The sequence below is a fragment of the Microcoleus sp. SVA1B4 genome, from assembly GCF_036700545.1.
GTDB lineage: Bacteria > Cyanobacteriota > Cyanobacteriia > Cyanobacteriales > Microcoleaceae > Microcoleus.
This window is the reverse complement of sequence record NZ_JAUBPB010000050.1, coordinates 1-49,714: the sequence shown is the minus strand read 5'-3', so window position 1 is coordinate 49,714 and position 49,714 is coordinate 1. Positions and strand designations below refer to the sequence as shown.

General features: G+C 45.5%; 47 protein-coding genes and 1 other RNA gene. 17 read left to right on the top strand and 31 right to left on the bottom strand.

Annotated elements, in window-relative coordinates:
* Together QT987_RS20865 and QT987_RS20860 are read left to right on the top strand one after the other, a co-directional pair.
* The coding region (locus QT987_RS20865) for a DUF4160 domain-containing protein (protein WP_333243792.1) at positions 1-229 on the top strand (229 nt) is incomplete at its 5' end.
* A complete protein-coding gene (locus QT987_RS20860; RefSeq protein ID WP_333243789.1) occupies positions 183-542 on the top strand; it encodes a DUF2442 domain-containing protein in 360 nt (119 codons plus the stop codon). The genes QT987_RS20865 and QT987_RS20860, both read left to right, overlap by 47 nt.
* Before the next feature lie 332 nt (positions 543-874).
* Here QT987_RS20860 and QT987_RS20855 read toward each other — a convergent pair whose 3' ends face one another.
* The 4 genes from QT987_RS20855 to QT987_RS20840 all read right to left on the bottom strand — a co-directional run bounded on the left by QT987_RS20855 (position 875) and on the right by QT987_RS20840 (position 10,223).
* Entirely contained in the window at positions 875-1,498 is a 624-nt protein-coding gene (locus tag QT987_RS20855; protein WP_333152258.1) for a precorrin-8X methylmutase, read from the bottom strand.
* Between the two features lie 107 nt (positions 1,499-1,605).
* A complete protein-coding gene (locus QT987_RS20850) occupies positions 1,606-2,412 on the bottom strand; it encodes a TPM domain-containing protein (RefSeq protein ID WP_333243787.1) in 807 nt (268 codons plus the stop codon).
* Between the two features lie 319 nt (positions 2,413-2,731).
* Positions 2,732-8,209 carry a WD40 domain-containing protein gene (locus tag QT987_RS20845; protein WP_333253774.1) on the bottom strand — a complete coding sequence of 1,826 codons (5,478 nt, stop codon included), beginning with the start codon at positions 8,207-8,209 and terminating at the stop codon, positions 2,732-2,734.
* Positions 8,210-8,891: 682 nt separating this feature from the next.
* Positions 8,892-10,223 carry a P-loop NTPase fold protein gene (locus QT987_RS20840; protein ID WP_333056118.1) on the bottom strand — a complete coding sequence of 444 codons (1,332 nt, stop codon included), beginning with the start codon at positions 10,221-10,223 and terminating at the stop codon, positions 8,892-8,894.
* 337 nt (positions 10,224-10,560) lie between these two features.
* Here QT987_RS20840 and QT987_RS20835 point away from each other — a divergent pair, with 337 nt between their 5' ends.
* From QT987_RS20835 to ftsZ, 3 genes are all read left to right on the top strand, one after another.
* On the top strand, positions 10,561-11,448 hold the full coding sequence (locus QT987_RS20835) for an FtsQ-type POTRA domain-containing protein (protein WP_333243780.1): 888 nt from the start codon (positions 10,561-10,563) through the stop codon (positions 11,446-11,448).
* A 42-nt stretch (positions 11,449-11,490) separates the two neighbouring features.
* Positions 11,491-12,591 carry a transposase gene (locus tag QT987_RS20830; RefSeq protein ID WP_333243777.1) on the top strand — a complete coding sequence of 367 codons (1,101 nt, stop codon included), beginning with the start codon at positions 11,491-11,493 and terminating at the stop codon, positions 12,589-12,591.
* Positions 12,592-13,063: 472 nt separating this feature from the next.
* Positions 13,064-14,338: a cell division protein FtsZ gene (gene ftsZ, locus QT987_RS20825; protein WP_333243773.1), complete on the top strand. Its 1,275-nt coding sequence runs from the start codon at positions 13,064-13,066 to the stop codon at positions 14,336-14,338.
* Between the two features lie 161 nt (positions 14,339-14,499).
* Here ftsZ and QT987_RS20820 read toward each other — a convergent pair whose 3' ends face one another.
* Positions 14,500-15,279, bottom strand: coding sequence for an MBL fold metallo-hydrolase (locus QT987_RS20820; RefSeq protein ID WP_333243770.1), 780 nt, complete (start codon positions 15,277-15,279; stop codon positions 14,500-14,502).
* Between the two features lie 46 nt (positions 15,280-15,325).
* On the opposite strand from QT987_RS20820, the gene QT987_RS20815 reads away from it, so the two are divergent.
* On the top strand, positions 15,326-15,559 hold the full coding sequence (locus tag QT987_RS20815; RefSeq protein WP_333243767.1) for a hypothetical protein: 234 nt from the start codon (positions 15,326-15,328) through the stop codon (positions 15,557-15,559).
* Positions 15,552-16,361: a bifunctional hydroxymethylpyrimidine kinase/phosphomethylpyrimidine kinase gene (gene thiD, locus QT987_RS20810; protein WP_333243764.1), complete on the top strand. Its 810-nt coding sequence runs from the start codon at positions 15,552-15,554 to the stop codon at positions 16,359-16,361. Before QT987_RS20815 ends, thiD begins: the two co-directional genes overlap by 8 nt.
* A 180-nt stretch (positions 16,362-16,541) precedes the next feature.
* Here the strand turns inward: thiD and dndE are convergent, their stop codons facing one another.
* Both dndE and dndD read right to left on the bottom strand, forming a co-directional pair.
* Entirely contained in the window at positions 16,542-16,943 is a 402-nt protein-coding gene (gene dndE / locus QT987_RS20805) for a DNA sulfur modification protein DndE (protein ID WP_006632969.1), read from the bottom strand.
* 266 nt (positions 16,944-17,209) lie between these two features.
* Positions 17,210-19,207, bottom strand: coding sequence for a DNA sulfur modification protein DndD (dndD, locus tag QT987_RS20800; RefSeq protein ID WP_333243761.1), 1,998 nt, complete (start codon positions 19,205-19,207; stop codon positions 17,210-17,212).
* A 28-nt stretch (positions 19,208-19,235) separates the two neighbouring features.
* On the opposite strand from dndD, the gene QT987_RS20795 reads away from it, so the two are divergent.
* Complete coding sequence (locus QT987_RS20795) at positions 19,236-19,388, top strand: hypothetical protein (protein WP_333243759.1); 153 nt, start codon at positions 19,236-19,238, stop codon at positions 19,386-19,388.
* A gap of 77 nt (positions 19,389-19,465) precedes the next feature.
* On the opposite strand, the gene QT987_RS20790 is transcribed toward QT987_RS20795, so the two are convergent.
* Positions 19,466-20,095 (bottom strand): GxxExxY protein, encoded by a 630-nt coding sequence (locus QT987_RS20790; protein WP_333243757.1) that lies wholly within the window; start codon positions 20,093-20,095, stop codon positions 19,466-19,468.
* Between the two features lie 64 nt (positions 20,096-20,159).
* On the bottom strand, positions 20,160-21,827 hold the full coding sequence (gene dndC / locus QT987_RS20785) for a DNA phosphorothioation system sulfurtransferase DndC (protein ID WP_333243754.1): 1,668 nt from the start codon (positions 21,825-21,827) through the stop codon (positions 20,160-20,162).
* Positions 21,828-22,012: 185 nt separating this feature from the next.
* Here dndC and QT987_RS20780 point away from each other — a divergent pair, with 185 nt between their 5' ends.
* Both QT987_RS20780 and QT987_RS20775 read left to right on the top strand, forming a co-directional pair.
* Entirely contained in the window at positions 22,013-23,191 is a 1,179-nt protein-coding gene (locus QT987_RS20780) for a DNA sulfur modification protein DndB (protein WP_333243751.1), read from the top strand.
* Positions 23,182-23,871 (top strand): hypothetical protein, encoded by a 690-nt coding sequence (locus tag QT987_RS20775; protein WP_333243748.1) that lies wholly within the window; start codon positions 23,182-23,184, stop codon positions 23,869-23,871. The genes QT987_RS20780 and QT987_RS20775 overlap by 10 nt, the downstream gene beginning before the upstream one ends.
* Position 23,872: 1 nt before the next feature.
* On the opposite strand, the gene dndB is transcribed toward QT987_RS20775, so the two are convergent.
* Positions 23,873-25,006, bottom strand: coding sequence for a DNA sulfur modification protein DndB (gene dndB, locus QT987_RS20770; RefSeq protein WP_333243745.1), 1,134 nt, complete (start codon positions 25,004-25,006; stop codon positions 23,873-23,875).
* A gap of 495 nt (positions 25,007-25,501) precedes the next feature.
* Here dndB and QT987_RS20765 point away from each other — a divergent pair, with 495 nt between their 5' ends.
* Positions 25,502-27,094, top strand: a complete 1,593-nt coding sequence (locus QT987_RS20765) for a DGQHR domain-containing protein (RefSeq protein WP_333243743.1) — start codon at positions 25,502-25,504, stop codon at positions 27,092-27,094.
* 99 nt (positions 27,095-27,193) lie between these two features.
* On the opposite strand, the gene QT987_RS20760 is transcribed toward QT987_RS20765, so the two are convergent.
* From QT987_RS20760 to QT987_RS20745, 5 genes are all read right to left on the bottom strand, one after another.
* Positions 27,194-27,550: a type II toxin-antitoxin system RelE/ParE family toxin gene (locus tag QT987_RS20760; protein WP_333243739.1), complete on the bottom strand. Its 357-nt coding sequence runs from the start codon at positions 27,548-27,550 to the stop codon at positions 27,194-27,196.
* The gene (locus tag QT987_RS20755) at positions 27,543-27,779 is read right to left on the bottom strand and encodes a hypothetical protein (protein WP_333243736.1); all 237 of its coding nucleotides are present in this window, start codon (positions 27,777-27,779) and stop codon (positions 27,543-27,545) included. The genes QT987_RS20760 and QT987_RS20755 overlap by 8 nt, the downstream gene beginning before the upstream one ends.
* A 28-nt stretch (positions 27,780-27,807) precedes the next feature.
* Positions 27,808-28,023 (bottom strand): DUF6887 family protein, encoded by a 216-nt coding sequence (locus tag QT987_RS20750; protein ID WP_333243733.1) that lies wholly within the window; start codon positions 28,021-28,023, stop codon positions 27,808-27,810.
* Complete coding sequence (locus QT987_RS30005; RefSeq protein ID WP_445299722.1) at positions 28,010-28,138, bottom strand: DUF6888 family protein; 129 nt, start codon at positions 28,136-28,138, stop codon at positions 28,010-28,012. Before QT987_RS30005 ends, QT987_RS20750 begins: the two co-directional genes overlap by 14 nt.
* A 63-nt stretch (positions 28,139-28,201) precedes the next feature.
* On the bottom strand, positions 28,202-29,344 hold the full coding sequence (locus QT987_RS20745; protein WP_333243730.1) for a transposase: 1,143 nt from the start codon (positions 29,342-29,344) through the stop codon (positions 28,202-28,204).
* Between the two features lie 52 nt (positions 29,345-29,396).
* On the opposite strand from QT987_RS20745, the gene tnpA reads away from it, so the two are divergent.
* Positions 29,397-29,795: an IS200/IS605 family transposase gene (gene tnpA, locus QT987_RS20740; RefSeq protein WP_333243727.1), complete on the top strand. Its 399-nt coding sequence runs from the start codon at positions 29,397-29,399 to the stop codon at positions 29,793-29,795.
* Positions 29,796-30,022: 227 nt separating this feature from the next.
* Here tnpA and QT987_RS20735 read toward each other — a convergent pair whose 3' ends face one another.
* The 12 genes from QT987_RS20735 to QT987_RS20680 all read right to left on the bottom strand — a co-directional run bounded on the left by QT987_RS20735 (position 30,023) and on the right by QT987_RS20680 (position 38,510).
* Positions 30,023-31,078 (bottom strand): endonuclease/exonuclease/phosphatase family protein, encoded by a 1,056-nt coding sequence (locus QT987_RS20735; RefSeq protein WP_333243724.1) that lies wholly within the window; start codon positions 31,076-31,078, stop codon positions 30,023-30,025.
* A gap of 10 nt (positions 31,079-31,088) precedes the next feature.
* Entirely contained in the window at positions 31,089-31,559 is a 471-nt protein-coding gene (locus tag QT987_RS20730; RefSeq protein ID WP_333056136.1) for a DNA phosphorothioation-associated protein 4, read from the bottom strand.
* A 67-nt stretch (positions 31,560-31,626) separates the two neighbouring features.
* On the bottom strand, positions 31,627-31,947 hold the full coding sequence (locus tag QT987_RS20725) for a nucleoside triphosphate pyrophosphohydrolase (protein WP_333243721.1): 321 nt from the start codon (positions 31,945-31,947) through the stop codon (positions 31,627-31,629).
* A gap of 12 nt (positions 31,948-31,959) precedes the next feature.
* A complete protein-coding gene (locus tag QT987_RS20720) occupies positions 31,960-32,616 on the bottom strand; it encodes a Uma2 family endonuclease (RefSeq protein WP_333243717.1) in 657 nt (218 codons plus the stop codon).
* A complete protein-coding gene (locus QT987_RS20715; RefSeq protein WP_333243714.1) occupies positions 32,606-34,672 on the bottom strand; it encodes an AAA family ATPase in 2,067 nt (688 codons plus the stop codon). The genes QT987_RS20720 and QT987_RS20715 overlap by 11 nt, the downstream gene beginning before the upstream one ends.
* The gene (locus QT987_RS20710) at positions 34,669-34,944 is read right to left on the bottom strand and encodes a hypothetical protein (protein ID WP_006632986.1); all 276 of its coding nucleotides are present in this window, start codon (positions 34,942-34,944) and stop codon (positions 34,669-34,671) included. Before QT987_RS20710 ends, QT987_RS20715 begins: the two co-directional genes overlap by 4 nt.
* A gap of 86 nt (positions 34,945-35,030) precedes the next feature.
* Positions 35,031-36,377, bottom strand: a complete 1,347-nt coding sequence (locus QT987_RS20705; RefSeq protein ID WP_333243795.1) for a DNA phosphorothioation system restriction enzyme — start codon at positions 36,375-36,377, stop codon at positions 35,031-35,033.
* A gap of 90 nt (positions 36,378-36,467) precedes the next feature.
* On the bottom strand, positions 36,468-37,043 hold the full coding sequence (locus tag QT987_RS20700) for a Uma2 family endonuclease (RefSeq protein ID WP_333243710.1): 576 nt from the start codon (positions 37,041-37,043) through the stop codon (positions 36,468-36,470).
* Positions 37,044-37,077: 34 nt separating this feature from the next.
* Entirely contained in the window at positions 37,078-37,521 is a 444-nt protein-coding gene (locus QT987_RS20695; RefSeq protein ID WP_333243707.1) for a hypothetical protein, read from the bottom strand.
* A 198-nt stretch (positions 37,522-37,719) separates the two neighbouring features.
* Complete coding sequence (locus QT987_RS20690) at positions 37,720-38,100, bottom strand: phasin-related domain-containing protein (protein WP_333056143.1); 381 nt, start codon at positions 38,098-38,100, stop codon at positions 37,720-37,722.
* Positions 38,101-38,123: 23 nt separating this feature from the next.
* Positions 38,124-38,220: signal recognition particle sRNA small type (ffs, locus tag QT987_RS20685), an RNA gene on the bottom strand.
* A 23-nt stretch (positions 38,221-38,243) separates the two neighbouring features.
* Positions 38,244-38,510, bottom strand: a complete 267-nt coding sequence (locus tag QT987_RS20680; RefSeq protein ID WP_333056144.1) for a YciI family protein — start codon at positions 38,508-38,510, stop codon at positions 38,244-38,246.
* Positions 38,511-38,637: 127 nt separating this feature from the next.
* Between QT987_RS20680 and QT987_RS20675 the strand changes: the two genes are divergently transcribed.
* Positions 38,638-39,192, top strand: coding sequence for a 2'-5' RNA ligase family protein (locus tag QT987_RS20675; RefSeq protein ID WP_333243704.1), 555 nt, complete (start codon positions 38,638-38,640; stop codon positions 39,190-39,192).
* A 321-nt stretch (positions 39,193-39,513) separates the two neighbouring features.
* On the opposite strand, the gene QT987_RS20670 is transcribed toward QT987_RS20675, so the two are convergent.
* The gene (locus QT987_RS20670; protein ID WP_333243700.1) at positions 39,514-40,200 is read right to left on the bottom strand and encodes a ComF family protein; all 687 of its coding nucleotides are present in this window, start codon (positions 40,198-40,200) and stop codon (positions 39,514-39,516) included.
* A gap of 72 nt (positions 40,201-40,272) precedes the next feature.
* Between QT987_RS20670 and QT987_RS20665 the strand changes: the two genes are divergently transcribed.
* From QT987_RS20665 to QT987_RS20655, 3 genes are all read left to right on the top strand, one after another.
* A complete protein-coding gene (locus tag QT987_RS20665; protein ID WP_333243697.1) occupies positions 40,273-42,759 on the top strand; it encodes a putative PEP-binding protein in 2,487 nt (828 codons plus the stop codon).
* A gap of 297 nt (positions 42,760-43,056) precedes the next feature.
* A complete protein-coding gene (locus tag QT987_RS20660; RefSeq protein ID WP_333243694.1) occupies positions 43,057-43,503 on the top strand; it encodes a hypothetical protein in 447 nt (148 codons plus the stop codon).
* A gap of 117 nt (positions 43,504-43,620) precedes the next feature.
* Complete coding sequence (locus QT987_RS20655; protein ID WP_333243690.1) at positions 43,621-43,776, top strand: hypothetical protein; 156 nt, start codon at positions 43,621-43,623, stop codon at positions 43,774-43,776.
* Here QT987_RS20655 and QT987_RS20650 read toward each other — a convergent pair.
* From QT987_RS20650 to QT987_RS20640, 3 genes are all read right to left on the bottom strand, one after another.
* The gene (locus tag QT987_RS20650) at positions 43,773-44,060 is read right to left on the bottom strand and encodes an RNA-binding protein (RefSeq protein WP_333056152.1); all 288 of its coding nucleotides are present in this window, start codon (positions 44,058-44,060) and stop codon (positions 43,773-43,775) included. The two genes, QT987_RS20655 and QT987_RS20650, sit on opposite strands and share 4 nt — an antisense overlap.
* Before the next feature lie 786 nt (positions 44,061-44,846).
* Positions 44,847-46,412 carry a methyl-accepting chemotaxis protein gene (locus tag QT987_RS20645; protein ID WP_333243687.1) on the bottom strand — a complete coding sequence of 522 codons (1,566 nt, stop codon included), beginning with the start codon at positions 46,410-46,412 and terminating at the stop codon, positions 44,847-44,849.
* A gap of 1,207 nt (positions 46,413-47,619) precedes the next feature.
* Complete coding sequence (locus tag QT987_RS20640; RefSeq protein ID WP_333056154.1) at positions 47,620-47,838, bottom strand: hypothetical protein; 219 nt, start codon at positions 47,836-47,838, stop codon at positions 47,620-47,622.
* A gap of 366 nt (positions 47,839-48,204) precedes the next feature.
* On the opposite strand from QT987_RS20640, the gene QT987_RS20635 reads away from it, so the two are divergent.
* On the top strand, positions 48,205-49,332 hold the full coding sequence (locus QT987_RS20635; protein ID WP_333243684.1) for a transposase: 1,128 nt from the start codon (positions 48,205-48,207) through the stop codon (positions 49,330-49,332).
* Positions 49,333-49,714 lie beyond the last annotated feature (382 nt).

The following is a 49,714-nucleotide window of genomic DNA, read 5'->3' as shown; positions in this document are numbered from 1 at the left end:
CCGCCCGTCCTTTTTGGACGGGCGGGACGCCCATCCCACTTTCAAGAGTGGAAGTTATTTAATTCTCATTCCTAAGCGCGATCGGCAACTTGCCAAATTTTGGATGAATCCTGTATCTCTAGAAAAAAATCGAGGCTTCAAAGAGCATGAATTAAACCAGATTGCTCGTCTTGTAGAGGAATATGAACAAATATTGTTGGAGGCTTGGCATCACTACTTTGATCCTTGAAACAGAACCCCTCGTAATTAAAGTCACGGTGACAGATGAAAAAGTAATTGTGGACTTAGTTGATGGTCGCAGTTTGAGTGTTCCCTTAGCTTGGTATCCCCGTTTGTTGCACGGTTCCCCGGAGGAAAGACATAATTGGCAGCTACTTGGAGATGGTTATGCCATTGAATGGGTTGATTTAGACGAACATATTGGAGTAGAAGGTTTGCTAGCGGGCCGACGCAGCAGTGAAAGTCAACGATCGTTTGAAAGTTGGTTAATTAACCGCAACACTGCTCAAAATAATCCAGAACGACTAATAACTAATGACTAATGACTGCTGACCGAAAGCATCCAGGATACAAGCCCCCGGATTCATTCCTTCGCAGACTCAGGACCCAGAAATAAAAAACCTGTATCCGATGAAACTTGCCCCCCGAATTTATCCGTGGAGTCATACCAATTTTTTATGACGCTGCATACAATCTGATCCCCCCTAACCCCCCTTAATAAGGGGGGGACAAGATTCTTCTCAAAGTCAACCCCTACTCCCCTTCGATCGGGGGATTTAGGGGGATCGAGATATGTGCAACTTCACATTAAATTGGTATCAATGCTTCAATCTAAAATCTAAAATCTAAAATCTAAAATCGATTGACTTCTCGATCAACTGTTTCCCTCTTGCCCATAAGCTTGCCAAGCCAAATCCACCAGCCCGTTAACAATAGCCACAGCCACCACCGCAGACCCCTTGCGGCCCTCAATCCGAATGTGAGGAATCATCGAATCGTGCAGCCGCGACTTAGCCACATCCACCCCCACAAACCCAGAAGGAGTCCCAATCACCAAAGCTGGTCGAATTTCCTCAGATTCAATCAAATCCACGATCGCCGACAAAGCAGTTTGAGCCTGGCCCACGACAAAAATCCCTTCAGGATAGCGTCTTGCCAAAGTTTCAATCCCCCAAGCCGCCCGCGTCCTTTCCTTTTGGGGGCGCGTCAAAGCCTCCATCGAACAGTAAACCGGATTCGCAAAGGTACTTTGGATTTGTGGCGTAATGCCCACCTGCACCATCGGCACATCTACCACGATCGTAGTCCGAGCAGCCAAAGCCGCCGCCCCAGCCTGCAAAGCCTGATCGGAAAAACTAATTAAAGACTTGTACTCAAAATCAGCAGTCGCATAAATCACGCGGCGGACTATTTCGTACTCCGCCGCTGAAAAACCGTGGTCGCCAATTTCGTTATCGATTAATCCCAGACTCTGGGCATCGCTTACGTGCCATTCCATTTGTTGGATAGCTGTCGCCTCTGAGTTGTCAGGTATCAGCTTACCAGCTTTTAGTCATTCGTTGACTGTTGAGTAAAATCTACCCACTGCCAACTGCCAACTGCCAACTAAGTTTCCGACGACGAAGAAGATTTGCCCAACACCGGAGTCAGGAATGCCACCAAAACTCCGATCGCAAAACCGGCCACATTCCGAACCAAAGGCAACCAGTCAGAAGTCCGAGTCACCACAGGCCCAAGTCCGAAAGCGAAAAACAGAATGCCCCACAGCGGCGAAAAAATCAGCGCCCACTGCCAAGCCACAACCTGTCCCGGCTTCCGAGGCTGAGCCGCAAACCCGCAGATGACGCCGCCAACCACCGACGTAATTAACGTCAGAATCCACTGTTCCCTCGGCAAACCGGGAACCACGCGGCATCCGCCCTGACGCAAACAGCCTTCTATCGACTCCAAAGATTCAATAATCGCTCGATCTTCGCCATTGTCCCGCACAAAAAATTGATTACCATAGCGGGTTTGCAGTTCCACCCAAAAAGTGCGCGGCAGCAGCGGATACAGCGAGTCGCCCACATTAAAATTGAGCAAATTGCCCCCTCGCGGGTCAGCAACTAATAACACACTCTTGTCATCTAGCCCCCAATAGCTTTTGACAGCCAAACCGGGCGTGCGATCGTACTGAGTCAGCACTCGCAGTTTCCAGCCGGTTTCGGCTTCAAAGGCGTTTAAATTTTTTGCCAAACTTTGTTCTTCAATATCCGTAAGGGCTTTAGCTAAGTCAATGATCGGCGTCTGAGTAGAAGGCAACAAATCGGGATTATTGAAAGCGTGGGCCGCAGGTGCGATCGTCCACACAGACAAAGCCAGAAAAAATGCGGCAACAGAGGCTAGAAATTTTCGCGGGAAAAGCTGTGACATAGGAACTTATAATCCGGGTCTTAATTGTGAATGCTAGCTGGCGGTCTTAACCAGAGGATAAGAGAAAACTCATATTTCTTTACAATTATTTACTTTACAGGAAGCGGAGAGCAAGGGGAAGGAAAAAATAGTTTTTGAGAAAGGGGGAGAGGGAGGGGGGGAGGGGGAGAGGGGGGGAGGGGGAAATTAGCGCGATCGAGCTCCTCAAGGGGATGAGTAACATCGAAAATCGAAAATCCATTGAATTCCCCAATCTAAAATCTAAAATCTAAAATCTAAAATCGACTGAATCCCCAATCTAAAATCTAAAATCTAAAATCTAAAATCGATTTGGTTTTGCCCCAACCCCCTCACAGAGAAGCCGATCGCGATCGCTCACATTAGGATTAGTCCTCAAATAATCCCCCACCCAGTCGCAGCCCCTCACCAGCAAATCGTCAAGATCCAAATTCCACAAAATCACCCGATTATCCCGGCCCGCAGAAGCCAGAACCTTCCCATCCGGGCTAAAACTCACACTCATCACGCTATCCTTGTGACCCGTCAAAGTTTTCAGCAAAGTCCCGCTGCGACTCCACAGTTTCACCTTATGATCGTAACTACCCGAAGCAACCAACAAACCATCCGGGCTAAAAGCAACGCTAGTCACGCTGTCGCTAGAACCCTTCAGCAGCGTCGCCACCAAAGTCCCATCTACCTTCCACAATTTCACCGAATTGTCGTAACCAGCCGAAGCTAGCATTTTGCCATCAGGGCTAAAAGCAACCCCCAACACAAAACTGTTGTGAGCTCCTTCAAAAGTTCTTAGCAAACGACCATCCCGATTCCAGAGTTTGAGAGTACCATCATCGCTTGCAGAAGCCAGCATCGAGCCGTCGGGACTGAAAGTCACCCCAGTCACCCAGCCTGTGTGTCCCGTCAAAGTCTTAATCAGCCTGCCGTTTCTAGTCCAGAGTTTCACAGTCTTATCCTTGCTAGCCGTTGCCAGAACCTCGCTGTCGGGGCTAAAGCTCACGCTCATCACGCTGTCGGCGTGGCCGTCGAGAGTCAACAGCACAGAAGGCGAACACGGGAATAGGGGAGCCGAAGGACAAGGGAGAATATTATTCATGCCATCTTCTGTCAAACTCCAGACTTTCACCGTTTTGTCGTAACTCCCAGAAGCAAGTAGCTGGCCGTCGGGGCTGAAACTGACGCTGGCGACTCTCTGAGTGTGTCCTTCCAAGGTTTCCAGCAAAACCCCCGTGCGACTCCAGAGTTTGATAGTGTTGTCCGTAGAAGCAGAAGCCAGCTTTTGGCCGTCGGGGCTGAAAGTAACGCCTTGCACCCGGTTTTGGTGTCCGTCGAGGGTTTTGAGCGGCACGTCATCGAGTCGCCACAGCCTGATAGTTTTGTCAAAACTTGCCGAAGCCAAGGTTTTGCCTTCCGGGCTAAAACTCACCTGAGTAACTCGATCGGCGTGTCCCTCAAAAGTTCTCAGTAAGCGACTCTCTGGTTTAATGTTGCTAGCATCGGTTGGGCGTTTGTCGCCAACACCAGCAAGATTCCAGAGTTTGACAGTCCCGTCTGCACTTCCCGAAGCAAGTGTTTGACCATCGGGGGAGAAACTGACACCGAATACCCACTTGGTGTGTCCCCGCAAAGTTGTTAGCAGTTCACCTTTTTTTGCTGGTGTTGAATTTTCTGTTGGTGGGTGTTTGAGTGCAGCGATGCTCCAGATTTTCACCGTTTTATCTTCACCCGCACTGGCGATCGTTTCACCATCGGGGGAGAAACTGACGGTGTAAATTTTCGAGGGTTGTCTGTTTTCGCTGTGCCATAAATTAGCGATTAACTTACCGTCAGAACTCCACAGTTTCACACTACCGTCATCGCTCGCCACAGCGATTATTTTGCCGTCGCGGCTGAAGCTTAGCCAATTTACGGGAGCAAATTGTTCGATCGTTCGCAGCAGCGTGCCGTCGGTTTTCCAAAGTTTGATAGTTTTATCAGTAGAGCCAGTGGCGATCGTTTGACCGTCAGAACTAAAAGCAACGCTGGTAACGCTATTAGTATGCCCTTTGAAAGTAGCTAACAAACGGCCGTCAGTTTGCCAAATTTTGACAGTTTTATCTAAACTTGCCGACGCTATGGTTTTGTTGTCGGGACTGAACGCGACACAGGAGACACTGTTAGTGTGGTCTTTGAAAGTTGCCAGCAAACTGCCGTCGCGCCGCCAAAGTTTGACGGTTTTATCTACACTGGAAGAAGCTATTGTCTCGCCGTCTGGACTGAAGCTAAGACCCCAAACTACATCGCCGTGTCCTTCCAAGCGGTTGCGTTCTTTGACTCCATAAACTGCCTGCTGGAGGGCAGCAGAAATCAGGATTTCGGTGTCTTTGAGAGTATACATTTGTTGGGAGTGTTCGATCTGTTTCCACTTTTTACCAGCTCTCAAACTTTCCATCATGGCGTCAAATTTGTTATTTGAGAAATAAAGTGCTTCCGAAGCAGCAGTCAGGGTACTGATTTCGGCTCGCTGAGTTTGAGCGACAGCTAGCTGTTTTTGACCCACAGCCCGCCACCAAAAGTTTACGGCGGCGATGGTGGAACTGGTTAGCAGCATGACGCCGATCACTGCTACTCCCAGCAGTTGTTTGAGAAAAGTATTGGCTCGGTAGAGCTGTGCTTGACTCATTTTTTTGTCCGCTTCTGCTTTGTGGAGTCTCGCTTCTAAGCCGAATCTTTGGCGAATCGGTCGCACTAAATAGTCGTGTACCAATTGATAGCGGTCTTCGGGCGCTTCCCGTAGCAAAAATAGCAAACCGTGACCAACTAAAATGTCTAAAATTAAGTCCAGGTTGTCGGTTTTCTTGGGTCGGCTTTCAGGGTATGCAGCGAACTGTCGCGGTAGGGAAATTCGGTTTCTGCCGATCGCCGATAATTCGGTTTCGCGGGCATCGGCTGGCTGCGGGCCTGTAACTAACGAGAGTTCGTGTTTGGTTTTTATCAGTCTTACGCCTCTTTCATCTGTCAGGGAAAACAAGATTTTCCAAGCTGCGTCTTCGTTAATGGGCCCGCAGTCAGAGATGACTCTTTCGAGCGATCTTTTCACTAATTCTGCTTTGGGATTGTCCCCCAATTGCTGGTATTGTGCTAGACTGGTAATACCTTCTTCTTGCAGTTGCGCTCCTACTACCTGCAATTCGATTGGTCGCACTTCTTGCAGTTCGTCTGCTAAATCTTCTACGAAGGCATCGATCAGTGCCGGCTCTAAATAAAATTCTGCCCGTTCTGTTAAGTGTCCGATGACAGCCCGCGCGTCTTTGATAGAAAAACTCCGCAGTTGGTAGCGGATGCTTTTGTCGAGAATATTATTGTTAATAGCATCAAGATTTGGGAAGCGATCGCAATCTAGTAAGTAGTGCAAATAATCTTCGCGCAAGCACAGAATTATTTTGACATAAGGCAAGTTCAAAAACAAACGCAAAAAATTATAAAAAAGTTGTCTTTGTGCCACAGAAGTTGAAACAAAGAAAAACTCTTCAAATTGATCGAAAATCAGCACAGTTAACAAATTATTTGTGGCATTTTCGCGCAACTGTTCTATAATAAAAGAAGAGACTTCCGAGCTGCGAGCAGGAATAACCGAGCAACTTCTTTTGTGGATTTCCTGTACTCCTTTCGAGATTAATTTACTTTCCTCTTCGGCTTGTTTGTCGTACAGTGCGCTGTTCAAAGCATTTTCTAACTCCACCAGCCAGTCGGTGTAAACTTTGACTACTACGGGCAATGTATCCCGCGCACCCGGAGTAATATTTTTCAAAGCTGGTACTAAGCCGGCATTGACTAGAGAACTTTTCCCGACTCCGCTGGGCCCGTGAATAATAGTTAATTTATGGTCGTCCCTGCTAATTCTTTCTAGCAAGCTATTGATATCTGTTTGGCGCGAATAAGCCGTCATGGAGGCTGCGATGGCAGCTTGGTTCTGAGCTGAGGGGCCTGAAGGATTGACGGCTTGGCGCTGCTGCTGCAATTGGCTGGCTCCGATAAAAGCTCTAAATCCGTATTGATATTCGATCGAACGCTGGCTTTTTTTAATCCGAAATGCTTTAAGATACTCTCCCTGCTCGAAATAAACCGCTTGCAGTTCCGTCAAAATATCGATGTAAAGTCGGGGGTCGTACTTCGGCTCGCTTTGAGATTGAGCCAACTCCAAAGAATGAACCGCCGCTTCCCACTGGCCTAGCTGCCGCAAACTTCGGGCTAAAAGTAAAAGATACGAACTCCTGTCGGATTTAGGATGTTGAATTTTAGATTTGGGTTCGTTACTTGACTCGTTAGATCCCACAAATTCTGGATAATTTCCCTCAAACCCCAATCTCAAATCTTCAATCAGCAATCTCAAATCATTAGGCGTTTGATCCAAAATCGCCAAAGCCAACTCGGCTAGCTGGCGGGCTTGACTCCACCTCGACTCTTGCAGGGCAACTTCAGCCAAAAAGCCGTAATCTTGAGCTAGTTGGCTGGGAGTACCGTAAGTGAAGTGCAACTGCAAAGAATTTTCAGCTAATGCTTGCAACTCTCCCCAAGCTTTCAGGCGCTGCAGCACTTCTCCGAGGTGTGCTGTCACCTCAGCTACCAATTCCGGGCGTGAGGCCAGGGAGAAAGCGTTTCTAGATTTTTCCAGGCTAATCCAAGCTTGTTCCCAGTGCTGGCGGTTGGCTACCGGGTTTCTGGCTGCTTGCAAGCGGTGACACAGGGCTATGTGAAATAGCACTATGCCTTCTCTCTCTAAAAATAGGATGTTGGGGACAGGATTCGACAATGAGCAGGAGAGGGTTTCTGGGTTTTCGGAATTTTCCCAGTTTGCGAGTTCCCAATTGCCCGTTTGATGCTGCCAAAATACTAAGCTTTCTTGGTAGTGAATTAAGGCAGTTTCGGTTTGGTCGCTGACATAGTAATCTCGACCGAGAACGAATTGCAGGCTGGCTTTGAGGGCGGGTTCTAATTCTTGACCGCGATTTTGTAAATCTCTTAAAGCTAATTCTAGTTCTCGGCGTGGCAAAGAGCCGATCGCCAAATCGAAGGTATTGCCGGGACTCAACGGCGAGTACGAGTGGACATCTGATTGTCGTCGGTTTTGGGGCCCAGAGTTAAAAGTTAGAAAGTTTTCTCCGGGGCTGATTTCCCGCTCCAGACCGCGTTTTTCGGACGGGGTTTGGCAGGTCTCACAATTAGCGATGGTGCTGACGTTGCTGCTGGCGAGTTCTGGATTGAGTTCGCCTATTTTAAATATAGTATCGGCCCGCCTAGCGAGGAAATTAATTAATTCGTCAACGCCCATTTCAAATTTAATTGTGGCGGCGGCCCAACTTTTGAAATCCGGGGCCAGACGAATCATTTTGGTCACGATGTCATCTGTTACCCACAAAATCACTGGGCAGGAAAAATTTTTGCGAAATTCGTCTCGCACTTGATTGGTAGAAGCCATCAGTTCGTCGATCGCTACTACTGTTTCTAAACCAAATACCATCAAAGCCGAGGCGTCACCGACAGGCGAGTACCCCTCCTGGAAAGTGCTTGAGAGCAGAGTAGTGTAAAGGGTTTTGACTGAAGCTGGCAGGACGATATCTTGAATTGGAATTGGGGACACTTCTCGCAGCCGCTGCGCTATTTGCTGCCGCAACTGCTCGTAGTTGCAGCGCACCAAAATTAGCGAGAATTGGTGTTGAGACATTGTGATTGACCTGACCAGAGTTTTGAGCGAGCGCTCGTTGTAGTTTGCAGTTTCTTGTACCTTAATTAGATCGGTCATGCGTGCACCTCTTTTGCATTAATCAATTACCTAACGCTCGCCCATCGTGACTGAAAGCGTCTCTACTTAGACATCCCCGTCTCTGTCTGACGCTTTATCTCTGTATAAATACGTAGTTTTCCGTACTTGTCCTATCAATACTTACATATTTATTAGATCCAATGTAAAGATATCATACCTCTCAATCTCAGAGAATGCTAGACTTGCGAATAAAAATTTAAGGTTATCTTAGATTTTTTGATTAAGCGATATATAAAGGACTACAGATCATAAATAGCCAACTGCTTAGTTCACGATCATACCGACGGCTAGCTATTAGTAAACAACTTCGATATATCTGTAGCAGGCATTTAGCATAACAGCAAAAAAAATGTCCTCCGGTATGGGATTATGTGAAATTAAGAGCAACAGCTAAAAACAGACATAGGGGGTCTGACATTGCAGATATGAGAGTTGAGAGTGGGCAAAGTCCTTAGTGGTGGCAAAGTTTTAGAGGACAATAAAATACACCGCCTATAGCCAGCATTCAACAGAAATTAGCCAGTGGAAAAAACCGCTGACTGATTTCTGTATTGGATGGTAAGATTTCGGAGTTTTGAGCGATGAATTTTTAGTTAAATTCTTTCTAAATCCCTCGTAGTTAAGGGTTTTTAGAGTCACGAAGCTATCTCAAAAATCCCAACTATTTTGGCTCACTGCGCTGCAGCCACTCCTTATATTTTCGGGTTTCTGCTAGGGCTGGATTAATCCCAAACCAACGACCTTCTTGATCGCGGTATTCAAAGACAAACATACTTCGCAACAAAATTTGAGACTCTTCTTCGCCTGTTACACTTTGTCGGTTGACAACTTGAAACAGTAATTCCCATTCCATGTCATTGATGGCTCCCAAAAGGTCATCGCGATATTCTTGAATGACGCTTTCGAGGCATTCGCGAGAGAAGGGAGGGTCTTCGTGCTGCAAACAGCTATACAAAAGCATCAGTAGATTGCGAACATGACCCCCACTAATCCGACAAAGCCTGTCTAAAGTTTCGGGAGAGTCAAACACCTGGGAAATCAAATCAATGCGTTGATGGGGAGCAACTGCGGGGAAAGCTCTGGCTAATACTAGCTGGCGCAGCAGTGCCATTCCTTCGAGGTGGTCTTCGCCCGATCGCACTTGCACTGGTACCATGGGCATCACCTTGGGCTTGACTCCAAATCGACTGGCGAGGCGGCCGAAGTCGTTGGAAAAAATCAAAGTCAAGGGAATCGTGTAGACAACATGGCAATTAAGTTTTTTCAACTGTTCGCCCCGGTCTAAAAACAGATATTCTGGCTGTGTGCGTCCGCTGGGTTTGAGGGAGGCGTCGAGGCGATCGAGGTTGTCAACGATGACTGCGAGCCCTTTTTTACCTTGCTGCTTGAGTTCGGCGTTAGCTTTGTTGAGGAGTTCTTCGTTGATCGACTGCAAGATGCTGTTGGTGCGGGGTTCGAGATATTGCCTGAGTTGCGATCGCAGTTTGGGAGAGTCTTTAGTTTTAGCAGTCACTCTAGCAATGCCTACAGATAACTCGGCTTCCGCTGACAAATCTATGGGAGTCTGCAAAAATTCTGCCACTTCTGCAAACAGATTTGTAAAATAGCTCGGTCTGAGTTTGATTTTAGCCGATTCCATAGTTTCGCTGACTTGGCGCGCAATGCTCAGCAAAATATCGCTGATATCTACATCCCCCATGTCTAAGTCTTGGGAAGACTCGAAGTAGACGACGCAAAAACCCTCTTGCTCTAACTCAGCTTTTAGTCGAAACAATTCCGTAGATTTGCCACACCCGATATGCCCTGTAAATAGCTGACAGGTTGGCTCATTGGGGGAGATGCGGGTAATGGTTCGCTGTAAAGATTCAATGATTTTGCCGCCACGCACGGAACCAAAATCAATGTAGTATTGATAATCCCCTGGGTCTCCCGCAACAAGGGTCTTGCTGGGGTTGCAGGCTTTATAGAATCTGTCTAATTCGAGTGCGATCACAATTGAAGCCGAATAAAAGTTAAAAAGTTAATCGAAAGTCTAAACTTTCTTTACTTGAGTTTAGTTTGATTTGTAACCTTTTGCCCTGTGGGGTAATGCCCTAAATACCCAAAGAACCTTGATCTGGTAAGGGGTTTTCCCGGCGCTGGAATTGGGAATTTTTAATTAATAATTTTTTATTACTTAGCGGGATCAGTGATATTACTGGTATTGGCAGGAGTATGGGTAAATTTGCGGATATCTGGTTAAATGGTAGGGGAAAACAGGGTTCGAGAGAGAAAGATTAAACAGTTTTGAATTTGTGCTAATCGTTAATTACTATATTGTCAAGAGGTAGATGGCTAGTTTTGGAGCGGTTTCTCAAACAGAGTTAGGGCGCAGGCGCCAAAAGTTGCGGCAGCAGAGGCGCGCTCGATTGGCGGCTGTGGTGTGGCAAATGCTGGCAGCGAGCGCAATGGCTGGAGGTTTGCTGTGGTGGATTGCTCAGCCGGCTTGGTTAATTGCCCGATCGGAACAAGTGAAGGTGGAGGGCAATCAGTGGCTATCGGATAAGGCGGTGCGGTCTTTGGTGCCGCTGTCTTACCCGCAGTCGCTGTGGGGGATTCAACCGCAGGCGCTGGCCGAAAAGCTGGAGTCAACGGGGCCGATCGCTAAAGCGAAGGTGACTCGTAACTTGTTTCCGCCGAGTTTGACTATAGAAGTGGCAGAACGCCTGCCGGTGGCGGTGGCGCAGCCGACGGCGGTGTTGAGATCGAACAGTGATAAGGAAAAAGTGGGGTGGCTGGACGCTCGCGGAGGTTGGATGCCGTCGGATAGTTATACTGCTGTACGATCGCAGAATAGTTCGATCGGGCCCGGCAGCATTCCGGGAACGCAGGCTCAGCGTTCTTTGCCCACTTTAAAAGTCATCGGGCCTTTGGAACAGTATCGCGCCTCTTGGCCGAAGTTTTACCAAGGACTCAGTGGCTTGACGGTGAAAGTTTTTGAGATTAATTGGCAAAACCCGAACAACTTGATCTTGAAAACAGAGATCGGTACCGTACACTTAGGGCCGTACAGTTCCAAGACTGCGGAGCAACTTAAGGTTTTAGACCGAATGCGACAATTGCCAAAACAGCTAGATTCAAGCAAAATAGCCTACATTGACTTGAAAAATCCTGCTTCGCCGATCGTCCATTTGCCACAACTCCCCGGCAGTTTGGATTCGGACTTAATTGCTAAATAGTTTGCTAAACTTATCTAAAGTTGATTGTTGAGAGGAAGTTCCATGTTTGCCGTCAAGCGAGCGCTCAAATTGAATAATAGGGAAGCAACCTTGATGGCAAAACACGCAGGATTCCGGCGTGTAGTATTTAACATGGGATTGAGCTTGCGAGTCCAAATGTACGGTGAGGGCAATTTTTCAGACTCAAAGGTCATCAACGAAGTCAAGAAAGTTCTCACCAACCACGTCAAGAAACAACCTGAATGCGCTTGGATGAACCAGTTGTCTTCTCGTGTTTACCAAAACGCTTTGATTGACTTGAAAGATGCGTTCAGTCGGTATCGCTTGGGAAAAGCCGATCATCCGAAATTTGCCAGCCGCCGGGATGGGCAATCATTCACGGTTGATTCGTCTAATGGAAAAGTTTTACTAACTGCTGGCAACACCATTAAGATTCCCACGCAGGGAACTTTTCGACTTCACGAGCCACTGGAATGCGGTTTTGTCTCTCAAACTTTTACCATTTCACAAGAAGGAAATCGCTGGTTCGTCTCTTTCTGTGTTGATGCGGAACTTTTACCAATTCAACAACCCGAAAGCTCTGTAGGGATTGACGTGGGTATTAAATATTTTGCTACCCTGTCAAACAGTCAAGTGTTTGATGCACCAAAGCCATTAAAGCAAGCGAAAACCAAGCTTGCACGGTTGCAGCGCAAGGCATCAAGACAAATAAAAGCCTCAAACAATCAGCGCAAAACTTACAACAAGCTCGGCAGACTTCACGCACGAATAGCTTGCATTCGCAAAGATTTCCTTCAAAAGTTAACGACTTATTTAGCTAAAACTTTCAAGTCAATCAATATAGAAGACTTGAACGTAAGCGGAATAATGGCAAATCACAAGTTGGCTGGGGCAATATCCGACTTAGGGTTTTACGAATTCAGGCGGCAGCTAAATTATAAGTGCAAAATGTATGGAGCGAATTTAGTGCTGGTGGATCGATGGTTCCCCAGTTCTAAGACTTGTGCGAATTGCGGGCATAAAAAAGATATGCCACTAAGCGTTCGGACTTATGATTGTCCTGCTTGTGGCTCCTCAATAGATCGCGATCTCAATGCCAGTTTAAATATTTTAAATTGGGAACCCAAGGCTATTGGGGGATAGCCTGCTTATCTTGGGATGGCCGACCACCCAACAGCGCAGGAAGTCAACTCCGAATTGCGGCTAAAGGTGGCTTTAGCAAAGTTTGGGTAAGTTTGACAAAGCAGAGTTCCACTCCCGCACCCACTCGCGCCCAGAATTGATCCTCTGTCAACAGAAGGTAGAAGGTATCGATCGATAGGCAGAATTTTTGCCCATCAGGATCGATAGGGCTTGAAATCAGCACAGTTTTTGGATAGCGCCCCGCGTCTGGGCCTAGTATCCATTTTTTTTCCTTCTGACGCAGCTTACAATTGCCTTAATCCGGTCAAGTACCTTGATGGCGTCAAGCGAGGTCTAGGCTAGCGAGGTCGGCAAAATCCGAGATTGCTAACATTAAGCATCGATCTGTGTTAGTTTTTCGCGCAACTTAGCCTATAGTTGATTGTGAATTGGCGTTTAGTTAACAAGCTCTAATCTACCATCCCCGACTCTAATGAAGCTTAATAATAGACAGGGGTCTGACCAAGACAGTCCCCCTTCGGAAGAAGTAAAAAATTTTCCGGTGGCTGCAGATTCCGCCAATCCCTTTAGACGCAAGTCTGGTTATGTAAATGTAGATAGTATTGATATCGATCCTATGGTCAATCCCAAAGACATAATGCCCAGCAGTGCCGCCAAAATCAAAGTAATTGGCGTCGGCGGTGGTGGGGGCAACGCCGTTAACCGGATGATTGCCAGCGAGGTTTCTGGTGTCGAGTTTTGGTGTGTGAATACAGATTCCCAAGCTCTGGTTCTCTCAAATGCTCCGAAACGCTTGCAAGTCGGACAGAAGTTGACGCGCGGTTTGGGGGCCGGGGGCAATCCGGCGATCGGTCAAAAGGCTGCGGAGGAATCCCGCGATGAAGTTGCTAATGCTCTGAATCATGCGGATTTGGTATTTATCACAGCCGGCATGGGCGGCGGTACGGGCACGGGCGCGGCTCCGATCGTGGCTGAGGTCGCTAAGGAAATGGGCGCCTTAACTGTGGGCATAGTAACGCGGCCTTTTACGTTTGAGGGACGGCGGCGCACCAGCCAAGCTGAGGAAGGAATCGCGGCTTTGCAAACTCGGGTGGATACGCTGATCGTAATTCCTAACGACAAGCTGCTGTCTGTGATTTCCGAACAAATGCCTGTACAAGAGGCTTTTCGAGTTGCTGACGATATCCTGCGCCAAGGGGTTCAGGGTATTTCTGACATTATTACTATTCCCGGTTTGGTGAATGTTGACTTTGCTGACGTGCGGGCAGTAATGGCGGATGCGGGTTCGGCTTTGATGGGCATTGGCGTGGGTTCTGGCAAGTCGCGGGCTAGGGAGGCGGCGATGCAGGCTATTTCTTCGCCTCTGCTGGAAGCTTCGTCTATTGAGGGCGCTAGAGGTGTGGTGTTTAACATCACTGGCGGTACTGACATGACGCTGCACGAGGTGAATGCGGCGGCTGAGACGATTTACGAGGTTGTCGATCCGAATGCCAATATTATTTTTGGAGCGGTGATTGACGAGCGGCTTCAGGGCGAAATTAAGATTACTGTGATCGCTACTGGTTTTTCGGGGGAAGTTCCGGCGCCTCCGACTCCGGGGCGGACGCAAAATGTTAATGCTCCTTGGCGGGCTGCAACTGTGCCGGTGACTCCTGCTCAACAGACGCCCGATCCGAAAGCGAAACCGCCGCAGGATTTGGGATTGGATATTCCTGAGTTTTTGCGTAACCGTCGTCCGCCAAGATGATTTTAGATTTTAGATTTTAGATTTTAGATTGGGGATTTGGCGATTTTGGATTTGAGATTTGGGATTTGGCGATTGGGGATTTGGCATTGAATCTCCAATCTCCCATCTAAAAAATCGAAAATATCGAGCATCTAAAATCTAAAATCTAAAAAATCTAAAATCTAAAATCTAAAATCTAAAATTTCGAGGGTTTGTCCTGGTTCGGGTTCGAGGAGTTGGGTGGAGAGACCGGATTTTGCTAGTAAATCGCGAAATTCGGGGATGCTGCCGATCGATCGCACTAACATTGGTAAAATGCCTGTGGCTCGGATGTCTCCCGCCGCTGTAGGCAGGAAAAACCGAGGTTTGAGAGTTTGGGCGAGGCTGAGGGCTTCCGAAGGGCCGATGATGACTTGTCCGAGGAATGGGAAGATTTGACCGATGACTGGGGCGATCGCTACGTCTACTGTGTCTATTTTCTGTTTAACTTTTTCTAATGGTGGCAGGTGCGGTTCGTAATAAAGTGTCTCGCCGCTGCTTAAATCTTTTAGCAAATAGCCGTTTTCTTCTTGTCCGGGCCCGATTTCGGCTCCGGGTACGGCGGTAATTTGTAATTTTTCTTGATAATTAAATTCTTGCCAATTTGCTAAAGATGTGATATTGGTGTAGCCTAAACTGCTGAGGACTTTGGCGGCGGTGGGTGAGGCGATCGCGGGAATTGTGCGATCGAGCTGTTCGAGTGTGGGCCTGTGACAGTGGTCGTCTAATCCTTGGGAAATCAGGATGAGGTCGATCGGCGGTAAGGTGCTGGGAGTGAAGGCGACAGGGGTGTTGTGGTAGGCGGTGAACAGCCAGGGTTGACCGTAAAACACGAGGGGATCGATTAGCCAGGGATCGACGAGGATGGTTTGGCCTGCGATGTGGAAGATCCAAGAGTTGAGGTCGATTCGGGTGATTTTCACAGTGGTTTGCAATAATTCTTTACAATTGGTTTAATCATAGCTAATTTTGTTTGGGGAATTTAACCCTTCGGAAGCACAGGCGGGACGCCCGTGGCACGGGGAAGCACAGGCGGGACGCCCGTGGCACGGGGAAGCACAGGCGGGACGCCCGTGCCACGGGGAAGCACAGGCGGGACGCCCGTGCCACGGGGAAGCACAGGCGGGACGCCCGTGCCACAGATATGATTGGGATTTGTCTGGTTCAAGTTGGCGTTTATCTGGGGTGGAAGAAGATGATTAAATCGAGGATTCCTGTGGCTTTGACTGTGGCTGGTTCTGATAGTGGCGGTGGGGCTGGGATTCAGGCGGATTTGCGGACTTTTGCGTTTCACTGCGTGCACGGTACGAGTGCTTTGACTTGCGTGACGGCTCAAAATACTTTGGGGGTGACGCGGGTGGATGCTTTGTCTGCGGAGGCTGTGGCGGCTCAAATTGAGGCGGTGGCTGGGGATATTGGGGTTCACGCTGTGAAAACTGGGATGCTGCTGAATCGGGAAATTATGGCGGCGGTGGCTTCACAGGTGGAAGCTTTGGGAATAGGGAATTTGGTTGTCGATCCGGTGATGGTTTCACGATCGGGCGATCGATTGATTGATGACGGGGCGATCGCATTTTTGCGCGATGTTTTGATCCCAATGGCTGCTGTCGTGACTCCCAACCGGTTTGAGGCCCAGATTTTGAGCGGTTTGCAGATTGTTTCTCTAGACGATATGCGATCGGCGGCGCAGCAGATTTATCGTTTGGGCGCAAAGGCTGTTTTGGTGAAAGGCGGCGGGATGGCGGGAGATTTGCGGGGGATTGATGTTTGGTTTGATGGTACGCGCTTGGATGTGTTGAAGACTGAGAATGTTGATACTGGGAATACTCACGGGACTGGTTGTACTTTGAGTGCTGCGATCGCTGCTAATTTAGCTTTGGGGAAAGATTTGTTTACAGCGGTGACATTAGCTAAGAATTATGTTACTACTGCTCTCAAATATGCTTTGGATATTGGGGAAGGCCAAGGGCCAGTAGGGCATTTTTTCCCCCTGTTACAGAAGTAATAAGTTATTTGTTACTTGTTGGAGTCTGCTAATAATATCAAATCCACGATTCATCGAAATTATTCCTCTCTCTCTTCTCTTCCTCTGTGTTCTCTGCGTACTCTGCGGTTAAATCATTCCGATCCAACCGGAATTGATATAACCAATCACATGAGTGAACCGCCAACAGTCAAAAATCAGTTAATTTCTTAATTTTTCAGGCGAAAGAGCGATCGCCACCAAGTCTTCGATTTTCTTAATATTCGGATCGCCGGCCAAATAACCAATCCCTCGGTGCAAGTGCAGGCGAAACTGTTTCGCTAGAGTTTCTTTTTCTGTGCCTAAATTGTCTTGGTGACACCGCTGCTTGAGGGCCATTATCAGGATATCAGCCATGTCGCCGCCGAAGACATCCCAGCTTAATTCGACGTTGCTGTCGCTGGGAATTGGTACTGGCGATGGGATGCTGGGTTCGGCGAGCGATCGGCAAAATCCCCACCTGCATAGAATATTCCACTGATCGATTTTGGTCGATCGTTTCAGTTTTGATAGTTGGTCTTTGCCTGTTTGGGAGAGGCGGATGCGATCGAGTGGTGGTTCCATGAGTTTGAGATTTTTTGGTATATTGTAAACAGTGTTAATGTTGGGGAAGCAAAGCCTCTAGATAACCCGAAATAATTAACATTTTTTTACACGGCGCGACTTGATTAAATCGGTTTTTTTTGGTATTCTTATTTTAGTAGGATTTATCCTTAATAATGGGATGGTGGCAAAAATAAAATTTTCGCAACCATCCCATTATGATATATATACTACCGCAACTCCCCAGCAAAGTCAAGGGGGTTGCGGCTATTTTTTTGCGCGAATTTTTAGTCCCAAAAATAACCAGTTTCGACGGTGGTTTGGTGTTTGGCGGAGTCGTATTTGAGGAGGTAGCTGTGGGCGATCGCCTCCAATTCTTGCAGCTTATCATATTCTACTTTTCTAATTTCCGTGTCGGTAGAAAGCAGGATGACTTGGTGGCTGGCCGAGGGAAAATATCGTTCGACTAGGTTGTTTCTGTGGGAGGAGTCGAGGCGGCCCAAGGGAGTGTCGATCGCCACTGGCAATTGTCTCCCGGATACTCGGGCTAATCCCCACAAAAAGGCGATCGCCAGCAATTGTTTTTCCCCCGCTGAAAGTCGGTGTTTGGGTACCGGTTTGCCTTCTGGATCGTAAATAGAGAGGCTAAATGTTTGAGTGTCGATCGCAACTCTGTGCACGAGGTCGGTTTTGTGCAAGAGGTAGCGGAAACAGTCGGTAATTTCTATTTCGAGTTTGTTGAGTTTTTTGAGGGTGAGTTTTTCTTTAAAGAGTTTCAGGGTAGCTTGGGCTTTGGCGATCGAAGCGATGACGTGTTGGCTATTTCTGATGGTGATGTATTCGCTGCTGTAGTTTTCTAGTTCTTTTTGGTTTTTGGCTAATTCTCTCTCTAATTCATCGACGCGGCGGTTGGCTGATTCGCAGGCGGCGGCTGCGATAGCGACTGCTTTTTGGGCTTTTCTGACTTCTTCTTCTAGTTTTTCGTAGGCTTCGGGGGAAGCGGCGGCTGCTAGTTGTCTGTCTGTAAAGTCGATTTCTGCTTCGATGTTTTTGATTTCTTCTATTTGTTCGCGCGCTAGAATTTGCTGGGCTTTGATTTGGTAGCTAAGGAGGTTTTCTAGTTGCTGGATGCTGTTGTTGTCGGCGTTCATCCAGGGCGGCGCGTCTGTTCCGGCTTGCTGTTCGAGTTCTTGGTTTTCTTGGCGGATGAAGTCTTGAATTTTATCTAGCTGCTGGGGATTTAACGAGATTTCGGCGATATAGTTTAGAAGGCGATAGCTTCTTTGTTTAATAACATTTTGGGCAATCTTTGCTTGCTGCTGGCTGTCTTCTGTTTCTGCTTGAGTTTTTGCTTCGCTTAGCAAGGGCGAAATTAGGGCTATTGGTAGCGTGTTTGATGCCAATTCCATCATGGCTTGACGGGTTTTTTCTGCCTGATTCCTGTAGTCGTTTAGCTGTCTGTCTAGCTGACTGCGATCGGCGGCAATTTTCCCGCCTTCAGAAATAAACTTTTCTGATGCTTGTTTCTGATTTTTTTGAGCTTTCTCTAACTCATTTTTAAAGCTGGCTTGTTCTTGCTTAGCTAAGTCTATTTTATCAGTAATTTCCTTAAAACTTTGTTCGATTTTCTCTAAAGCAGCCAAGTCTTTTTTACCAGCAATTTCTTTCCGCTTGCGACCTGCTAATATTTCTAAATCGACGGCGAGGCGTTCTGCAAGTTCCAAACCTAAAAGAGATTTAATCGCCCCGACGACAAACTCTGGCGGTGTTTCGAGTTCAGCGAGTTCTTTTACTTGTTCGCCGTCAAACAAAAATAGGTTGGATATTCCAACGGGCAAAAGGGTTTCGATGTATTCGTCCCAGGTGTTAGTAATTGCTTTGTCCGACCACCAATCGCTGACTATTTCGCTGTATATGAGAATGCTTAGGTTGTCTTTGATATCTAATTTTTTCCAGTATCTAACTATTTTGAATTGAGCTAATTTGTCATCTTGGACTTGTTCAAATGTTAGTTCGACGCGGGTATCTTCTAATGGGGGTGTGTGGCGGTTGACGCATTGATTGAGAAAGTCGCTGTAGCTTAAATTGCCTCTGGTGGAACATTGGGCTCGACCACCGTAGAGGGCGAGGCGAATGGCGTCCATGAGGGTGGTTTTGCCGCCGCCATTCATGCCGCCAAATAGGATAACTGGGCAGGGATTTCCGTCTTTTTCGGGGCGGAGATTGATTGTTTGGGTGCCTGCATAGGGGCCGAAGTTTTTGAGGACGAGTTCGAGGAATTGCATTGTAGATGTTGTTGAGATGGGATGAAAGTTGGTGGGGGGGCGGTTAGCAGCGGATTTTGTAGCGGATTTAGCGGATGGGTGGTTGGTGGGGCGGCGGTTAGTGGCAGATTTGGTCGCGGATTTAGCGGATGGGTGGTTGGTGGGGCGGCGGTTAGTGGCAGATTTGGTGATCTCCCACTAATCATCCGTTACATCCGTTACATCCGTTACATCCGTTACATCCGTTACAAAATCCGCTGCTAACCGCCCCCTCCCTTGCTACCAATCAATTACATCGGTTGAATCTTCCTCTTCGTTTTGGGACTGAATGTTGGGAGGTAATGGGAGTTCGTCATCTGTTTCTTCATAGGTTCCTGCACTTCCTCTCGTCCAACCTCTGCCATTTGTTTTCGGCCGCCACAAGTATGGTTGAATGTGTTGTTGCCAGCCTTGTACGGATTTTGGTGGGAGAATGCGGTGATATTCTAATTTACTGCGACCAAAGTTGATAAATAAACCTACTTTCGCTCCTGTCGATGCTAAGTAAGCTATGATTTGAGCTTGGTCTTTATCGGTCATTGGATAATTTACGGCTTTATCTTCTACTACAATACATTCATTCACCCAATGGTCTAGATAGAGAATTCCCATCCAAACTTGACCGTCATAAATTTGTCTGGGATATTCCATTTCTGTTGTAATACTGGATTTCAGCATTTCTGCATCAAATGCTCTTTGGTAATGTTTTTCTCTTAAACCTTTTTGTGTCCTCCGGTGTACTCTCATTGCACAGCCGATGATGCTGTATGTAAGATCCTGATGGGGAATATTAGGGTCAAGCATGGTCGTAAAAATTGTGTAATTTAAACGATGGTGGTTTGTTAATGCTGCGGTTAGTTGAAAAACCATTATATGCGATCGCACGGCGGGGTGGCTGTCAACAAGTTTGGGTTTAACCGCAGGCTAGGGCGTGCTAATCGCTAGGTTTTTCCTCTCCTGAATTGGGCGGTGAAAATTTAATATCCGCCCAAGATAGCTGCCTACTTTGATTGCTGTTGCTTTCGAGTTCTTCTTTAAGTTTGGCAATATCAACCGTATCGTTTTTGGCAGAACTGTTGGTTTGGGCGATCGCATCTTTGAATTGCCGAATGTTTTCCGTCGGATTTGCTTTAATATCTTCCACCGCTTTTTTTAAATTGCGTTGATAGTGGGCGTTGCCAATCGCTTCTTCCTTCGATCGCGAACTGGTTTCAAAGCATTTGTCCAAATCCGCGTAAATGCCTGTACGGCGGGGCTTGGTGTAGTATTGGCGTTCTGTGTCGAGGAGTTTTGCCATCAATTCGAGGTGCATTTTGTCCTCGCTGCAAATCTCTTCGATCGCAGTCCATTCATCGCTACCGAGGAGTTTTCTTTCGGCGGCGGGACGGGAATCTTCAAAAGGTTCGCCCGTGACTTCTTCGTAAATCCGGGGTAAAGAATCGTCGAATTCGTGCTTTTGTTCCAGCCAAATGCGGCGGATTTCGCTAAGTTCTTCTGGGGTAATTAAGGTGATATCGCGCATTTCTAGGGGTGCGGTTTTGCGGATTTGGGTTTGTGCTTCCAAGAGTCGTCTGAGCCAGTGTTCTCGCCAGAATTTGGTGTAGGGCCCTGGGATGGGTTCGACGGAGGTTGTGTCATCGCCCATGTTGCGTTCAAACAGTTCTACTCTACCGTAAATGCGTCGGAAGTCTCTTTTTGGGCGATCGTCTTTTATGTCTAATTCGTTGCGAATATCGAGGAGAGGTTGCATCCATTCTTTTTCCTCATCGTTTTGAATCATTGCCTCCATAGATTTATCTTTATCAACCATTGTACACACCCAGCACCCAAAGCGAGAATCGCCACAGCTAGGAGTAGAAGTATCAACAACTAAAGGACACTCATTGTCTGCTGTTGCACCTCGATACATGGCCAATAAATCTTTATTGTTATTTCCCCAAGGATTGTCCCACTGCATTAGATACAGCCAAACTTCATCATCACGCCAATCCTCAATAGGGGTATAAATTAAAGAGTTAGGTAAGCGACCATTAGGACTGAGGCGATCGCGCAATCTACCTGCTTCATACTTTTTCATTGTTGCTGCACGTTTACTGCTTTCAGCCTTGCGAGTACCCAAAACAACAATAGTTTCACCATGTACTCGAACTAAATCTCGGATAAATTGATTTACAGGCTGAATTTTCATCCTATCTGTACACCACCGAAATCCATTGCGAGGCGCTGGATAGCCTTTACCAATTAAGCATACCCAGAATGTTTCTTTCACCTCTGGATGAAGCAGATGCGGAGAAACAGGCATTTTTTGCTCTTGAGCAAGTATCTTGAGCTTAGCTAAAGATTTACGTACCCAAGTCGAAATAATCGGATTTTCAGCGAAAGTATCCGTTGTAATTACATGGATAGTTTTTGTGCGTTTCTCGATCGGAAGTGCTGCTATCGCGTTCCAGATAAGCTGCAATACTGCGGTGCTATCTTTCCCGCCACTCCAACCGATTAACCAAGGTATAGCGTCTGAGCAGTATAATTCTTGAATTTCTTTAGTTAGCTCTTTTATCTCATCGAGTAACTCCTTAACAGTTCGCGGCGCAAATAATGACATCTGCTGAATTTCTATCACGTTTTAAAACCCCTATCTTGCTAATTTTTAAGTTTTATGATACAATCTGCTTGTTGGCTAGCATACTGATCCATGTGTCTTTGTTATTGGCCTTTTTGCACAATAGCATCCCTGATTCACGTACCATCAAAAAAGTTATAATAATTAAATAAGCTTTTACCCCCATTATGTCTGAAAACAACTACCCAGAGAGAGATTCGAGCCAGCGACTTGACGAGGTTCTATCGCCTTACTTTGCCAAGCACCACGAGAAAAGGTGCTATCCAGGGCTAACTTTTCAGCAGGGGCAGCGGAAAATGGTGCAAATCAATATCCCGGCTGATGACTTGCCTACTCTCCTCCTGGCCAAACCCTCAACTGGCAACGATCCTGATTCTGGTAAAAATCGCCCAGAGGTAAAGGGTCATGCTGAGGAAGTAAAACAATATATTCTTAAACGCGCTAGAAATGATCAACGCTGGATTTTGGGGACACTGACAGCAAATGTCGATCCTCAAAAAATTGAAATTATAGAATTAGGTCGGGGAATTTGTCTAGTAGTTATTCCTCGTAACGTTAAGTTAGATATTACTGATGGACAGCATCGGAAGCGCGCTATTCACGAGTTAATTGAAAGTGCTGACGGGGAGTTAATAGGTGATAATAATTTTCCTATTACGCTGGTTTTAGAGGGAGATTTTAAGCAGTGTCAGACGGATTTCCGAGATATGGCGCAGACAAAACAACTGGATAAATCATTGCTTTTATCATTCGGTGAGTTTGAAGGTGTGGTAGGTATTACCAAAAACTTACTTGACAAAGTGTTAATGTTTAAGGGAAAAACCGATAAAATCAAAACTAATCCCGACAGTAAAAGGAAACTTATATACACAACTAATTTCATAGCGAAATTGGTGAGTTGCGCGTTTACTGACGGCCCAATTGATGAACTCAAAGATTATGACGTTGCTGAATCCTCAAGTATTCTGGCTAGATGTCTTAACAATTTCTTTTCCGAATGTAGTCAGACTAGACATATTTGTGAAACCAGCGTTGAAGATTTGACAGTTGAAGATGTGAATCATTTTAAGGAATACTGTATCTTAGGTAGAAGTGTAGGGCTAGAAGTTTTAGGTCGGTTGCTCTACTATACCTATGACACAGATAGCAGCCAAGATTTTGATACTGAAAAAGTATCGGAAGTGGCACAACTGGATTGGTCTAGACAAAGCCGTATTTGGGAGGGAAATGTTGTTTTATCTAACTCCAACCTTAATAATCCAAGAGCCTCCTATAAAATAACAGCAAGTGCTAGTGCTGTAAAAATGGCGGTCGAGGCAGCAAAAGCGGAGTTAGGATGGATTTAACTAATATTATCGGCGTTCATCTGCGTGCATCTGCGGTTCTCAAATTCATCCCTCCCGCCAAACCAAATATGTCCTACAGCGACTTCAAAACGATCGACCAAGCCGTCTCAACCCTGGATCTAACCGTTGAAGACATTCCCCACTTATTCAGCCAAATTAGCCCCATCGCACCTTCAGAACGCCTCAAACAAACTCTAGACGAAGCTTTAGACTTAGCCTCAAGTATCAGCACCGAAAAAGCTCGATCGGAATTAATCATTACCCCCATTTTACTCGAAATACGGCGCACTTTCAACAACAAAATTGGCTACTTTTCCGGCAACACATTTAACGTAGAAGAGAGCAAAGGATTAACCGGGGCTTGTGACTTTCTCCTCAGCGCATCGAGCAATCAATCATTGGTGACTGCCCCAGTTTTGACATTGGTCGAAGCGAAAGACAACGATATTAGAATAGGATTGGGACAGTGTGCGGCTCAGATGGCAGCCGCTCAAATATTTAATGCCCGCAAAGGCCAAGAACAATCGGGGATTTATGGAGCAGTTTCAACGGGTACAAACTGGAAATTCCTAATTCTAGAAAATCAGTTGTTAAAAATTGATTTGACTGAATATTTTATTACTCAGCTAGACCAAATATTGGGCATTCTTGCAGAACCATTCAGACGCTATTTTAATTAGCCTAGTTTTTGGCGGCATTTGGGCGCTGCTGTGCTGCATCTGCGGTTTCTAAACCCAACCGCTTTTTCAAATAATCAGTCATCCAACTAACACTCGCCCTCGACTTAGAAATCCCCCCTTTCAACAAAATCCCCCCCTCCCAATCAGGATTATAAATCGACCAATCAACCTGCTGCAAAAGGCTCAAACGTTCCTCCCAACTCTCAGGAAAAACCGATCGCAAAGCCGCCCCAACTTCCCCCAAACTCTCAAGCACAACACTGTGACAGTGTACGCAATCCCGGCGCATTTCCCCCGCCGCTACTTGCTTGTGCAGAACTAATTGCCAATCTGGAATAAAATTGCTAACCGCATTCCAATAACTAACCGCCAGTTGTATTTTTTGAGCAAGTTCTTCCTCTTTCTGTTCTTTTTTGGTGCGAGAACCAGAGGGTTTTGCCTGTTCGCTGCGGTGAATATTAGACAGCAAAGCCATGATAGCACGATCGATCGCACTCAGCGTAAACAATTTGTGCGATCGCCCGTTCAAACTCCCCCTCTCCATCTCACTCAAACAGCGGAAAACCTCAACCTGCTTAACAACCGCCTTCACCACAAAAGCGCGATCGTCCCGGTGGTTGTAAAGTAGACCGAGCGACGCCTCCAAAGGAAGTTGAAAATTATTCAAATCAACAAACATCTGCTGCGATTTTTCCAACCCAATATCGAGAAACAAAATCAGCGCCACTGTCTCATATCCCAACTGCGGATTTTCCCTCAAAGCCATCTCAAAAGCCGCCCGCCGATGCTGTCCGTCATTAATAGTAAACTTAGCATCCATCGGCACCCGCAAGCGACCGATTTTCCGTTCTTCGGCCTCATTCCCCACAGCTTCAAAAGTAATATCCGCATCAATAGAAGCAGCAATTGCCCCACAAGTATAATTTGTAGGATTCTTAACAAAATAATCAGCAATTTCTGGAATCCTAGCTTTGTTAAGCGCGCGTTTCGCCCGCATAGACGGTGGCAAATCTTCTGATTCAAAGGGAAACAATTTCGGCAAAAAACGCACCGGACACATCGACACGTAATATTCGCGGCCCGCTTGAATGCCCCGAATTACCGGCAAAATGTATTCAAAAGAAGGAGTAGACATATTTTTTTGTTGGTTGCAGGTGCGAAGTATGAAGAAATCAGGGGCAAGTGCCATCGTCAATTCACTCGCTTCCCCGATATTCCGCCGGGGGTTGAAACCCCCGTCTCATAGCGAAAGTCGGTTAAAACCGACTAAACATAAACCTCGAAATTGATCCATATTCAGTCCTCTTCAGAGGACTTTCGCTATGAGACAGGGGTTTCAACCCCTGGCGGGCCCCGATGGTGGCGGGGTTTCAACCCCCGGCGGACTTTCGGGCTAGCGATGGGTTTTCAACCCCTGGCGGACTCAGACGGTGGCGCGTGAGACCCAGACGCATCTGCATGAAGCGCGATCGCCCCTCAGCTATTGACAAATGAAACATTCAATGATATATAAGCTTGAACTTATTAATATTTTAAGTATTTCACAATGTTTTTTTAAAAACAAGTGTTGACATAAAGTTTAATATATGATATTTTTTGAAAAAATAGCCTAATTATATAAAAACCGCAGATGACTACCCACCCAGCGGATGACCTCGCTAGCAAAATTTTAGAAAAAGAAAATAGCGACAGACAGGAAATCGCACTTTTATTAGATAATTATTTAGGAAAGGACGATCGCATTTTCGTCCAAAAAACCCAGATGGGAAACAGCGAAGCATACATCGGTTCAGTCACCCTAGAATGGTTAGACTCTCGCGTCCGTTTTGCCTCACAAATGCCGCTTTTCCGCCAAAAATTCGACCTCCAAACCAACAACATCGTCCGCGACGACGAAACCATTGACGAAATTATCCAGCGTCCCTTAGATTGGTCGCGGCAAGCCACCCTAACTCAATATTTAGCAGCCCGAAAATCGCACAAATTCCCCGCAGTTTTAGTAGTCGTCAGTCCCCCGTGGGTAGACAATCCTCTAGCCGAGGAATGGGATAAAAATGGCGTAGCAACTAAATCGGCTGCTGAATTTACATCCTTTGATAAAAACGAGAACTTAGGGCTTTTGAATGTCTCTCAAAAAGTCTCAATTTTTGCCTTAGACGGCCAGCATCGGCTGATGGGAGTTCAAGGTTTAATGAGTTTAATTAAAACCGGAATCCTGCAAAGATACAACAAAAATAAAAAACCTGTGGGCGCTGCAATTACTCTGGAAGATTTAGCAGAAGAGTATCAAATCGACCCCGAAACAGTGTACAAATTAGCTCACGAAAAAATCGGAATTGAGTTTATCCCGGCGGCGGTAGCGGGGGAAACGCGACAGCAAGCACAACGGCGCGTGCGATCGATCTTTGTGCACGTTAACCTAATGGCGGTAACGCTAAGTCAGGGTCAGCTAGCATTATTGAACGAGGACAACGGATTTGCGATCGCAGCCCGAAAAATTGCCGTCACCCATCCCTTATTAAAAGAACAAGATGACAGAAACCCCCGCGTCAATTGGGACAGCGCCACAGTTGCAGCAAAATCAACTGTCTTAACCACATTGCAAGCGCTGCAAGATATGTCCGAACGGTATTTAGAATACAAATTCCCCCATTGGAAGCCGGAACGAAAAGGTTTAATTCCCATGCGTCCCGAAGATGAAGAACTCAAAGAGGGAATTGAAGAGTTTAAAAAATTGTTCGATCATTTAGCAACTTTACCCAGCTATCAAAGAATTGAAAGCGGCGAAGAAACGACTGAATTGCGCCGATTTAGTTTTGAAAAGCCAGGGGGCGAGGGAAATATTTTATTCCGTCCAGTCGGTCAAATTGCTTTAGCTAATGCTTTGGGAATTCTAGTATTTAGAAAGAAACTTTCCCTGAAAGCTATTTTCGACAAACTCCGCAGGTACGATGTCGATGAAGGATTTAGCCACATGGACAATCCAGAGTCTGCGTGGTACGGGATTTTGTACGATCCGAACAAAAAGCGAGTGCTAGTTTCTGGAAAGGATTTAGCAACGAAGTTAATTGTATATTTGGTGGGGGGAATTCAGGACGATATGGATAGAGCTCATTTGCGGCAAGCGGTAGCGGAAGCGAGGACTTTTGAGGATAAAGCTATTAGTTTTAACGGCCGATTTGTGCAGCCGCAAGAGGTAGGATTGCCGCCGGTGCTTAGCTAAGTTTCTATGCTGATAGTGGCAGCAGTCAGGGATTGATATGTGGGGATTTTCAAGTGCGATCCCTAAATTTGGCTCCTAGTTAACGTTATTTCTTGATTATCATTGTTGCCGATTGCGGAAGCTATCGATAATGTCATTGATTTCTTCAACGGCGACCGTTTCTTGGTCAGATTTGGCATAGATGATGAGCAAGATGAAACAAGTGGTTGATGTGACTTGATAAATAATGCGATAGCCTCCACTTTTTCCTTTACTGATGTCGCTGTTTTTGGCTCTTACTTTGAATACGGTGTAGCCCGTACCGGAAATGCGATCGCCTGGACATTCGCCTGCTTGCAACTGCTGTAGGAGAGGTTGCAAGTCGGTTTGAATTTGGCGATAGCGTTTGGCGAGGGTTCGGAGTTGGCGCTTGAATTGATCTGCAAACAGAACCTGGATGCTGGGTGGTTCAGACATCAATACCATCCCAAAGTTCTGCGATCGGGTGAACTTTACCGTCTTCTACTTCCTGAAGCGCAATCCGAAGACTGTTGAGGATATCTTCTTTAGATAGCTCTTCTTCATCTTCTTGAAACAGTTGGCGCAGCGATTCTAAAATCAGGGTTTCAATGGGCAGGTTGAGTTGGCTAGCTTTCTCAAGAAGTTGCTGTTCTAGGCGATCGGTAATGGTGAGGTTAATTTGCATGGGTGTGCCTATCAATTTTATTAGATTGCTAACTATTGCTATTTCTTGCAACTTCTAACTTTCGGCGAATTGCGGCTTGAACTTTCTCATCGAAATCAGGATCGCTGGGGCTTGCAATAATCCTCAGCGGATACTGATTGATTCTATCTAAATATGCCTGAAAAGCGGCTCGATTTCCACGATGTTTAAGAAAATACTGTTTCAATTCAGTATTCGACATAGCGTTATAGTTAACTTGGCTCATCAGCAAACTCCCCGTTGGGTAAAATTTGGAACTCAAGCTCTTCATCGTACCCAGCCAATATGTATACGTTACGAGTGCGATCGTCAACACAAATCAGATGTATAGGCTGAAGCATCGTGTAGTTGAAATACTCACCGGTCTTAAGACGCGGTGATTCTTGACGCTTCATCGGGTTCTGCTAACCGTTGCTAGTCTGACAATCCCTCAGCGCCCGTTTTGAGTCGTGGCGATTCCCCATCCCGACTTTTTGTATCATTCTTGAAGCATTTTGATCTCTATCCTGCTCAATACCACAACTCAAACAAAGCACTGAACGAACAGACAAATCAATCTTGCCCCATTTAAAGCCACAGTCCGCACAAACTTGGCTAGTAGGCTCCCACCTACTAATCACTTGAAACTCTCTCCCAAACTTTTCGGACTTAGCCTCACAGAGAGTTCTAAACTCCCTCCATCCTTGCTGACTAATTGCTCTTGAGAGTTTCCGGTTTTTCACCATACCTGATACGTTCAAATCTTCCAAAATGATCACTTGGTTTTCGTTGACCACTTTGGTTGACAATTTTTGCAGGAAATCTTTACGGGTATCGGCAATGCGGTTGTGCAACTTAGCAATACTGATTCGTGTTACGTTTCTCCTTTTAGAGTCTTTCGGCTGGCGGGCTAATTTACGTTGAAGTTTCCGAATTTTCCGATCTAACTTTTTGTAATTAGGACTTTCAGCACTCTCGCCATTACTCATCACTGCAAAAGTTTTTATTCCCAGATCGATTCCGATACTTGGATTTTTGGCCTCAGAATGAATGGGTTCAATTTCTACCACGAAACTAAGAAAATAACGATTTGCACAATCTTTGATTACTGTGACCGAACTAGGTTCAGATGGTAGCGTTCTTGACCATACTGGATGAACAACACCAATCTTGGCCAAATAAACACCGTTATTTTTTAGGGAAAAACCTCCAATTCTAAATCGTGCCGACTGACTATTAGTTCTTTTTTTGAATTTAGGATAACCCACTCTACGGCCTTTTTTCTTCCCTTTACAAGAGTCGAAAAAGTTCTTGAAAGCTGTCTCTAAATCCGCTACAGATTGCTGTAGGGGGATATTAGAGACTTCGCTTAACCAAGCTCTTTCTTCGGTCTTTTTCGCTTGGGTTATCACGATTTTTTGCAGGTCTGCCGAACTTGGCTTTTTTTCAGACTGTTTGCAGAGAGCTAGACTATCGTTCCAGACTTTTCTGACACACCCAAACAGCCGAGCCAAGCTCTGCTTCTGTTCTGTCGTCGGATAAAATCTGTACTTGAATCTCGCCTTCATGGTTATACTAAATATTGGTCTGTAAATTTGATTATATGTTGGTTTGCAAGTAATGACAACTGTTTATCGTCGTGAGCGCCACTCTGTTACAGAACTTAAAATACACTTGGTCTGCGTAACAAAATATCGTCGGTCTGTGTTTACTGGCGAAGGTCTTGATTTGATTGAAAAATCCTTTCGAGAGGTAGCCCAAAAAATGAACTTTCAAATGCTAGAGTTCAATGGCGAAGGCAACCATGTTCACGCGCTGATTGAGTATCCGCCGAAATTGTCTATTTCTCAAATCGTTAACGCATTAAAAGGCGTTTCTAGTCGTCGGTACGGACAGGCTGGATACGAAAAACCCCACAAAGAAGCATTGTGGAGTCCCAGTTATTTTGCTGTTTCCGTAGGAGGTGCGCCTTTAGAAGTTTTGAAAGAATATATCAGAAACCAAGAAAAGCCGTCCTAGAAGGACGGGGCTTGTATCCCATTTTTTTTGTCAGTTGATAACTGATGCGATATAAACTCTCTAGCTGGGCAGCAGTAGGCATTTGTCAATCACTCAACCTAATACTTATTTTAACATATAGCTCAAGGAAAGTTGTATATTTATATTATCAATTTTAGCAATTTTTGTCTATAAAACACTACTACCGCTCGATAGTAGACCAAAGTTTACCTCTCAATTTATATACATTATACCGCTTCCTTTAACAAAATAAGTTCGGCTCCTACAGGCAAATGATCTGACTCCGTTGCCTCCAAAACCGAACTAGATTTAGCGCCCCAATGCTTTGAATACCAAATATAATCAATCCGGCAAACGGGATAATTCAATCTCCAATTTAACCTTTTTACCAATAAGTTAAGTTCCCAACCGTGAGGCCAGGTAAAACCAAACCCAAATCCAGATTTTCGGAAAGAATCTTGCAAGACTTTCTTTACCCTGTAATAGTCTTGAGTTTCGTCTGTCATATTAAAATCGCCCGCGACAATGACTGGCAGAGTTTCTCGCTCAACTCGCTGCACTAAGTCTTGAATTTCAGGCGATCGTTTGCCATATATGTAAACAGGAAGTTTGAAAAAACGCAATTTTCTAGCTCTGGTCAACCACGGCCCGGTAGCTTGCATATTATAAATCACTACTTCTTGTTCGTTAAATTTAATAATTGCCCGCTGCTGCGTTTCTGGATGGCCGGCTAAGTGCAGTATTTCGCTGGAGACAATCGGATATTTACTGAGAATTCCTACAGGGGGATTGCCAATTTGATAGGGGTAGTCTGCTTTTAACCAGGTGAAAGCTCTTTCGGTATGTTTACTAACGATTTCTTGTAAAAATATAAGGTCGGGTTTTTGATTCTGAATCAGTTTAGCTAAACTTGGCGACTGAGTTTTATACCAATGGACGTTATGGGATAAAATTTTGATGCTGGGGTGCGAATCTGTGATGTTTATTGGTGTGGGAGAAAAGTATTTAATGTGCAGCCAACTTATTAGGATAATGCAGGCGATTGCCGAAATAATAGTGAACCATCTTTTTTTGATGATTGACAATCCGATGATGGGAAGCAGGAAAGTTGGGAATAAAATTAAGGGAATAAAAGTGGTAATTAAGGCAATAACTCCTATTCTATCCCAAAGGATTAGTTTGAGAATGAAATAGCAGATCATGAATACTGAGTAGCCGTAAGCGAAAAATTTGGCAGATTCCTTAAGCCCTTTCTTTACGATCTCTGCTAGTACATACTTCATTGGGCACCTATTAAAATAAGAACTTGCTTAAATCGAATTCTTCATTTGACCGATGTTGGTTGTCTCTTTCAGAAATCAAAACCAACAACAGGCGATCGGTATAATCCGCCGCACCCCGCAACTCTTCTCGCAATATTTCCAGTCCACCATTAGCATATTCTTCAAAAATTTGCAAGCGTTCTGCTTCCAATTTTTCGTCGAGATGGGAGAGAATTTGAGGATTTTTGGTTTCGGCGATCGCAATTAACTTAATCGCCATATCGTAACCCCTGGATACAAAAATATCAACATCTATCGCCCCTGGTTCTCGTTTAGAAATTTCCCCCAAAGGCGATCGTTTTTTCCGCTGCTTTCCCAAGGATGCGGCGAAAGCGATGACATCGGCGTAAGTCTGGAAAGGGCCAGTGTGGTTATCCAATAAAGTTAATGATTTGACTAACTCCGCTTTATCTTTAGCAATTCTAATTTTGTTAGCAGCCATTGCCATAATATCTAGTTTCTAATTATAATACATCTCGCAAATATCCAACACTGGGCGCAGGGCCAATTCACAATGTCCGCAACAACATAATTTTTTGTGCAAAACCTCCTCTTGCTTCGCGCCGCTTCATTTGTTCCGCCAAAAGTCGATCGCCCGAAATGCCAAAACTCGCCATCACCGCATCTATCACCTCATACAAATCCGCCAATTCCGCCACCAAATCTTCCTCGTGGGCGGAAGCTGCTTCCCCCGCTTCTTCAATCAATTTCTGCAGCAAAGCTTGACGGTATTCTGCCTCCGACAAAATTACAAACTCGCATTCATTCCCGCTTTTACGAATAATTTCAGGAATGCGATCGCGAACCAACTTATGATACTGCTTTTCCACGTCAAACTCCCTTCAACCTTGACTAAAAGTTTGAATCAACCAGCGATTAATTTCCCCATCATCTTGCGTCAGACTCCGGTTCAAAGCTTCCTCAACTAACCGGATTTCCAGCCCCGGTAAAACCCGCGACTCTTGAATTCTCCCGCTACCTCCGCCATTTATCGCAAACGCAAAAACCTCCCGCGTGTTTGCACGTTCAACCCAATATTCACTAATTCCTGCATTTTCGTAAAGCAACCGCTTACTGCCTAAATCATCGTTAAAAGAAGATGCACCAATTTCTATTATCAAATTAGGCGGATCGTATAGATTTAAATCAACAGCAGAATTGCTATCATCAGGAGGCACTCTTAAATCTGAACCGATGTAGTAAGCTAAATCAGGTTGAAACTCGCCGATACCTGCTTTGCGAAAACTGGTGTTAGTAAACTGAACTACTCGGATATTTCTCAATGTTGCAAACAGAATAACTACACAGGCCATAATTGAATTTTGACGCCCGTGCAATGGCCCTACTGGTGACATTTCTATCCTCATGTGTTCTTGATAGTAATAAAACTTGCCCTTTTCCCATGCTGAATCCTCAGCAAAATTTAGAAACTCTTCCCACGTCGCCTTCACCCAAATATCCGTTTCCAAAACCTGCGTAATTGCCGAATTAGAAGCCATAATCCACCTCTACAATTTCCGTATATTCAAATTCATTTGGACTGCGCCTAACTAAAGGATAGCGCGTCCCGCCAAGTTCGATCGCATCTTCTTCACAATCAGCTTTCGGAGAATTGTACACCAGCACGTATTCCCTGCCAGTGCAGCTTTCCATCTCTTGAGCAACTTCTCCGCGCCACTGAGTTTTTGTTACCAAAACTACTAATTGATTCGCCAACTTCGGCAGCTTATTGGCGATTTGCTTGCGATAAATCTCGTCCAAACTGCCAAAAGGAGAATCCATTACAATTGGAAACGTACTGCTATCCGGGCCCATCAAAGTATTCTTTTGACTCCACTCCCGCACGCCCTCAATAATTCCCCCGATAAACGATAAACTGAGAATTTGATTTTCTCCTGTAGAAGCGGCAACCAAAGATTCTTGTCCCGACGTATTTTCTACTAGCGTCAGTTCGTATTTATCGCTCAGTTTTGGGATATAAGGAGTAAAAGAAATTTGACTAAAAATATCTTGCACCCGCTTTTCCAACTGAGAACAAAACTGTTTTTCTAAGCGATCTCGCACTTCAGTTAGGCGATCGATCGCATCCTGAGTCGCAGCAATCCGGCGCTGGGCTAATACTTGCCTTTGCTCATTCAGTTGCTGCTTATCGATTTGCTTGTCCAAAGCCGACACCTGCACATTCAAACTCTCAATCTGCTGCTGGTTAGAGCCTGTTTCCCGGTGCAAATCGCCAATTTTTGCCTCAATTTCATCCAAGCGCTTTTGCAAGCGGCTGACATCCTCGTCAGGAAAATTTCGCAGCTTGTTGTGAATATCGTCTAACTGATTTTCCACCCGAGAAAGTTCGGTTCTGTCGCGGCTGATATTGCCTTGGTGTCGGTCAATTTCCTCCCAAAAATCAGCCACTTGTTTATCAATTTCATTTACCCTATCGCTAATCCGAATAGTTGTTTCTTCCACATCGCCCACACCCGCCTTATCCATCCAACCGCTAACCTGTTGGCGAGACTCAGAACCCTCCACTAATTCCGCACCGCAGATACACCGCTGCTGCGCTAATAACTCTTCCAAAAACGGCCGCTGAATCCCCGAAAGCAACGAGCCGCCTTCCCGCAAACCTTCAACAATTACTTTAAATTCAGCCGCAGCCTCTGACAGAAATACCCCATAACCCCGCATAGAGATTGAGCGTTTGAGAGCATCTGTAGCCTGTACAATTTGTTGCTTCAATAAACTTTTCTGCATTTCCAATTCGTCTCGCAACTTTTGTAAATCCGCAGCACCGCTAAGTTCCAATAAGTTACCATTAACTGCTTTTTTTAACTCCCCTTGGTTGACCAATTCCTGCTCGATTTCTACTTGTCTGCTCGAAAGTTGCTCAGCTTCTTGCTCAATTTTTTGCTTGTCTTTTAAAAGTTTCTTCGTTTCAGCATTCCCAATTATATTTAAATCTGTCTCTAGAGATTTTTTTGCTTCTAGTAAATGCCGGAGCGATCTATTCAACACTTCAACTCCCAGCAACTCCTTAGTAGCTTCCGCAATTTCTGCCTTCTTGTCATAGCGGACAATTTGCTCGATTCGCTCCCCATCAAAAAAGAAATATTTATGTAAACTTTCCGGCAAAATCCGCCCGATAATATCATCGGGATGCTGATCCGGCTTCAGCCACAGACCGTTATCTTTTGCTACATTCAGAAACAATTCAGCCTTACCATGTTCTACAGTATTTTCACTTTTATAAGCACGACAAATGCGTCTTGCTTGATAGCGCGTGCTGTCATGTTCAAACACAATTTCCGCCCAACAACCTACGGCTTTTCCCATTTCCGCCTCAGCCAAAGCGCGCTTGTTTACTAATTGTTCTTCTGCCGCAAAAGCCGCGCTAAATCTTCCGTAAAGTACCCACGTAAAGGCATTCATTAAGGCAGTTTTTCCGGCGCCATTATTCCCGTGAATTACTGTAATATTTTGCCCGCCCCAAGCTAGTTTAATTTCGGGACTTTTGCCGTAAAATTGACGAAAGTTGCATAGAGTAATTGAGATTAACTTCATACAATTGCTTCCTTAATGATTTTTAAAATGTCATCGTTAATGTGGCGAGGAGCTCTCATGTACAGTTTATCTTTTTCAATTTCCAATACCCGCTCAATAATTTGTCGGACTTCCGGTGGCGCGCTAGTAATTGGTTGCTGTACGTCGCTGAATTCCTGATGAGTTTGATAAGAAGAACGCTTTTCTGCTAAAATGCTTGTCGGTACGGCTGCGATCGCACTATCTTCATATCTAAATGCCATAATCAGATTTTCATGCAGATTTTCAGTCATTTTTTTTTCAAATATTAAAAGCTAGCAACTCAAACTACGATCGAATAATTCTCTATTCTCAAACATAAACCGAACCTTAATAAATGTCAAATGTCTAATAGCCCGTAACGCCTCTGAATTTGCAGCAATTTCACTCTAGCTTCCCCAGCATTGTCAGCTAAATCGGCAAATTCCAAGAACCGTTTCAACTCTTTTCGTAGCAAATTGCGCTCGACTTCTAAGGTTTCCCGACCCAAATCGGGAGGCAAAACTATCATGTCAAATAAAGTTGCCCTTTCCTTCCCCGGATGCGGCCGCAAAATGCGTCCCCGGCGCTGAATAAACTGGCGCGGATTGCTACTGCTTGCTAAAATTACAGCATTGCGAATTGCTGGAATATCAACGCCTTCATCCAAACAGCGAATCGCTACCAAACCTTGCAATTCTCCACTCTCAAATTGTCGGCGCAATCGTTCTCTTTCTGCTAAAGGAGTTGCCGCAGTATAAGTGTTAACTCGGTAGCCTAATTCTGAACCCAATAACTTCGCGGTTTCTGTTAGTTGGCGGTTGTTATTTCGGCGCGCCCCTCCTTCGATCGCACCGTCGCCGCAGTAAAATAAAGTGTGGGCTGTGTCGAGACGGTGAATCATTAATTCTCGCAAAGCTACTAATTTATTAGCCGCTGCCCCAATCAACCGAGCTCGCTGCATTAATAAAGTCGTTAAAGCATCGTTTTCTTCTACTTTTTCATCGCCCCAAAGCGCCCAGCCAATTTTTTGAGTTAAGCGGGAATATTTGCGGGTTTCGGCTTCGGTCAATTCTACTAAAATCGGATAGTATAAATAATGTACTAATGCTTTTTGGCGGATGGCATCTGCTAAGGTGAGTTCCGGCTGCAAAACTGGGCCGAAATAATCTAAAATAGCTTCTGTTCCCTGTTCGTCGAAATGCCTTTCTGGGGTGGCGGAAAGGGCGAGTCGCAGTCCAATATTGCGCGGCAAACTTTCTCCTAAACGGGGGGCGCCTAAGTTGTGAACTTCGTCTCCAATAATCAGGGTTTTTTCTGGGAAATAGCGCAGTTGCGATCGCAAACTATCTCCCATTAAGGTAGCATTAGTAGTGATGATTGTGAGAAATAGCCGATCGCCCGATCGCACTTCATACAAACCCGCAGCCAGCTTGTTTTGCCAACTACGGGCGCTATCAAAAGCCAAAATAGGTTTTAAACCAAATTTCTCGGATTCGCGCGCCCACTGATTAACCAGGTGGCAGTAAGGGCAAATTACGAGCAGGACTTGTAGGTTAATTTTATTGTATAATTCAGTGGCGATCGCCAGCGCAGTAATCGTCTTGCCGCTACCCGTCGCCATCTTCAGCGTACCGCGTCCCTGATTCGCAAACCAATTAGCAACCGCCACTCGCTGATACTCTCGCAATTGCAGCGATGGCGGCATTTTCGGAAATCCAAATTGCGAATTATTAGCCGTTGAGCGATTCACCTTTAAATGCCGTTAGATGCAAAATTCCCTATACTCAACTGTAACTCACGGGCGATCGAAACTTAACAGCCCAAACAAATCCGCCGCCGACAGTTGCAAACCTGACAGCACATCGAGCACAGGTAAAATATCCTGATTCTCTTTAGCCTCTGGTTGCTGCTGCGGTTTAAAAACAAGAACTAATTTTTCTGCCGGGTCAATCAACCAACCCAGTTTAGCATTGTGATTTAAGCAAAACAAAATATTATTAATGACCCGAGTTGGATTTTGATCCGGCGATAAAATCTCAATTGTCCAATCCGGTACAATTTCAAACCTATTTGCAATTTCTCCGTCAGCATCTAGAGGAATGCGATCCCACTCGAACACTGCTATGTCTGGAACAAGAGAACGTCCCCCAAAAGTGCAGCGCAATTCTGGAAACGCATAAGCTAACTTCTGCGGTTTGCCAACTCGATTAATAACAGATGGAAACTCGAATTGTAACGTGCTGTGTTTTCCTTGTGGCATAGCTTTTTGATAAATTTGACCATCAACATACTCGCTAGCAGGCTTAGTCTCTGGCAATAGCAGAAACTCTTCCAGAGAAATCTTTGACGGAGACTGAATTGACGTTACCATAAGCCATTAAACCCTCAACAACTCAACTGGGCCATTAAAAATCTGCATCGCCGTCTGTTTCCCAATCCGCACAACTTTCCGATTCCACACCAGTAGGGTGCATCGCACAAACCAACAAATTTCCCCCGTAAACTTGACCGTGATAGTTGCGACAACCGCGACAAGCCGGCTGTTGCGTCGGCGAAGGGTCTACATAAGTCACCATCGACAAATCTATCTCATCAAATTGCGGGTCGAAGTCGCGGCAAATTTCAATTATCGGTTCGATAAATTCATTCAATAAACCGTCAAATTCATTGAAATAACCGTCAATGTCGTTAATCAGATTATTTTGTACTTGTTCTGTAAACTCTTCCGACATTTTTGCCAAAACGTCCAGCATTTCGACAAACTCTTCGCCCACTTCGCTGAAAAAATGCTCTACTTCAGAAACAGCATTTTCCATTACTCCAAAAAAATCTTTAGACCAATCTTCCATGTATTTGACAGTTGGCTATTACAAAATATTTTACCGACAGGTGCAGCCAGCCTCATGTGAAGTGCTTGCACCTACTTTCAATTCTATTACCTATTGCCGGATATCCGGTCAAGTTTAACAGAGCAGATATTCAAAAAGGGAACTCAAGATTATTATCCTGAGTTCCCTTCCTGCTTTGCTGAGCGAGCTTTTTCCTGCTTAATCCCGCTTCAGCCGCCGCAATTCCTCTTGTAAATTCTGCACTTGTTCGCGGAGCTTGTCTACGCCGCCTGTCTCTTTAGCATCTTTTGCCGAGACATCTTCTTCCTCAGAAACAATTTCAATCCGCCGAGGTTCAGCGGGTTTTTCGTTTCCAGCCGAGGCTACGGGGGGCTGCTGCTGAGCCTGTTGCACCATATCATCAACAAAGCGACGAGCTTCTTCCGTGGACATCTCGCCCCGCTTCACCAATTCGTCTGCCAGCTTTTGGGCTTCAGTGCGTAATTCAGTTAACTTGCTGCCAGCTTTTTCACCAGCATAGGAAGCTAGCCCGACACCAAGGTAAACTGCTTTTTGTAAAATATCTCCGAAACCAGGCATAGGAGCTACACCTCATAAAACTGGGTGAACCGGAGACCACGCCTATTACAAGCATCCCGTGTTGCTGCTACCTTCCGGTCCTGACAAGATTTGGGCGTTGGAATCGCGTGGGTCCAGTTCATTTATGAGTATAACACAGTTATTTATTCTTCAACCACACACCAGTGATAAATTTCATAAATAACGCAACCGTTCTTCACCAGCGGGTCTTCAGCGACGATCGCCCTCGCCTCATCCATCGAACCCGCCTCAAACAGCAACATACCGCCGCCCCGCCGCCCCCAGTAGCCAGTTTTCGCTCGGTGTCCTTTAGAAATCAACTCTCGGACATAAGCTCTGTGAGCTGGCACGTATTGGTCAAAGACAGGCTTTTCGACAATTCCTTGCTCAATTTTGACAAACCAAGGCATTTTAAATTTTAGATTTTAGATTTTGGATTTTGGATTGTAGATTGGGAATGGAGTTTTTGGTACAAGCCTTGAGTAAATACTCGATTTTCCATACTCCGCCATTTCTTCCTCACTGCGATGTTATCCCATGAACCCGTCAAAACAGCGATTTTTTATTGCCCTAGTGCCGCCTCCCGATATTGAACAACACATTACTGAGATTAAACTATATTTTGCGGAACATTACAACAGCCGCGGTGCTTTGAATTCCCCGCCGCACATCACGCTGCAACCTCCTTTTCACTCGTTAGCGGAGGATGTTCCCAAATTAGAGGAAAGTTTGAACCAGTTTTCTGCAAATCGGCGGCCCATTCCCGTTACTCTATCTGGTTTTGCTGCTTTCACGCCCCGCGTCATTTACGCTGATGTTTTCAAATCGCCCGAATTGCTGGAGATTCACTCATCTTTGATGAGTTATTTGGAGGCAAATTTGGGAATTGTCGATCGAGTTTCTCAAAGTCGCCCATTTGTACCGCACATGACAGTAGCATTTCGCGATTTAACTAAGGAGAATTTTCAAACAGCTTGGTTGGAATTTGCAGGGCGATCGCTCCACTTTGAGTTTACCGCTTCGGCGTTAACTTTACTGCTTCACGACGGCAGCCGGTGGAACATCAGCAATCAATTCCCGCTTTCCGCCTAAACTCTCTCCCTTCTCTTTCTTTGCGTCTTCGCGGTTCGTTTTCCCAAAATTTTTTATTATAGGTTTGTAATAAGGACTTTAGTCATCACTACAAACCTGTTTAAACTCAGATGTTGCACCATTGTCAAGAACGGGCAAGATGCCCGTTCCACAAAGAATGAGTTTTCTTGTGGAACAGGCCGAAAAGCCTGTTCCTAAACGGGCAAGATGCCCGTTCCACAAAGAATGAGTTTTCTTGTGGAACAGGCCGAAAAGCCTGTTCCTAAACAAGTAATTGAAAATGGTGCAAGATGTGAGTTTAAACTCACTCGTCAAAATAGGCTACCTATTAATCTTATTCGGAGTTGCAAGTGCCACAGTTCCATAAACCGAAATTCCCGATTGTTCCAAAATTTTAATTGCCGACTTAACCGTAGTACCGCTAGTGTAAATATCATCAACTAACAGCACTCGATCGCGCGGGAGGCGACGACGGAAATCTTTCCCCAAACCTAAAGCATTTTTCATTTCCGCTTGGCGCTGCTGCGGCGTCAGAGCGAATAAAGCCTGAGTATTTTTCACCCGATCCAAACCGTGCCGCTGCAAAGGCAAACCAGTCAGATCGCAAAAACTTTCAGCCAAAAGTTCCGCCTGGTTAAAACCGCGCTGCTTGAGCTTTTCTTTGTGCAGGGGAATCGGTACAACAGTTAAATTGTCTATAGCTAATTCGGGAAAACTCAGCCAAGCTTCCGCCAGCCAGCCGCCGAGAGGTTTGGCTAATTGCGGATTGCCGTCATATTTCAAAGCTGCGATCGCCCGTTTGAGAGCCCCGCCATACTCACCCCACACAAAAACACGCTGCTGTGAATGCCAAAATCGACCCGGATCGCTTAATTGACATTGCTGAAGCTGCTTGTCACAGTAGGGACAAAACTCTCCGGCGGCCGGTCGCTGACAAAGAGGACAGTTAGACTTAAGAAATAGATTGAGAAAAGATTTGACTAATCCCGTCCATTGTCGCTTGTTCATCCTAAAATTGTCGTAAGTGATTAATGGGAAAAACTATCAAATTCAATCTGTTTCCACGGACAGGCTCGCAGCGTGAAAAACCTCTACTGGTTAGACAAAATTCAACCTTCAGACAGAGATGCAGTGGGAGAAAAAGCATTTTACTTGAGCTGTTTGCTCCAGAAAAATCATCCCGTTGTACCGGGTTTTGTCGTGCCGGCTACTACATTCTGGCAGTTTTTAGAGTCGATCGACTGCCTAGAACCGCTGTTTGCTGACTGGCCACACTCTTCCCTGCACTTGAATGTCGATGAACCCAGACAACTGCAATCGATCGCCCGCAGCATCCGCCACCAAATCCTCACCGGCAAACTGCCCGATTCACTGCTCTCCACCCTAGAGTCTGCTGTTTCTCAACTCAACTCACAGTCAAACTTAAACTCCACAGCCTTAATTTTTCGCCCTTCCCTGACTTCCTGGAACCCGAAAACAGTCGGCATTCTGGCATCTCAGGCAGTACGGGCAGAACCCGAAGCCATTGGGGACGGACTCAAACGAGCTTGGGCAGAAATGTTCAGAGCCCGAAGTCTATTTTACTGGCAGCGGTGCGGCCTGCGGGTACAGCAAATCAATCCCGCAGTTTTGGTGCAGCCACTTCAAGAAGCCATCGCCGCGGGCGAGGTAAAAATAAAGGCGGGTGCACAGTGGGAAATCCAAGCCACCAGCGGTTTGGGATTGTCCCTCGCAAGGGGAGAAACCATCCCCGATTACTATCAAGTGCAGCCAGAAACAAGCGCGGTTAAATTCCAGCGGATCGGTTACAAAACATTAGCCTACAATCTCAAAGTCGGCGATGGTGAACCGAAAAAAAAACTGCTACTGGGCAAGTTTGCTGCTTTCCCAATTCCCGATTCTCCATTTATAATTCCTGATTTTGCGGATTGTTGTGTGCAAGTTTTAGCGCTGGGAGAAGAAGCACAAACACAATACGTTTTAGAGGAATCGCAACTACAAGAAATCATTGAATTGAGTAAAAAAGCGATCGCCGAATTTGACTCAGATTTAATTTTGGAGTGGACGCTAAACCAGACAGAAAACAGCGGCGAACTGCAGTTTTATTTCACTCAAGTTCGTCTTGTCAAAGCGGAAAAAGTCGCGCCACTAGAGGAAAATTCGAGATCCCTCCGGCAGCCAAACTCGATCGCAAGAGCCCGAACTCCTGCCATACTCAGAGGTGTGGCAGCAGCATCAGGAAAAGCCGAAGCAATTGCCCAAGTTATGACTAATTCCCACCCAGAAAACGCCGAATTCTTAGCCGGAGGCATTTTAGTAGCCCGGACAATCGATCCGAATTGGCTGCCTTGGCTGAAGGTTGCTGCTGGGGTGGTTGCCGAACAAGGAGGTATGACAGGCCACGGCGCCATTTTAGCAAGAGAATTGGGGATTCCCGCCGTTGTGGGAGTGACCGGGGCCACGCGGGTGATCGCCTCGGGCGATTCGGTTTTGGTAGACGGCGATACCGGAGAAGTTTTTGCCCTCGCCCAACCCGATGGGATCGAGATAGCAGACAGCCGCCGACTTCTGGACACAGCAAAAAAGGCAGATACATACAGTACAGCGGCCAAAATGTCAATAGCCAAGCACCAATCTTCTACCTCCGATCGATCGTCCAATTCCGAGCCTAAATCTCGACAATCTGAGTCTACTCAATATGTTTGGGGCCCACCAACGGCGACTCAACTGCTAGTTAATGTCAGCCAAACAAGTTCGATTGACCGCCTCAAAAATCTGCCAATAGACGGCATCGGATTGCTGCGATCGGAATTAATGGCATTAGAAGCTTTGGACTGTGAAAACCCCAAAGTTTGGCTACAAGACGGCCGCCAATCGGAATTTGTCGATCGCATGGCGGATTGCCTCAGCTTATTTGCTGCTGCCGTTTCCCCGCAGCCAATATTTTATCGCTCTCTCGATTTACGCGAGTCAGGCGACCACGGCAGTTTCAGTTATACCTTTGAACCGGAATTATTTGATTGGGAACTCTGCGTACTTCAAAAAGTCTGCGAGTCAGGTCATACAAATGTTAATTTAATTTTGCCTTTCGTGCGATCGGTTGAGGAGTTTATCTACTGCCGCCAGCGCTTAGAAACTGTTTGGAAAAACCGCTCGCCCGAATTTCAACTGTGGATTATGGCGGAAGTTCCTTCGGTGTTATTTTTATTACCAGATTACGTAAAAGCCGGGGTTCAAGGAATTTCCATCGGCACCAACGATTTAACCCAATTTCTGTTAGGCATTCACCGCAACTCCGACCAGGTAGCAGGTGCATTTAACGGGCGCGAGCGAGCAGTGATGAGGGCGATCGAACAATTAATCAAACAAGCCAGGGCTGTCGGCATTCCTTGCTCGATCTGTGGCGACGCTCCCGCATTGTATCCCGATACAGTTGAATCCTTCGTGCGGTGGGGAATTTCGTCTATTTCGGTCAATGTCGATGCAGCAGAACAAACTAGCAGGGCGATCGTCCGCGCCGAACAGCGCCTGCTGCTAGAAGCCGCTCGATCGATAATTAACAATTAACCACTCCCGCACCCACTTTACCTCAGAAATCCGGTTTCTACTCTAAATCATAGCTTTGGCAAGCAGCCACCCCCTCAGAAATCGGCTTTCTAAACAACCCGTGCATCCACGGATATTAACCACTACAGAAGCCCGGTTTCTAATTATATAGCAACCGCCCAGACAGTGAGGACATTTTTAATTGGTGAAACATGAGCCCAAGATTGCTTCTTCCTTCTTTTTCCTTCCGCTATCAAAAGATCAGATTTTAAAGCTATGCTAGAAATATCAGCAACACTTGAATCGGAGGTACAAACAGTGAAATCAAAAATTATTGCAACCGCAGCAATACTTGCCGCTCTCGGCTTTCTGCATCCCCATCCAGCATTATCTCAACCTGCAACTGACGGCGGGACAAAACCCGGATTCTGGCAACCTCAAGCGCAGGTTGACAATACTCGCAACATTACCCTCAGACTGTTAAATGAAACGGGATTGAACCTAGAATACGGTGAATCAGGTGGCAGCTTGTCATCCTTGCCAGTCGGAGCCAGCAGAAACATCAGTGTTCGCCTCAGCAATCGTACCGGCGACATTGCCAATATTCCGATTAATGCCACAACAGCAACCACAACTTTGAAATACGACTATAACGTTGACTCGCAGACAAACATTTTGACGATTCGCATCACCAGAGCAGACGGCCGCACTAGGCAAGACCGGTCAGTTTATATTGATGAAAAAGGGCGAGTTTACTCTTTTTAAGATTAACGCTCATCAACCCGGTTTCTCCTGACAAATTTTGCTTTTAGCAGCCCGGTATCGCCCAAGAAATCGGGTTTCTAGACTAGCGTGCCTAAATTCTGTCTTGCTCAAAAAGTTATGAATCAAGTGCAGCCCACAAAGAATCGATGTTTTTGTGCAGCGGATTTGACATTTCATCCCCAAAATCAACTGCTGGTAGCAATTCGGCGCTACTGGCGCACTGGTGCATCAGGTGGGTTCCGAGAGGATGTCAACCGCCGCATCCCAGACTAATATCCGTCGTTTCTATTGATACCTGCGCCTCGATTTCCCTCTTCTTTCGGTTTAGCTTTGTTCACTCGCAAGGGGCGCCCCATCCACTCTGCACCGTCTAATTCGGCAATTGCAGCGTCTTCTTGGGCATCCTCCATCATCTCAACAAATGCAAAACCGCGCATCCGACCGGTTTCCCTGTCGGTAGGCAAGACAACTCGCTTGACTGTGCCGTATTCTGCAAATACTGCTTTCAGGTCTTCTTCGGTGGCGCGGTAAGACAGATTTCCAATGTAGATAGTCATGTCGATCGAACTGAACTTGTTGTGCTATACATAATAACCTGTTAATTTAACTGTCAAGTGCTATCTAGCATACAACTGGGCGATCGACTCTGACTAAAAGGGTTTGCCGCACTCACCGAAAGCATCCAGGATACAAGCCCCCTGATTTATGCGTGGATAAATAAAAAACCTGTATCCGAGAAACTTGCCCCCCGAATTTATCTCGCGCAAGTCAATGCTTCAATTCTAAAATCTAAAATCTAAAATCTAAAATCGATTGACCAACCCTTGGTACTGGCTGCAATAGTTAGCTTAATCAAAACTCATCTCCTCACTCGCCCTGCGAATGAGTGAGGATATGAGTTTTGGGGCGACGAGGAATCCCACCCCTGAACAATACTTGATTTTAATCTGATCGCTGATTGGTGGGCGACGAATCACCAAGCATCTTCGGAAACATAGCGACTAACAAGGTATAATATATTAGGTTGCTCTGGGCCACGAGCGTTGATATAGCGGTTGTCAACTTTCGTGAGGTACTTGGCAATTAATTACCAATTCCCCACTTCTGCCCTTCTTTCATCTAAAATTCAAATCTATACCTCACTCACTTGAGAATTACTATACACATCTAGACAGCCCTTTGAGGAAACCTACTTCACATCTCCCCAACCCTTGCCTAAACGGGGAGATGTCACTTTCAATCCTTGGGCAAAATTTGGAATTGCCAAGTGGAAATGAGGAATTGGGAACATTTTCTCTCCATCTCCTTCATCCCCAGTTTAGGATATTACTTTCTTTTCTCAATTAAACTAAGGATTTGAGATTTAAAGCCGCTTTGTTAAGTGTTTGAGTGCCAATTCGACTTTGGGTAATACCGCTGGCTGTTTCCGCTGCTCCTTTATTCAGAACATTCATCGCATCTACCACTTGCTCAATAGCGATCGCCTGCTGTTTGGTATTAAGATAAATTTGCTGACTGCTGACAACAACACTGTTAATAGCATTAGCAACATTGTTAAAATTATCCGCCGTACCTTCAGTCAATTTCAGGCTATTATCTAAAGTTTTCTTGCCCTCATCTGTTACCATCACTGTTTTATTAATGGAATTCTTAATACCGTTTATCAAATCACTAATCTGATCCGACGATTTTTTGCTTTGATCTGCCAGTCTGCGAATTTCCGTCGCCACCACCCCAAACCCCTTTCCTTGTTCTCCCGTGCGTACTGCTTCCACTGTAGCGTTAATCGCCAGCATATTAGTTTGACTAGCCAAATCGCTGACTAAATTGGTAATATTAGCAATCTGATTGGTTTGCTGGCTCAAGTTTAAAACTTGAGCGGCAATTGCTCCGACTTTTTCCGTCAAACTCAACATTCCCTGCTGGGTTTTATGCACCACTTTACTGCCTTCGGCAGCCATATTTAAGACATTACTGGCATTTTCAAGGGCTGATTCGGCTTGCATAGCTGATTGCCTCGATGATGCGCCCAATTCATCCATTGTGGTGGTTGTTTGATTAACAGAAGCAGCTTGTTGTACAGCAATACGTTCCTGTTGCTCAATTGTAGCCGCTATCTCGGTAGAAGAACTGACAATCATATTAATAATACCTTTGAGCGCTCGATCTAAAGGTTTGGCGATCGCTATGCTTAAAGATATGCCTAAAATAATCGCTATTAGCGGCCCCAATGTCATGCCCAATACTACAGCTATTTGAGTTTTTTTACGATCGTTTTCTGCGCTTTTATAAGCTTCGTCTGCTTCCTTTCGGTTGGATTCAGCTACTGCTAAAGTGGCTTGTTCAGATTTGATAAATCTAACACGAATCACCTTAGCTTGCTGACTAAGTTTATTCAAAAGGTTAGTAGCTGTGTTTGCTCTTGCCATTTCCGGCGAATTACTTTTACCCTGCTTAAGTAGTTCAATCTGCAAAGCCAAAGGATTGAAAATTCCCAGTGTTTCAAATTCTTTATTAATTAGCAGGAGTTCTTGAGCTTCCTGCTGCCACTCCTCCCAATACTTAAGCATTTGTTGATATAGTGCGTCTTCATCTGAGGTACGAGGAAGCACTTCGTATGCTTTAAAGCCATTTTGAATCTGCTGCCAAGCCTTGTCCATTCTGTTTAAAGCATCTTGCCTTTCTGCTTGACTGAGTGCGGGATGAATTAGCGCTCTTTCGGATGACTCAATTTGGGTTTGTCCCTCGTTAATTTTCAATAATGCTTCAATACTCGGTAATTTATTTTTACCGAGAGTCTCTATGTGTTGACTGAGATTGGATGTTGAACTCCATCCTACCCAGGCTACTAAAAATACTAAAAGTCCCATCGTCAGAAAGGCACTGATTAGTCTGGTTTGTAAATTCATTTTTCTCAACATACTATTTCTGCTTACTTCTACTACAGTTATCCTCGCTGCAATTATGGACATATCTTGTATATTATAGCTTCTATCAGGTAGATGAATTACCTATTAAAAGTTTACATTTGAGTTTTTGCCTGTTAAAAGTAGTAATGAATTGATGAGTAAGCTGTTCGGCATTTAAAAGACGATAGTAGGGTGGGTCATTACAGAAATGTTTCCCGCATAAGCGCGTAAGTGTTAACTCCTGACCACGAATTTCAAAGGTGGTACCCGCCACGTGATTTATCTGTGGAATCAATTGAAAGCATCTCAAATCGAAAATCCTCAAGAAAGAGCATTTATCCGGGGAGTCAATTCTTTAATCTCAAATCTCAAATCTCAAATCGATTGACGCACCATACAAGCCTCGTTACTGCTTTAAATGCTCCACAGCTTATAGCAATCCTCGCATCAGTTGTACAAATATGTAGGGGTAGTGCCTGTGCCTACCCCCCACGGATTGGGGCAACCGGGCGTGAGTTTTGCCCCTAGAACAATTACACAATTCACTTAGAATCGCTATAAGCTGTTGCGGCATTTAAATTATATGTCAAAAAACAATCAAACTCTTGTGGGGAGTAGGGTTGGGCTTCTAGCCCGCCCCTAATATATAATTTAAATGCGCGACAGCTTATAAGTTAATTTAATAAGGAAAATGATACAATTATATTTGAGGATTTTATGATCAGGTAACTTACCGAGATTATGGAAAAATGCTTTGGGAGTGATGGAGAATAATCATAGAAACAGACAAAATAATTAAATAAAGTAATCAATAAAAAGGGCGAAAGTAATATACTTGTCGCCCCCTTCGCCTGATTTATCATAAACCTGAAAAATTAGGATCAAAATTTAAAAATATTTTCAGTTTGATTAACAAAAAAAATATCAATAATTAGGAAATGCGATCGAGTTTGCATTTCGTCAACTTTCTCAGCAAGATATTTGGAACTGGTTTACACACTGGTGTTATTGTACTTCATCTATCTGAAAAAGGCTATACGGGAATCGCTTGTGTCTGTGCAGACTTTCTAGCGGGGACTGAGAAATTCAGTCTAGCCAAATGTGGAAATCCAGTAAGGGAAAAACGCGAGAAGCCAAACTGTGAAGTTTGGAAGCCCACGCCATAACTGTAATCAGTTTGGCGTTGGGATGATGTTACTGCTTTTCCTTAGTCGATCGAGATTGACTGAGGCCCGCTGCTTTTACCGTTGGTGGGTTCGGCTGGGGGAGTAGTGTAGGAAGTTGAACCAGCTTGCTCGTCGATCCAGCTTTTAACGGGATCTTCGTGAAGGTTGAGTCGAAGCAGGCCAGATAAAAATCCGCCCGCGAAGGCGATCGGCTGTTCGATCAATTCTTTCGCCATTGGGATGAGTTCGTCGATGAACATTCAAGAGTCTCCTTGTGTTGCAGGGGTTCTACCTTAACTGTATCGTTTGTACTGCGATGCTGGCAGCGGGTTACAAAAAACCTTCCAGCGCTGAAGATGGGCGATCCTCTTCGAGGGCTTCGCTAACGGGCAATTTTTCGGCTAATGACTTACCGAAAAACTGGGTCTAAAGCCCCGTCCTTCGCTTGACGGCTTTTCCTCTTTAAGTTTATCAATCCAGCCCTCTATAAGTTGGGTCATTGTTTTTTCTTTCTGTTTGGCAATTCTCCGCAGCTTCTCTAGCCGACTCACGGCAATGCGAATACTTAATCTTTCTCTGGTCATTTAGCTACCCAATTGCCACCCTATTATGTTATCGTAGTAAGCATGAAAGCAAGATATCAGTACCGTTTCTATCCAACAAGCCCACAGCAGCAGAGCTTAGCTCAGTTGTTCGGTTGCGTTCGTGTTGTGTATAACGATGCTCTTGCAATCTGCAAACAATCTCAAAAGAAGCCTAAATCGGCCCAACTCCAAAAGATTGTTATCACTCAGGCAAAAAAGACTGAGGAAAGAGCTTGGTTAGGCGAAGTCTCTGCAATTCCATTGCAACAGTCAGTGGCAGACTTAGAAGCAGCATTCAAAAACTTTTTTGAGTCTTGCAAGAGCAAAAGAAAAGGACGCAAAGTCGGCTATCCTAAGTTCAAAAAGCGCACAAACAGCCAGTCTGCAAGGTTGACTCGCGGAGGTTTCTCAATCAAAGGAGATGGAGTTTATCTAGCCAAGATCGGTATTGTTAAACCAATCTGGTCGAGGGAGCTACCCTCCGAGTCCAGTTCGATCACGGTAATCAAAGACTGTGCGAACCGCTATTTACTCAGCTTTGTCGTAGAAATTCAACCCAATCGAGTTGATGCCAAGAACCAAAGTATCGGCATCGATTTGGGAATTAAAACTTTTGCGGTAATGAGTGATGGAACATCAGCCCAAAGTCCCAGTTACAAAAAGTTAGACCGAAAAATCCGCAAGCTGCAACGCAAGTTAGCCCGCCAGCCCAAAGACTCAAAGCGCCGGAACAAAACCCGCATTCAGATTGCCAAGCTCCACAATCAGATTGCTGAGACTCGCAAGGATTTTTTGCACAAACTATCTACCAAGGTTGTAAGTGAAAACCAAACCATTGTCTTGGAAGATTTAAACGTGTCTGGCATGGTCAAAAACCGCAAAATTGCTAGGGCAATTAGTCTACAGGGATGGAGAGAATTTCGGGTATTGTGCGAGGCTAAATCTGAAAAGTTTGGGCGTGAGTTCGTAATTATTAGTCGATGGGAACCTACAAGCCAAACTTGCTCTGATTGCGGATATAAATGGGGAAAAATTGATTTGTCTGTGCGTTCTATACTTTGCTTAAATTGCGGTACAGAACACGACCGAGATGAAAACGCTTCGGTAAATATAGAAAAAGTCGGCCTGGGGCATCGGCACGACTCTAAATGTAGTGCGACTCGTTTCTAGGTGAATCAATAACCTAGAGTCCTTACATCGCCTGGGTTTCAACCCTAAATAAAGTAAGGATAACTGTAGAGGGATGGAGGTGCAAGTCCTCCCCATTAAGGATGATGTGACGCCAAACCTACCCACACAGAGACTGATTATCAAAGTGAAGCTGGGAATAGGACGGGAAAAACAAGGGCTGTGATGCCTGGATACCCGTTAGGCAGGCTGACATGGACAACAAATGTGAATCTTCGGAAAAAGCATCCAAAGAGTACCGATGGAAACGAACATCGGATAATCACACAAAACCCGCACTGAAATTACGTTAACAAGTGCAATCCTGGGTTGTGGTGGGTGAAGTGAAGAGTCCTAAATCAGCAAATATCACTCTACGGAACGA

Bases quoted from the DNA above. Each gene is read 5' to 3' on its own strand.
- QT987_RS20775 (WP_333243748.1), top strand. From the start codon at position 23,182: ATGGATTTAACTAATATTATCGGCGTTCATCTGCGTGCATCTGCGGTT.
- QT987_RS20730 (WP_333056136.1), bottom strand. From the start codon at position 31,559: ATGGCTGCTAACAAAATTAGAATTGCTAAAGATAAAGCGGAGTTAGTC.
- QT987_RS20845 (WP_333253774.1), bottom strand. From the start codon at position 8,209: ATGACCGATCTAATTAAGGTACAAGAAACTGCAAACTACAACGAGCGC.
- QT987_RS20755 (WP_333243736.1), bottom strand. From the start codon at position 27,779: ATGCAAATTAACCTCACCATTACCGATCGCCTAGAACAGCAACTTCTT.
- dndC (WP_333243754.1), bottom strand. From the start codon at position 21,827: ATGTCATTATTTGCGCCGCGAACTGTTAAGGAGTTACTCGATGAGATA.
- QT987_RS20650 (WP_333056152.1), bottom strand. From the start codon at position 44,060: ATGACTATCTACATTGGAAATCTGTCTTACCGCGCCACCGAAGAAGAC.
- QT987_RS20750 (WP_333243733.1), bottom strand. From the start codon at position 28,023: ATGAGCCAAGTTAACTATAACGCTATGTCGAATACTGAATTGAAACAG.
- QT987_RS20855 (WP_333152258.1), bottom strand. From the start codon at position 1,498: ATGGAATGGCACGTAAGCGATGCCCAGAGTCTGGGATTAATCGATAAC.
- dndD (WP_333243761.1), bottom strand. From the start codon at position 19,207: ATGCAATTCCTCGAACTCGTCCTCAAAAACTTCGGCCCCTATGCAGGC.
- QT987_RS20645 (WP_333243687.1), bottom strand. From the start codon at position 46,412: ATGAATTTACAAACCAGACTAATCAGTGCCTTTCTGACGATGGGACTT.
- QT987_RS20835 (WP_333243780.1), top strand. From the start codon at position 10,561: ATGGCTAGTTTTGGAGCGGTTTCTCAAACAGAGTTAGGGCGCAGGCGC.
- QT987_RS20680 (WP_333056144.1), bottom strand. From the start codon at position 38,510: ATGCCTTGGTTTGTCAAAATTGAGCAAGGAATTGTCGAAAAGCCTGTC.
- QT987_RS20655 (WP_333243690.1), top strand. From the start codon at position 43,621: ATGAATCAAGTGCAGCCCACAAAGAATCGATGTTTTTGTGCAGCGGAT.
- QT987_RS20635 (WP_333243684.1), top strand. From the start codon at position 48,205: ATGAAAGCAAGATATCAGTACCGTTTCTATCCAACAAGCCCACAGCAG.
- QT987_RS20830 (WP_333243777.1), top strand. From the start codon at position 11,491: ATGTTTGCCGTCAAGCGAGCGCTCAAATTGAATAATAGGGAAGCAACC.
- QT987_RS20850 (WP_333243787.1), bottom strand. From the start codon at position 2,412: ATGTCACAGCTTTTCCCGCGAAAATTTCTAGCCTCTGTTGCCGCATTT.
- QT987_RS20790 (WP_333243757.1), bottom strand. From the start codon at position 20,095: ATGGTTTTTCAACTAACCGCAGCATTAACAAACCACCATCGTTTAAAT.
- QT987_RS20675 (WP_333243704.1), top strand. From the start codon at position 38,638: ATGAACCCGTCAAAACAGCGATTTTTTATTGCCCTAGTGCCGCCTCCC.
- QT987_RS20860 (WP_333243789.1), top strand. From the start codon at position 183: ATGAACAAATATTGTTGGAGGCTTGGCATCACTACTTTGATCCTTGAA.
- ftsZ (WP_333243773.1), top strand. From the start codon at position 13,064: ATGAAGCTTAATAATAGACAGGGGTCTGACCAAGACAGTCCCCCTTCG.
- tnpA (WP_333243727.1), top strand. From the start codon at position 29,397: ATGACAACTGTTTATCGTCGTGAGCGCCACTCTGTTACAGAACTTAAA.
- QT987_RS20720 (WP_333243717.1), bottom strand. From the start codon at position 32,616: ATGGCTTCTAATTCGGCAATTACGCAGGTTTTGGAAACGGATATTTGG.
- thiD (WP_333243764.1), top strand. From the start codon at position 15,552: ATGATTAAATCGAGGATTCCTGTGGCTTTGACTGTGGCTGGTTCTGAT.
- QT987_RS30005 (WP_445299722.1), bottom strand. From the start codon at position 28,138: ATGCTTCAGCCTATACATCTGATTTGTGTTGACGATCGCACTCGTAAC.
- QT987_RS20735 (WP_333243724.1), bottom strand. From the start codon at position 31,078: ATGAAGTATGTACTAGCAGAGATCGTAAAGAAAGGGCTTAAGGAATCT.
- QT987_RS20690 (WP_333056143.1), bottom strand. From the start codon at position 38,100: ATGCCTGGTTTCGGAGATATTTTACAAAAAGCAGTTTACCTTGGTGTC.
- QT987_RS20745 (WP_333243730.1), bottom strand. From the start codon at position 29,344: ATGAAGGCGAGATTCAAGTACAGATTTTATCCGACGACAGAACAGAAG.
- QT987_RS20760 (WP_333243739.1), bottom strand. From the start codon at position 27,550: ATGTCTGAACCACCCAGCATCCAGGTTCTGTTTGCAGATCAATTCAAG.
- QT987_RS20670 (WP_333243700.1), bottom strand. From the start codon at position 40,200: ATGAACAAGCGACAATGGACGGGATTAGTCAAATCTTTTCTCAATCTA.
- QT987_RS20640 (WP_333056154.1), bottom strand. From the start codon at position 47,838: ATGTTCATCGACGAACTCATCCCAATGGCGAAAGAATTGATCGAACAG.
- QT987_RS20765 (WP_333243743.1), top strand. From the start codon at position 25,502: ATGACTACCCACCCAGCGGATGACCTCGCTAGCAAAATTTTAGAAAAA.
- QT987_RS20715 (WP_333243714.1), bottom strand. From the start codon at position 34,672: ATGAAGTTAATCTCAATTACTCTATGCAACTTTCGTCAATTTTACGGC.
- QT987_RS20700 (WP_333243710.1), bottom strand. From the start codon at position 37,043: ATGGTAACGTCAATTCAGTCTCCGTCAAAGATTTCTCTGGAAGAGTTT.
- QT987_RS20705 (WP_333243795.1), bottom strand. From the start codon at position 36,377: ATGCCGCCATCGCTGCAATTGCGAGAGTATCAGCGAGTGGCGGTTGCT.
- QT987_RS20695 (WP_333243707.1), bottom strand. From the start codon at position 37,521: ATGGAAGATTGGTCTAAAGATTTTTTTGGAGTAATGGAAAATGCTGTT.
- QT987_RS20780 (WP_333243751.1), top strand. From the start codon at position 22,013: ATGTCTGAAAACAACTACCCAGAGAGAGATTCGAGCCAGCGACTTGAC.
- QT987_RS20710 (WP_006632986.1), bottom strand. From the start codon at position 34,944: ATGACTGAAAATCTGCATGAAAATCTGATTATGGCATTTAGATATGAA.
- dndE (WP_006632969.1), bottom strand. From the start codon at position 16,943: ATGGAACCACCACTCGATCGCATCCGCCTCTCCCAAACAGGCAAAGAC.
- dndB (WP_333243745.1), bottom strand. From the start codon at position 25,006: ATGTCTACTCCTTCTTTTGAATACATTTTGCCGGTAATTCGGGGCATT.